The 56,968-nt window shown below is 62.7% G+C and carries 53 protein-coding genes, 2 tRNA genes, 1 rRNA gene and 4 pseudogenes; 26 read left to right on the forward strand and 34 right to left on the reverse strand.

The features are described from left to right. Positions 1-213: 213 nt before the first annotated feature. The 3 genes from IPP28_00835 to IPP28_00845 form a co-directional block, all read right to left on the reverse strand. Positions 214-288: transfer RNA gene (locus tag IPP28_00835), tRNA-Ala, on the reverse strand. A gap of 7 nt (positions 289-295) precedes the next feature. Further along, positions 296-372, reverse strand: a tRNA-Ile gene (locus IPP28_00840). Positions 373-480: 108 nt separating this feature from the next. Then, a 16S ribosomal RNA gene (locus IPP28_00845) occupies positions 481-2,025 on the reverse strand. A gap of 390 nt (positions 2,026-2,415) precedes the next feature. Here IPP28_00845 and IPP28_00850 point away from each other — a divergent pair. Continuing rightward, on the forward strand, positions 2,416-3,582 hold the full coding sequence (locus tag IPP28_00850; protein ID MBL0039605.1) for a (Fe-S)-binding protein: 1,167 nt from the start codon (positions 2,416-2,418) through the stop codon (positions 3,580-3,582). Continuing rightward, on the forward strand, positions 3,579-4,220 hold the full coding sequence (gene coq7 / locus IPP28_00855; GenBank protein ID MBL0039606.1) for a 2-polyprenyl-3-methyl-6-methoxy-1,4-benzoquinone monooxygenase: 642 nt from the start codon (positions 3,579-3,581) through the stop codon (positions 4,218-4,220). Before IPP28_00850 ends, coq7 begins: the two co-directional genes overlap by 4 nt. Positions 4,221-4,278: 58 nt before the next feature. Here coq7 and speD read toward each other — a convergent pair whose 3' ends face one another. Further along, complete coding sequence (gene speD, locus IPP28_00860; GenBank protein MBL0039607.1) at positions 4,279-5,064, reverse strand: adenosylmethionine decarboxylase; 786 nt, start codon at positions 5,062-5,064, stop codon at positions 4,279-4,281. A 201-nt stretch (positions 5,065-5,265) separates the two neighbouring features. On the opposite strand from speD, the gene crp reads away from it, so the two are divergent. Together crp and IPP28_00870 are read left to right on the forward strand one after the other, a co-directional pair. Continuing rightward, complete coding sequence (gene crp, locus IPP28_00865; protein ID MBL0039608.1) at positions 5,266-5,928, forward strand: cAMP-activated global transcriptional regulator CRP; 663 nt, start codon at positions 5,266-5,268, stop codon at positions 5,926-5,928. Beyond that, positions 5,929-6,405 (forward strand): GNAT family N-acetyltransferase, encoded by a 477-nt coding sequence (locus IPP28_00870; protein MBL0039609.1) that lies wholly within the window; start codon positions 5,929-5,931, stop codon positions 6,403-6,405. 1 nt (position 6,406) lies between these two features. On the opposite strand, the gene IPP28_00875 is transcribed toward IPP28_00870, so the two are convergent. The 11 genes from IPP28_00875 to IPP28_00925 form a co-directional block, all read right to left on the reverse strand. Continuing rightward, positions 6,407-6,880 (reverse strand): GNAT family N-acetyltransferase, encoded by a 474-nt coding sequence (locus tag IPP28_00875; protein MBL0039610.1) that lies wholly within the window; start codon positions 6,878-6,880, stop codon positions 6,407-6,409. Continuing rightward, positions 6,877-7,665, reverse strand: a complete 789-nt coding sequence (gene trpC, locus IPP28_00880; GenBank protein ID MBL0039611.1) for an indole-3-glycerol phosphate synthase TrpC — start codon at positions 7,663-7,665, stop codon at positions 6,877-6,879. Before trpC ends, IPP28_00875 begins: the two co-directional genes overlap by 4 nt. Beyond that, the gene (locus tag IPP28_00885) at positions 7,662-8,012 is read right to left on the reverse strand and encodes an antibiotic biosynthesis monooxygenase (GenBank protein MBL0039612.1); all 351 of its coding nucleotides are present in this window, start codon (positions 8,010-8,012) and stop codon (positions 7,662-7,664) included. The genes trpC and IPP28_00885 overlap by 4 nt, the downstream gene beginning before the upstream one ends. Then, the gene (gene trpD, locus IPP28_00890; GenBank protein MBL0039613.1) at positions 8,005-9,048 is read right to left on the reverse strand and encodes an anthranilate phosphoribosyltransferase; all 1,044 of its coding nucleotides are present in this window, start codon (positions 9,046-9,048) and stop codon (positions 8,005-8,007) included. The genes IPP28_00885 and trpD overlap by 8 nt, the downstream gene beginning before the upstream one ends. A 2-nt stretch (positions 9,049-9,050) precedes the next feature. Then, a complete protein-coding gene (locus tag IPP28_00895; protein ID MBL0039614.1) occupies positions 9,051-9,629 on the reverse strand; it encodes an aminodeoxychorismate/anthranilate synthase component II in 579 nt (192 codons plus the stop codon). A 240-nt stretch (positions 9,630-9,869) separates the two neighbouring features. Beyond that, positions 9,870-10,946: a hypothetical protein gene (locus tag IPP28_00900; protein ID MBL0039615.1), complete on the reverse strand. Its 1,077-nt coding sequence runs from the start codon at positions 10,944-10,946 to the stop codon at positions 9,870-9,872. Positions 10,947-11,293: 347 nt separating this feature from the next. Then, positions 11,294-11,743, reverse strand: a complete 450-nt coding sequence (locus tag IPP28_00905; GenBank protein MBL0039616.1) for a hypothetical protein — start codon at positions 11,741-11,743, stop codon at positions 11,294-11,296. A gap of 52 nt (positions 11,744-11,795) precedes the next feature. Further along, positions 11,796-12,224 carry a hypothetical protein gene (locus IPP28_00910; protein ID MBL0039617.1) on the reverse strand — a complete coding sequence of 143 codons (429 nt, stop codon included), beginning with the start codon at positions 12,222-12,224 and terminating at the stop codon, positions 11,796-11,798. Between the two features lie 111 nt (positions 12,225-12,335). Beyond that, the gene (locus IPP28_00915) at positions 12,336-13,226 is read right to left on the reverse strand and encodes an integrase domain-containing protein (GenBank protein MBL0039618.1); all 891 of its coding nucleotides are present in this window, start codon (positions 13,224-13,226) and stop codon (positions 12,336-12,338) included. A gap of 677 nt (positions 13,227-13,903) precedes the next feature. Continuing rightward, complete coding sequence (locus IPP28_00920) at positions 13,904-15,439, reverse strand: hypothetical protein (protein ID MBL0039619.1); 1,536 nt, start codon at positions 15,437-15,439, stop codon at positions 13,904-13,906. A gap of 270 nt (positions 15,440-15,709) precedes the next feature. After that, a complete protein-coding gene (locus IPP28_00925; protein MBL0039620.1) occupies positions 15,710-16,435 on the reverse strand; it encodes a hypothetical protein in 726 nt (241 codons plus the stop codon). Positions 16,436-16,720: 285 nt separating this feature from the next. Here IPP28_00925 and IPP28_00930 point away from each other — a divergent pair, with 285 nt between their 5' ends. From IPP28_00930 to IPP28_00970, 9 genes are all read left to right on the forward strand, one after another. Next, positions 16,721-19,984 carry a site-specific DNA-methyltransferase gene (locus tag IPP28_00930; GenBank protein ID MBL0039621.1) on the forward strand — a complete coding sequence of 1,088 codons (3,264 nt, stop codon included), beginning with the start codon at positions 16,721-16,723 and terminating at the stop codon, positions 19,982-19,984. 24 nt (positions 19,985-20,008) lie between these two features. Next, a complete protein-coding gene (locus IPP28_00935) occupies positions 20,009-20,347 on the forward strand; it encodes a type II toxin-antitoxin system MqsR family toxin (protein MBL0039622.1) in 339 nt (112 codons plus the stop codon). Between the two features lie 2 nt (positions 20,348-20,349). Next, a complete protein-coding gene (locus tag IPP28_00940) occupies positions 20,350-20,910 on the forward strand; it encodes a type II toxin-antitoxin system MqsA family antitoxin (protein ID MBL0039623.1) in 561 nt (186 codons plus the stop codon). A 227-nt stretch (positions 20,911-21,137) separates the two neighbouring features. Continuing rightward, on the forward strand, positions 21,138-21,374 hold the full coding sequence (locus IPP28_00945; protein MBL0039624.1) for a hypothetical protein: 237 nt from the start codon (positions 21,138-21,140) through the stop codon (positions 21,372-21,374). Then, positions 21,371-24,193: a DEAD/DEAH box helicase family protein gene (locus IPP28_00950; protein ID MBL0039625.1), complete on the forward strand. Its 2,823-nt coding sequence runs from the start codon at positions 21,371-21,373 to the stop codon at positions 24,191-24,193. The genes IPP28_00945 and IPP28_00950 overlap by 4 nt, the downstream gene beginning before the upstream one ends. Further along, complete coding sequence (locus IPP28_00955) at positions 24,190-24,771, forward strand: hypothetical protein (protein MBL0039626.1); 582 nt, start codon at positions 24,190-24,192, stop codon at positions 24,769-24,771. The genes IPP28_00950 and IPP28_00955 overlap by 4 nt, the downstream gene beginning before the upstream one ends. A 149-nt stretch (positions 24,772-24,920) precedes the next feature. Then, positions 24,921-25,712, forward strand: a complete 792-nt coding sequence (locus IPP28_00960) for a hypothetical protein (GenBank protein MBL0039627.1) — start codon at positions 24,921-24,923, stop codon at positions 25,710-25,712. A 102-nt stretch (positions 25,713-25,814) separates the two neighbouring features. Beyond that, a complete protein-coding gene (locus tag IPP28_00965; protein ID MBL0039628.1) occupies positions 25,815-26,174 on the forward strand; it encodes a hypothetical protein in 360 nt (119 codons plus the stop codon). A gap of 95 nt (positions 26,175-26,269) precedes the next feature. Beyond that, positions 26,270-26,614, forward strand: a complete 345-nt coding sequence (locus tag IPP28_00970; protein MBL0039629.1) for an HNH endonuclease — start codon at positions 26,270-26,272, stop codon at positions 26,612-26,614. A gap of 39 nt (positions 26,615-26,653) precedes the next feature. Here the strand turns inward: IPP28_00970 and IPP28_00975 are convergent, their stop codons facing one another. From IPP28_00975 to IPP28_00995, 5 genes are all read right to left on the reverse strand, one after another. After that, positions 26,654-27,070 carry a hypothetical protein gene (locus IPP28_00975; GenBank protein ID MBL0039630.1) on the reverse strand — a complete coding sequence of 139 codons (417 nt, stop codon included), beginning with the start codon at positions 27,068-27,070 and terminating at the stop codon, positions 26,654-26,656. Between the two features lie 223 nt (positions 27,071-27,293). Next, entirely contained in the window at positions 27,294-27,566 is a 273-nt protein-coding gene (locus IPP28_00980) for a hypothetical protein (GenBank protein ID MBL0039631.1), read from the reverse strand. Beyond that, entirely contained in the window at positions 27,563-28,201 is a 639-nt protein-coding gene (locus IPP28_00985) for a ParA family protein (protein ID MBL0039632.1), read from the reverse strand. Before IPP28_00985 ends, IPP28_00980 begins: the two co-directional genes overlap by 4 nt. Continuing rightward, on the reverse strand, positions 28,198-29,430 hold the full coding sequence (locus IPP28_00990; protein MBL0039633.1) for an AAA family ATPase: 1,233 nt from the start codon (positions 29,428-29,430) through the stop codon (positions 28,198-28,200). The genes IPP28_00985 and IPP28_00990 overlap by 4 nt, the downstream gene beginning before the upstream one ends. Continuing rightward, positions 29,427-29,660, reverse strand: coding sequence for an AlpA family phage regulatory protein (locus IPP28_00995; protein ID MBL0039634.1), 234 nt, complete (start codon positions 29,658-29,660; stop codon positions 29,427-29,429). The genes IPP28_00990 and IPP28_00995 overlap by 4 nt, the downstream gene beginning before the upstream one ends. 242 nt (positions 29,661-29,902) lie before the next feature. Between IPP28_00995 and IPP28_01000 the strand changes: the two genes are divergently transcribed. The 4 genes from IPP28_01000 (at position 29,903) to IPP28_01015 (ending at position 34,970) form a co-directional block, all read left to right on the forward strand. Beyond that, positions 29,903-30,877, forward strand: a complete 975-nt coding sequence (locus IPP28_01000; GenBank protein ID MBL0039635.1) for a transposase — start codon at positions 29,903-29,905, stop codon at positions 30,875-30,877. A gap of 498 nt (positions 30,878-31,375) precedes the next feature. Continuing rightward, positions 31,376-32,125, forward strand: coding sequence for a hypothetical protein (locus tag IPP28_01005; protein MBL0039636.1), 750 nt, complete (start codon positions 31,376-31,378; stop codon positions 32,123-32,125). After that, positions 32,122-33,027 carry a zinc ribbon domain-containing protein gene (locus IPP28_01010; GenBank protein MBL0039637.1) on the forward strand — a complete coding sequence of 302 codons (906 nt, stop codon included), beginning with the start codon at positions 32,122-32,124 and terminating at the stop codon, positions 33,025-33,027. Before IPP28_01005 ends, IPP28_01010 begins: the two co-directional genes overlap by 4 nt. Next, the gene (locus tag IPP28_01015; protein ID MBL0039638.1) at positions 33,024-34,970 is read left to right on the forward strand and encodes a hypothetical protein; all 1,947 of its coding nucleotides are present in this window, start codon (positions 33,024-33,026) and stop codon (positions 34,968-34,970) included. The genes IPP28_01010 and IPP28_01015 overlap by 4 nt, the downstream gene beginning before the upstream one ends. A gap of 53 nt (positions 34,971-35,023) precedes the next feature. Here IPP28_01015 and IPP28_01020 read toward each other — a convergent pair whose 3' ends face one another. The 6 genes and pseudogenes from IPP28_01020 to IPP28_01045 all read right to left on the reverse strand — a co-directional run bounded on the left by IPP28_01020 (position 35,024) and on the right by IPP28_01045 (position 40,167). Beyond that, the gene (locus IPP28_01020; protein ID MBL0039639.1) at positions 35,024-35,572 is read right to left on the reverse strand and encodes a hypothetical protein; all 549 of its coding nucleotides are present in this window, start codon (positions 35,570-35,572) and stop codon (positions 35,024-35,026) included. A 60-nt stretch (positions 35,573-35,632) separates the two neighbouring features. Further along, a pseudogene (locus tag IPP28_01025) lies at positions 35,633-36,247 on the reverse strand (transposase). Positions 36,248-37,016: 769 nt separating this feature from the next. Then, positions 37,017-37,286: a MoaD/ThiS family protein gene (locus IPP28_01030; protein ID MBL0039640.1), complete on the reverse strand. Its 270-nt coding sequence runs from the start codon at positions 37,284-37,286 to the stop codon at positions 37,017-37,019. Between the two features lie 8 nt (positions 37,287-37,294). Further along, positions 37,295-37,486, reverse strand: a complete 192-nt coding sequence (locus IPP28_01035) for a hypothetical protein (protein MBL0039641.1) — start codon at positions 37,484-37,486, stop codon at positions 37,295-37,297. 68 nt (positions 37,487-37,554) lie between these two features. Then, positions 37,555-38,682: a ThiF family adenylyltransferase gene (locus tag IPP28_01040; protein ID MBL0039642.1), complete on the reverse strand. Its 1,128-nt coding sequence runs from the start codon at positions 38,680-38,682 to the stop codon at positions 37,555-37,557. A 15-nt stretch (positions 38,683-38,697) separates the two neighbouring features. Then, positions 38,698-40,167, reverse strand: coding sequence for a transposase (locus IPP28_01045; protein MBL0039643.1), 1,470 nt, complete (start codon positions 40,165-40,167; stop codon positions 38,698-38,700). Between the two features lie 194 nt (positions 40,168-40,361). On the opposite strand from IPP28_01045, the gene IPP28_01050 reads away from it, so the two are divergent. Further along, positions 40,362-40,679, forward strand: coding sequence for a hypothetical protein (locus IPP28_01050; GenBank protein ID MBL0039644.1), 318 nt, complete (start codon positions 40,362-40,364; stop codon positions 40,677-40,679). Here IPP28_01050 and IPP28_01055 read toward each other — a convergent pair. The 3 genes and pseudogenes from IPP28_01055 to IPP28_01065 form a co-directional block, all read right to left on the reverse strand. Next, positions 40,657-40,869 carry a hypothetical protein gene (locus IPP28_01055; GenBank protein MBL0039645.1) on the reverse strand — a complete coding sequence of 71 codons (213 nt, stop codon included), beginning with the start codon at positions 40,867-40,869 and terminating at the stop codon, positions 40,657-40,659. The two genes, IPP28_01050 and IPP28_01055, sit on opposite strands and share 23 nt — an antisense overlap. Continuing rightward, positions 40,814-41,368 (reverse strand): annotated as a pseudogene (locus IPP28_01060) (DEAD/DEAH box helicase). Before IPP28_01060 ends, IPP28_01055 begins: the two are co-directional and overlap by 56 nt. Before the next feature lie 98 nt (positions 41,369-41,466). Continuing rightward, positions 41,467-42,960 carry a tyrosine-type recombinase/integrase gene (locus IPP28_01065; protein MBL0039646.1) on the reverse strand — a complete coding sequence of 498 codons (1,494 nt, stop codon included), beginning with the start codon at positions 42,958-42,960 and terminating at the stop codon, positions 41,467-41,469. A 343-nt stretch (positions 42,961-43,303) separates the two neighbouring features. Between IPP28_01065 and IPP28_01070 the strand changes: the two genes are divergently transcribed. From IPP28_01070 to IPP28_01080, 3 genes and pseudogenes are all read left to right on the forward strand, one after another. Continuing rightward, a complete protein-coding gene (locus IPP28_01070; protein ID MBL0039647.1) occupies positions 43,304-44,191 on the forward strand; it encodes a hypothetical protein in 888 nt (295 codons plus the stop codon). 65 nt (positions 44,192-44,256) lie between these two features. Beyond that, positions 44,257-44,538, forward strand: a pseudogene (locus IPP28_01075) (ATP-binding protein). 73 nt (positions 44,539-44,611) lie between these two features. Then, on the forward strand, positions 44,612-45,034 hold the full coding sequence (locus IPP28_01080) for an ATP-binding protein (protein MBL0039648.1): 423 nt from the start codon (positions 44,612-44,614) through the stop codon (positions 45,032-45,034). A gap of 8 nt (positions 45,035-45,042) precedes the next feature. Here IPP28_01080 and IPP28_01085 read toward each other — a convergent pair. Continuing rightward, positions 45,043-46,252, reverse strand: a pseudogene (locus IPP28_01085) (integrase arm-type DNA-binding domain-containing protein). A 371-nt stretch (positions 46,253-46,623) separates the two neighbouring features. Here IPP28_01085 and IPP28_01090 point away from each other — a divergent pair. The 3 genes from IPP28_01090 to IPP28_01100 are packed head-to-tail and all read left to right on the forward strand — an operon-like array spanning position 46,624 to position 49,015. After that, a complete protein-coding gene (locus tag IPP28_01090; protein MBL0039649.1) occupies positions 46,624-47,409 on the forward strand; it encodes a hypothetical protein in 786 nt (261 codons plus the stop codon). A gap of 26 nt (positions 47,410-47,435) precedes the next feature. Then, positions 47,436-48,380: a hypothetical protein gene (locus IPP28_01095; protein MBL0039650.1), complete on the forward strand. Its 945-nt coding sequence runs from the start codon at positions 47,436-47,438 to the stop codon at positions 48,378-48,380. Beyond that, positions 48,371-49,015 carry a DUF2238 domain-containing protein gene (locus tag IPP28_01100; GenBank protein ID MBL0039651.1) on the forward strand — a complete coding sequence of 215 codons (645 nt, stop codon included), beginning with the start codon at positions 48,371-48,373 and terminating at the stop codon, positions 49,013-49,015. The genes IPP28_01095 and IPP28_01100 overlap by 10 nt, the downstream gene beginning before the upstream one ends. Here IPP28_01100 and IPP28_01105 read toward each other — a convergent pair whose 3' ends face one another. Together IPP28_01105 and IPP28_01110 are read right to left on the reverse strand one after the other, a co-directional pair. Then, entirely contained in the window at positions 49,016-49,711 is a 696-nt protein-coding gene (locus IPP28_01105) for an alpha/beta fold hydrolase (protein MBL0039652.1), read from the reverse strand. A gap of 7 nt (positions 49,712-49,718) precedes the next feature. Then, positions 49,719-51,194 (reverse strand): anthranilate synthase component I, encoded by a 1,476-nt coding sequence (locus IPP28_01110; GenBank protein ID MBL0039653.1) that lies wholly within the window; start codon positions 51,192-51,194, stop codon positions 49,719-49,721. A 1,070-nt stretch (positions 51,195-52,264) separates the two neighbouring features. Between IPP28_01110 and IPP28_01115 the strand changes: the two genes are divergently transcribed. Further along, complete coding sequence (locus tag IPP28_01115; GenBank protein MBL0039654.1) at positions 52,265-52,450, forward strand: hypothetical protein; 186 nt, start codon at positions 52,265-52,267, stop codon at positions 52,448-52,450. A 2-nt stretch (positions 52,451-52,452) separates the two neighbouring features. Beyond that, positions 52,453-54,060: a lamin tail domain-containing protein gene (locus tag IPP28_01120; GenBank protein ID MBL0039655.1), complete on the forward strand. Its 1,608-nt coding sequence runs from the start codon at positions 52,453-52,455 to the stop codon at positions 54,058-54,060. A 3-nt stretch (positions 54,061-54,063) separates the two neighbouring features. On the opposite strand, the gene IPP28_01125 is transcribed toward IPP28_01120, so the two are convergent. Together IPP28_01125 and pdsR are read right to left on the reverse strand one after the other, a co-directional pair. Beyond that, positions 54,064-56,076 (reverse strand): histidine kinase, encoded by a 2,013-nt coding sequence (locus tag IPP28_01125; protein MBL0039656.1) that lies wholly within the window; start codon positions 56,074-56,076, stop codon positions 54,064-54,066. 96 nt (positions 56,077-56,172) lie between these two features. Further along, the gene (gene pdsR / locus IPP28_01130; GenBank protein MBL0039657.1) at positions 56,173-56,862 is read right to left on the reverse strand and encodes a proteobacterial dedicated sortase system response regulator; all 690 of its coding nucleotides are present in this window, start codon (positions 56,860-56,862) and stop codon (positions 56,173-56,175) included. Positions 56,863-56,968: the final 106 nt, after the last annotated feature.

Below are 56,968 nucleotides of genomic sequence, written 5' to 3' on the forward strand. Positions count from 1 at the left end.
CTCAACGACACATTCGGAAGCTTCGCTTTCACACCATCGCTTGCGCGATCGCATGAGGGCGAGCCCCAAACGCTTGTTACGTCCCATCTTGTCAAAGAACGAAACCAGGACTTCAGCGTCCGGCTTCTAAACCACTTGGGTGGAGCGATCTTCGATCCACCCAAATGTTCTGTTTGTTTCAGCGTGCTTTCCAGAGAATGGATCAGGCGCAACTGGTGGAGCCAGTCGGTTCGAACCGACGACCCCCTGCTTGCAAAGCAGGTGCTCTACCAATTGAGCTATGGCCCCGTAGCGTTGGTGGGTCTAGGAGGACTCGAACCTCCGGCCTCACCCTTATCAGGGGTGCGCTCTAACCACCTGAGCTACAGACCCAATGTGCGCTTCGAGCGCAGCGCATGGAGCAAGCTCCACGCGTGACCGCGTTCTCTGGTTTTGTACAGGTATCTTGAATGGACGCCCGGCGGATGCCTGCCAGACTCTAAAGGAGGTGATCCAGCCGCACCTTCCGATACGGCTACCTTGTTACGACTTCACCCCAGTCATCGGCCACACCGTGGCAAGCGCCCCCCTTGCGGTTAAGCTACCTGCTTCTGGTGCAACAAACTCCCATGGTGTGACGGGCGGTGTGTACAAGGCCCGGGAACGTATTCACCGCGGCACTGCTGATCCGCGATTACTAGCGATTCCGACTTCATGGAGTCGAGTTGCAGACTCCAATCCGGACTGGGATCGGTTTTCTGGGATTGGCTCCACCTCGCGGTATTGCAACCCTCTGTACCGACCATTGTAGTACGTGTGTAGCCCTGGCCGTAAGGGCCATGATGACTTGACGTCATCCCCACCTTCCTCCGGTTTGTCACCGGCAGTCTCCTTAGAGTTCCCGGCATTACCCGCTGGCAACTAAGGACAAGGGTTGCGCTCGTTGCGGGACTTAACCCAACATCTCACGACACGAGCTGACGACAGCCATGCAGCACCTGTGTTCCCGAGTTCCCGAAGGCACCCCCTCATCTCTGAAGGGTTCTCGACATGTCAAGACCAGGTAAGGTTCTGCGCGTTGCATCGAATTAAACCACATACTCCACCGCTTGTGCGGGCCCCCGTCAATTCCTTTGAGTTTCACGCTTGCGCGCGTACTCCCCAGGCGGTCGACTTAACGCGTTAGCTTCGATACTGAGTGCCAAGTTGCACCCAACATCCAGTCGACATCGTTTAGGGCGTGGACTACCAGGGTATCTAATCCTGTTTGCTCCCCACGCTTTCGTGCCTCAACGTCAGTGTTGATCCAGATGGCCGCCTTCGCCACGGATGTTCCTCCCGATCTCTACGCATTTCACCGCTACACCGGGAATTCCGCCATCCTCTATCACACTCTAGTCCGCCAGTATCGGATGCAGTTCCCAGGTTGAGCCCGGGGCTTTCACATCCGACTTAGCGAACCATCTACGCACGCTTTACGCCCAGTAATTCCGATTAACGCTTGCACCCTTCGTATTACCGCGGCTGCTGGCACGAAGTTAGCCGGTGCTTATTCCTCAGGTACCGTCAGCACGTCAGAGTATTAATCCAACGCTTTTCGTTCCTGATAAAAGTGCTTTACAACCCGAAGGCCTTCTTCACACGCGGCATTGCTGGATCAGGCTTGCGCCCATTGTCCAATATTCCCCACTGCTGCCTCCCGTAGGAGTCTGGACCGTGTCTCAGTTCCAGTGTGGCTGATCATCCTCTCAGACCAGCTACGGATCGTTGCCTTGGTAGGCCTTTACCCCACCAACAAGCTAATCCGACGTCGGCTCATCCAATCGCGCGAGGCCTTGCGGTCCCCCGCTTTCACCTCTCGGTCGTATGCGGTATTAGCTAACCTTTCGGTTAGTTATCCCCCACGATTGGGCAGATTCCGACGTATTCCTCACCCGTCCGCCACTCGCCACCCACAGTATTGCTACTGCCGTGCTGCCGTTCGACTTGCATGTGTTAGGCATGCCGCCAGCGTTCAATCTGAGCCAGGATCAAACTCTTCAGTTAAATCAAGACTGATGAGCGAACCAAGTCAAACCACTAGCGTTAAAACTACTGTTCTTTCCTTGGACGCCATAAAACATTTCGGCAGGTTGTTCACCCACCAGGCGCCCATTCAAAACACCTGTGCACGCTGTCAAAGATCAAACCATCGCGAACTTTCGTCCGCCAGCCCCAGAACATTTCGTCCCGAGTGAGCCGCGCATTATAGAGCGGTTTTGATGGCTGTCAACACCTCTGTGCGACTTCGTTTTGTGTTGCACGGGTCGCGAGGGGGAGGAGATCTTACCTATGGCCCCGGGCCTTGGCAAGCATCTTCTTGTCCGCCGCCGCCACACGATCCAGCTGAGCTACTGTTTGGCCTCCCGCCGGTGAATCTCAAGCTCGAATACGTCGATGTCACAAGCCTTCACGACAACACCCGCGGATCGCCGTGTCGCCGCCATTGCTGCGCAATGTGTGATGTGCGGACTCTGCCTGCCGCATTGCCCGAGTTATCTGGTGACGCGCAACGAGGCGGAATCGCCACGCGGCCGGCTGGCGTTGATGGCCCGCATCGCGACAGGACAGGCCACTGGCGATTCACAACCCTCGCTGGACAGCTGTCTCGCCTGCGGTCGATGCGAGCGCGTGTGCCCACCCAAGGTGCCATTCATCGAAGCACTCATCCTGACTCGCTCCGGTCGTGCGCGAACGCGCGAACACTGGGCCGGCCAACTCGCACGGAGACTGGCACGGCGGCCTGCGTTGCTGCAGATGCTTCTGCGCGGCGCCGTGGCCGTGCGCGCGTTCTCGCCAAGCGCATTCCGGCGCCGGACGAACCTCGATGGCCTCGCATCGACGATCTCGGCGCGCGCCGCGCGGCACACTCGGGCGAACGGTACCAAGGCACGCACCGACTTGATCCTGGCGGGCTGCGCCGCACACACCCTGGAACGCAGCTCAGTCGAGGCAATTTCATTCGTCGCCGCCATCGCCGGCGCCAAACCCGTAATCGACGATGCGCGATGCTGCGGCGCACTTGACCAGCATCTCGGATTCGCGTCGCCACCGTGCATGCCGATCGTCGACGAACCGGACCGCATCGTTGCCATCAACTCCGGATGCACGGCTGCATGGCAGCGGCGACTGGCGACACCAGCGATCACGGGTGTCGCGTCTTGGCTGGAACAACAATGGCCGCAGCTCGTCGATCGATTCGCGACACGGCCAATGCGCATCGCGTTGCATGTGCCGTGCACGCAACAAGGCCTCGCCGGCGAAGCGGAATCGATGCGTCGCCTGATCGACCAACTGCCCGGCGCGATACGTCTCGAACTGCCGGTGCAACCGGGGTGTTGCGGCGCAGCCGGCACCTACTGCATGAACCAACCAGCGATCTCGCAACAACTCGGCGCGACCGTGGCAGAGCAGATCCGCATGCTGCATCCGGACATCGTCGTCAGCGCGAATGGTGGTTGCCGGGCGCAACTGTCGCAAGCCCTGTTCGATCTGGGTACTCCGATGCTGGTGCTGCATCCGGCGGAACTGGTGGCTGACTATCTGAATGGACGACCCGAATGAGCTTCCGACGCATGACGTTGCTTGATCACGCGATTGCAGCGCTCGATACCGCCCGCACGCTGGAATCCGAGCCCCACCCGACTGCGCGAGCGAATCCCGCTCAATTGCAACAGTCGCCTGAACTGAACGAACGCGACCGCCGCCTTGTCGGCGGCCTGATGCGCATCAACCACACCGGCGAAGTCTGCGCGCAGGCGCTATATCTGGGTCAGGCCGCCGTGGCCGAATCTGCGGACACGCGGGCACACCTGCTGCAGGCCGCGCGCGAAGAACACGATCATCTGCTCTGGTGTTCGGCGCGACTTGCGGAAATCGACGCACTGCCGAGCCAGTTCAACCCGCTCTGGTTTGCCGGCAGTTACGCGATCGGCGCGACGGCCGCGCTGTTCGGAGACCGCATCAGTCTGGGTTTCGTGGTCGAAACCGAGCGCCAGGTGGAAGCCCACCTCGACGATCATCTCGATCGGCTGCCCCTCGCCGACGCCCGATCACGCGCGATTCTCGAAACGATGCAGGGCGAAGAAATCGAACATGGCCAGCATGCGCTCGATCGCGGCGCCGTCGAACTGGCGACACCCATTCGCCGCCTGATGGGCTATTGCGCGGACGTCATGCGCTTCGTCGCCTATCGCATCTGAGTCCGGAAACGGAACGGGCCGCAGAGCGGCCCGTTCGTATTGCGGAACAGCAATCCGGTCAGACCAGGTTGCGGCCGTGGAACAGTTCCTCGATCTCGCGTTTCAATTGCGCCTCGACGCGGAGCCGATCCTTGAACGACAGATCCTTGGCCTGCGCCTCGAACAGGTAGTTGTCGAGATCGAACTCCTTCACGTGCATCTTCGTGTGGAAGATGTTCTCCTGATACACGTTGACGTCGAACATCTCGTACTTCTGCTTGATGTGCTTCGCGAGATAGTCCTGGATCGAATTGATGCGATGGTCGATGTAGTGCTTCTTGCCCTTGATGTCGCGGGTGAATCCACGGACGCGGTAATCCATCGTGACGATGTCGGATTCGAAGCTGTCGATCAGGTAGTTCAGCGCCTTCAACGGCGAAATCACGCCGCAGGTGGCCACATCGATGTCGGCACGGAACGTCGCAATGCCGTTGTGCGGATGCGTCTCCGGATAGGTGTGCACCGTGATGTGGCTCTTGTCGAGATGCGCGACCACGGCCTCGGAGATCATGTCCTTGCCGAGCTTCTCGACGATCGGATGCTCGGAGATCAGGATCGTCACCGACGCACCCTGCGGGTCGTAGTCCTGGCGCGCGACGTTGAGGATGTTCGCGCCAATGATCTCGGCCACCTCGGTCAGGATCTGCGTCAGGCGATCGGCATCGTATTGTTCGTCGATGTATTCGATGTAGCGGTCGCGCTGTTCCGGCGTCACCGCGTAGCAGATGTCGTAGATATTGAACGACAGCGCCTTGGTCAGGTTGTTGAAACCCTGCAGTTGCAATCGCGGAAGCGGCTTGACCATGGTGCTTTTCCTCAGTCGCCACGGGTGAAAGGGGCGCGGATTATGGGGCAAATCCTCCGGCAGGGGTAACCTTGCGGCGTCCGGATTCAGCGCAGCGTTTGAAATCGGCCCGGCACCGTCCTATAAACGTGAACATTCCGCGCAATCGAGACCGCGATGCCCAACTCCAATCCCGACCATCTGGCAGGCCTGCACGACGCCATGCCCAAGACCGTCACGCCGCGTTCGCTGGCGCTTGAGGGCCCGTCGATCGATCGTTTCCTCGGTGCCTGCCATCGCCGCCGCTACCCGAACCGCACGGCGATCTTCATGCCGGGCGACCGCGCCGACGTGCTGTATTACATCGTCGACGGCTCGCTCAGCGTGGTTGCCGAGGACGATGACGGTCGCGAACTGATCCTGGCTTACCTGAACAAGGGCGAGTTCATCGGCGAACTCGGCCTGTTCGTCGAGACCAGCAAGCGTGAAGTCCTGGTTCGAACGCGCACCGCCTGCGAACTCGCCGAAATCAGCTATGAGCGACTGCTCGCGCTATTCGAGAGCACGCTGCGCGACGAGTGCCCGAAGCTGATGTTCGCGATTGGTTCGCAGTTGACGCGGCGCCTGCTGCACACCAGCCGCAAGGTCAGCCGTCTGGCGTTCATGGATGTGACCGGCCGGATTTCGCGCACGCTGTTGGATCTGTGCGGCGAGCCGGATGCACTCACGCATCCGAAGGGCATGCAGATCCGCGTTTCGCGCCAGGAGCTGTCGCGCATCGTCGGCTGCTCGCGCGAAATGGCCGGACGCGTGCTGAAGCAGCTTGAAGAACAGGGCAAGATCGGCGTCACCGGCAAGACCATCGTGGTCTTCGGAACGCGCTGAGTGGGCGCGTCGGTCGCGCCTGCGGACAAGGACCATCACGGCGGCCTGCGTTTCCGCGACGCGAAACTGCATGACGCCGGCGCGGTTTCGCGCTTGATCGAAGCGCTGGGTTATCCCTGCGACCTGGCCGAGGCCGAACGTCGCATTCGCCGCGTCAACGCCAGCCCGAGACAGGCGCTCGTTGTCGCGGAGTGGAAAGACGCCGTCTGCGGCCTGGTCAGTCTCGACTTCATGTTCTACCTGCCGCTCGGCCGCGAGACCTGCCGCATCACGGCGCTGGTGGTGGACGACCGCTTCCGCAAGCACGGCATCGGCCGCGAGTTGTTGCGTTACGCCGAGAATGCCAGCCGCCGCGAAAACGCGGCTCGACTTGAACTCACCACGGCCGCTTCACGCACCGACGCCCACGCGTTCTATCGCCGTTGCGGCTTCGAACAATCCTCGCTGCGCTTCGTGAAGCAGCTGTGCGACGCCTGACCTAGCTCGCACCCGGATCGCGCCAGACCATGTAGGTGTCGGAGCGCGCGTAATGCGAATCCGGCTTATGGCCGCGATGCTCGAAGCCGGCGCGTTCGTACAGCGAAATCGCCGCTTTCAGCGAAGAATGGGTCTCGAGGAACAAGGTGTCACCACCGAGGCGCCGGAACTCGTCGACTATCGCATCCAGCAGCAATCGGCCGATCCCCGCGCCCTGATGGGCGGCAGTGACCGCCATCTTGGTCAATTCGTAGACGCCGGGGGACTCCTGCAGCAGAGCGCAGGTACCGACGACATCGTCGCCGAGCACGGCAAACAGGATGCGGCCACCACCCGCGAGGATGCGTTGCTCGGGATGATCGAGCACCTCGGCATCGATCGGCTCGACCTCGAAATGGCGCTCCAGCCACTCGCGGTTGAGGCGGCCGAAATGGGCGCGCAATGTCGGCTCGAACGCGACGATGCGCAGATTCATGCGAACAGCCGCTGCAGCTCTGCGCCCGGGTCGTCTGCGCGCATGAAGGCTTCTCCGACCAGAAAAGCGTGTACGCCGGCGGACCGCATCGTCGCGACATCGTCGCGGCTGTGGATGCCGCTCTCGGTGATCAGGATGCGACTGGCGTCGACGTGATCGCGCAACGCGAGCGTGGCTTCCAGCGACACCGAGAAGTCGCGCAGATTGCGGTTGTTGACTCCGATCAGCGGCGACGCCGTGCGCAGTGCCTGCGCCATTTCCCCGGCGTCATGCGTCTCGATCAGCACATCGAGGCCGATCTCGATCGCCAGACCGGCGTAGTGCTGCAACTGGTCGGCACCCAGTGCCGCGACGATGAGCAGGATGCAATCGGCGCCGAGCACGCGCGACTCGTACAACTGATACGCATCAACCGTGAAGTCCTTGCGCAGAGCCGGCAGACGGCACGCTGCACGCGCCTGCTGCAGGTAGGCGTCGGCTCCCTGGAAGAAATCGACGTCGGTCAACACCGACAGGCAGGCTGCGCCGCCCCGCTCGTAACTCGCCGCGATCTCCGCGGGCCTGAAGTCGGGGCGGATCACCCCTTTGCTCGGCGAAGCCTTCTTGATCTCGGCAATCACCGCCGATTCGCCGCGCGCGATGCGCGTGCGCAGCGCCTCCGCGAATCCCCGCGTCGGCACCATGTCGGCCGCTCGCGCCTTGAGATCATCCAGCGGCTGGTAGACGCGGCGATCGGCCACTTCGATCTGCTTGCGATCGAGGATGCGTTCGAGAATGTCGCTCATGCCGATGCCGCTCCGGAAGCCTTGCCGTAGGCACGCTCGACCCGAGCCACGCGCACCTCGAAATGTTCATACCATTCGTTGCGGCCACGACGACGCGCCGTCGCGTGCTCGTCCTGCATCCGCCACTGCGCGATCGCGGCCTCGCTGTCGAAGTAGGCCACGGTGATGCCGAAGCCGTCGGCGCCCCGCGCGGATTCGGCGCCGAGAAATCCGGGTTGCTGCTGGACCAGCTCGAGCATGCGCGCCGCCGTCCCGGCATAGCCATCATCGGGTCCGCCGCGTCGCAGCGACGAAAAGATCACGGCGTAATACGGCGGCTGCGGCAGCGTCGCGAAACCATCAGCCATTTGCGGCACCCGCGATCGCCTGGGTCGCGGCCACGAACTCGTCCAGCTTGCGCCGCGCCGCGCCGCTGCCCATCGCTTCCCGTGCACGTCCAATGCCGTCGCCGATATCGCCCGCCACGCCAGCGACATACAACGCGGCGCCGGCGTTGAGCGCAACGATCTCGCGCGGCAGCCCGTCGATGCCATCGATCGCTTCGAGCACGCGCGTGCGCGACTGCTCGGCATCGTCGACGCGCAGGTTGCGGCTCGACGCCATGCGCAGGCCGAAGTCTTCGGGATGCACTTCGTATTCGCGCACGACGCCATCGCGCAGTTCGCCGACCAGGGTCGCGGCGCCCAGCGTGATCTCGTCCAGCTGATCGCGGCCGTAGACCACCAGGGCATTGCGCGCGCCGAGGCGCTGCAGCACGCGCACCTGGATGCCGACCAGATCGGGATGGAACACGCCCATCAGGATGTTCGCTGCGCCGGCGGGATTGGTCAGCGGACCGAGGATGTTGAAGATCGTGCGCACGCCGAGCTCCTTGCGCACCGCGGCGACATTCTTCATCGCCGGATGATGGATCGGCGCGAACATGAAACCGATGCCGGTGCGGCGGATGCATTCCGCGACCTGCGCCGGCTGCAGGTCGATGCGTGCGCCGAGCGCTTCGAGCACATCCGCAGCGCCCGACTTGCTCGATACGCTGCGATTGCCATGTTTGGCCACCTTGGCGCCCGCCGCGGCCGCGACGAACATCGCCGCGGTCGAGATATTGAAGGTGTGTGCGCCGTCGCCGCCGGTGCCGACGATGTCGACGAAATGCGGATCTGGCGCGATCTCGACGCGCGCCGAAAACTCGCGCATCACCTGGGCGGCGCCGGCGATCTCGCCGATGGTCTCCTTCTTCACACGCAGGCCGGTGAGCAAGGCCGCGGTGATGACCGGCGAAACCTCCCCGCGCATGATCTGGCGGAACAGGTCCACCATCTCGTCGTGGAAGATTTCGCGATGTTCGATGGTGCGCGCGAGCGCTTCTTGCGGCGTCATCGGCATGGTCACTGGGCCAGGAAATTCTTCAACATGGCGTGGCCATGCTGGGTCATGATCGATTCGGGATGGAACTGTACGCCCTGGATCGGAAAGTCGCGGTGACGCAAGCCCATGATCTCCTCGATCGAGCCGTCGTCGTTCGTGGTCCATGCGGTCACTTCGAGACCCTCCGGCAACGCGTTCTTGTCGACCACCAGCGAGTGGTAACGCGTCGCCTCGAAGCCATCCGGCAAGCCGGCGAAAACACCCTGTCCGGCGTGATGGATCGGCGAGGTCTTGCCATGCATGATGCGGCCGGCACGAATGACCTTGCCGCCGAACGCCTGGCCGATGCTCTGGTGCCCGAGACAGACGCCCAGCATCGGCAGCTGGCCCGCAAACGTCTTCAGCACCTCCACCGACACGCCCGCTTCGCTCGGCGTGCACGGGCCCGGCGAAATCACGATGCGATCGGGCTTCAGTGCGGCGATGCCGGCGAGATCCAGCTCGTCGTTGCGGATCACCTTCACCTCTTCGCCAAGCTCGGCGAAGTACTGCACGAGGTTGTAGGTGAAGCTGTCGTAGTTATCGATCATCAGCAGCATGCGGACTTCAAGACCATGTTTTTGTTGAATTTATTGACGGCATACCGTCGGCGGATACCACACGGGATACCACAATGTCGTCTTCTAGCGCCCCCGCGTCGACAAGCGAGTCCGCAATGGACGCGCATGCGAAAGACACTGTCCTATTGGGACAACCAAGCGCACAAGTCCGGTGAAGAACTGAAGCATAACGTTCTGGCAATTCCAGGTCAGCACGACTGTCTCACGAATCTCGCAAACCTAGTCCCATCGTGTTTGACGCCTGAGGTAGCGCGGTGGACATGCAGCGATCGAACTGAGCGCGGTTTGGATGGCGAGTTGATCCGAATCCTCGGGAAGAAGAACGGCCAAATCAGCGTTCTTGTATCCGAGCATCCCGAGTAGGCAGAGTCTTGCCAGTTCGTGCAGATGACCGAACTCAGCATCCGGTGCGGGAGGGAGGGACTGGCTCGCGTCGGCGGGCACTGGAGGTCGGTGCACGACAAAGTCGGCACCGTGCGCCAACCCATTCCTTCTCTGCGAATAGAGATCAGCCAGCCAATCTTGGTCGCCAGACCGAAGCAAAGGTCCCGCCAGGAATTTCGAAACGCGGCCCGCCAATCGCCGGCCATAGCTCAATCCGTCGAACGTGCTGTTGGGCTTCAAAGACCCAGCTGCTTTGGCCTGCTTCCTCGAAGTGGGTCCCGGCTGCGGAAATACAGCATCCAATGCGGCAAACAGCCCCAGCATGGCGAGCTGCCAGGATCCTACTAAGCCGAGTGTTACCTGACCAAAGTTCGCGAGCGCTGAACGAATTCGCGCACAAGCTCTGCCCCTTCTAAGGTTGACCAAGCGGCGATTGAGCATGCGCGCCTTCTCGATTTCCGCTGAGCCGAACTGCCGCGCTGTCACAGGGTTGAATCCGCTCTGATCCAAATACCGTCCTGCCTGCGCGACGATGCCCTGATCGATGGTCAGCACGGCACGCAAATCAAAGGACACTGGTTTGACAAGTCTCAGTGCCAACAGGGCCGTGAACAGATCGTCTCGAACGGAGTTCAAGGTCTGCAATGGAGGATGGTCTTTCGCGAGGCACGCATGAACTTCGCCCGCACCAACGAACCTCTCGGGAGTGAGGAGCACCGTAGTGCGAGATCCTTCCTCATACGCAAACCCGTTATCGAACCGATCGTCATCGCGATCTATCGCCCAATATGCAGCGCTCGGATCCGCCAGTTCGACGCCATTTCCCAACAAGAGCGGCAGCGGCTCAACAAAGTCATAGTTGAACTCGCTCATCAGCAGAAACTCTCGCGCAGCTGGAAATGAACTGCTCATGGTGAGCTTCCCCTCATGCCGACATCGGCATCAGTGTATCCGCCGGCGAAAGGCAACGGCCTTTGGAAAAGTGGGCGATGCAGCATTCCATTCCAACGGACGATTCACTAAGGAATCTCTGAACAAGTCGCCAAGCCCTGATTCCGATCATGGTTCGACAAGCTCACCACGAACGGAATCAGGGCGTCACCCGTTCGCCCTGAGCTTGTCGAAGGGTGAACGAAGACTTGTTCAGACCTTCCCCAAGTGTCAGGCCAATGCATCCATTGTCACCGAGACGTTTTGGACGAGCATCCGTCGAGCACTTCCCCCTGCGTGCCCGCGATCACTGGTCGATGTTCGCGCCCCTATTGATGTTTGTTCCGTGCATCCCGAAGCTCAGCTGGCCAAGCCGCAATCGACAAGCAAACCAATCCGATCAACAACGCCAGCCAACCGGTCCAGACCGTCTCCAGGCTGGTTCCCGCGTTGATCACCATCCGCGCGAAGACGTCCATCGAGGCGACGTCACCGTTGCTGGCGAGCGCCAATGCTTCCGATCTAGCGGTGTAGAACTTGTAGTAGGTCGCGATCATGAAACCCGCCGCAGGAACCACGGCGATCAATAGCTGACTGTACCTGCCGAGCACCGCGAGCAGCATCGAGACGGGCGCAATCACGAGCATCATCACGCCGTACGTCGTATCGAAATCCAACAGAGATCGTTCTCCGGTCAGATCGGTCGAGATGATGGGAAGCAGCGTTCCCAACACGAGCGCAAGCCCGCCGGCAATCCCCAGAACCAACTTCTTCTCCATCTTTCCCTCCAAAGTAGTCTGCACAGCCACGACATACTCGACAAACGCCCGATCAGCTATCGCTGAACGGGTCGTAGTGCGAATGGCCGACATCGTCGTTATGAAGACTGGACCCGAATGTCTCGCTCGCGGCGTCAGTGAACACGTGACTCATCGGATTCGATGGGTCGAAGTCGTAGGGGTCGGAATGGTCGACCTCGGAAAGGCGCCCCGGCTGCATCCCGGTGCCGAAAAGCGGAAACCGGTCGTCTTCGAACAGATCAACGGTCTCCATCGCGGTGGCAGGAATAACCCAGGAAGGATTCTCGGGCTTGGCTTGCGCACTTCCGGCTGATCCACCGCGGCGGCTTCTGTCGGCCTCAGGCAACGACCCCAGTAGATGCCGCGCGGCATATGACTTTCTTGAGCGATCAGTCGCTGTGGACGCACGCCAGACTGCCCAGCACATCACTACCAATATTGCGATCAGCACGATCTCCATCGTTTTCCACCCGCTTGCGGCCGCACGAATGTATGCGCACGATCAGGCCTACCACGGCGACTGCGCCAGCAAAGCCAGCCGAGAATGAGCGCATTGACGGGAAGCCGGTCGCTAGCGCATGTACACACTCTTCACCCAGCGACCGCGGCCATCGCCATGCCCCAAGTCCAGGCTGGTCGCCGCCAGCGCCTCGCGTTCGGACATGCCCGAATGCATGTATGCATGGACTTGGTCGCGAGCGAACGCGTAGCGCGCGGCGTGTGGCTCGATGACGGCGCGATTGCACCAGCCGTGATAGATCGACCGGGCTTGCTTCAGTCCAGTGACGTCGCATTTGTCGGCGCGCTGCACCAGGAACCCGCCCTGGCACTGCGTCAACTCCAGCGCGTAAGCGACCGCATCCTTCGCTGCTAGGACATTCTGAACGCGCACTCGCCGGGCTTTGCCGCCCTTCGTGCCGGCGATCACATTGACGGCGCCATCTGCTTCGAGCTCACGCTGCCATCGCTGCAAGGTGTCGGACCGGGCATGGATCGCCTCATTGCCGCGAAGACCGAGATGCCGCTCCAGACCCAGCAATCCGGCAAAACCTGGGCGCCCTCCGGAAACGGCATAGTTCCGCGCATCTTGGTATTGCTCGTCCGACATCGCGGTCTTCGTCCCGACACGGGATGCGCCGCCAATGCCAAGCGCCTGGTTCGACAATTCACGAGCGGCGGCCACGCCCGGAGCGCCACCCTTCCTCAATATCGTGCGGAGGTGGGCCATCTCGTTCTGAATCGTCCGGAGCCCGGCCGAATCTTTCAGTCGCTGCTCGACGTAAGCGCGCAGATGGCGGCCGCCGATGTCGCCGATCTTCGCGAAATGGGTAAACCCCTCGTCGAACATCATGTCGACGAACCGTTGGATGGTTCGGGTGCGCGCTTCGCGCGTCAGATGCGAACCACCCAGGGCGGCAACGATGCCCATCATCACCGCCAGAAATTCCGATTTCTTGCTCATTTCCTTCCTCATGTTCCGATGCATTGCCGCGCTGACGGCTGGGTGGGGGAGCCCTTACACCCCGGTTGTTTCAGCCCTCAGCGCGACGATGTTGATCGGTGAGTAACGGGCCCCGCCGCATGACCGGACAACTCCGATCACTGGCGCCGTATGCACGGCTGCAGGGGCGACCCTTTCGGGCGGGCTGGAAACAACTTGCTGTGTGCTCGTGGACGAGCAGGTGGCCGAATACGAACGGCCTTGTCATTGAATTTGCCTGGCGTCACTGGCTCGCTGACCAGTAAATTTGAGCGCCATGGCGGCTTTCCGGCGGAACATCTCGTGCGTCACTCTTTCGGTCTCACTGAAAGCGCACGTAGCCGGGCACATCCTTGCCCCGAAAGCGGGCCAAGAGAAGCAAGGGAGTCGGATCAAACAGTGCCGAATGGCGGCTCGTGATCCGGATCGACAGGCGCAGTTGTCCTGTCGAGATCGATGAAGTGATCAGTGAAACACCGATCGATCATCCATCTGTTGCGAAGCATCAAGAAGCTTGATGCTTCGCAGGGGCGGTCCCGAATTACGCATCGAGGGCGCGAGCTGTTGCTGGATCCAACATTAGCGAGATTTCTGAGGTCTGCAACGAACTATTTCACGCGGTAGACGGTGGTAGACGATTGAGCAATCGCCACCTCAATTCAGATCCGACGCCATTGCCGATCCGAAGGATCGAGCGACAGCATTCGCGCGTCCTGCTCGCCATCAATGTGCACCGCGAACACGTGAGACGAAGGCGGCAGATAGTTCTCCACCGTGCCGCGGCCGAAGCGTTTGTGTTCAATTCGCGTTCCGGGGGCGAGGTGTGATTCGCTCGGTCGACGCACCGGAACCGGCGTCGGAAGCACCTGCCGGATGGCGGATTCCTGCACCGAGCTGACGCGAGGGGCTGGCTCGCGCATGTATCGATGCGGGCCGTCTTTAACCCGGCAGATCGCGCCAGCATCCACCAACCGGGCGAACAAATCGTCGAAGGGATCGTACAAACTGGGAATCAGCGCGTTTTCTTCGTTGGTGAAGTACCAGGCGCTGACGACTTCCTTGAAGTAGCCGGCGGCACGGGCTTCCATCGTGGCGACGTATTGCGCATGGAACAGTTCGCCAAGTACCGGGTCCACGCCGATCTCGGTGCGCGCCCAGCGCGCCGCGTCGACCTGGCTGATATAGGACCCCGGCGGCGCATCCTGGATGAACTGCCGATAGATCCGCGCTTGCAAATAGACCGGATGGTCGTTGTAAACCCACGCATCCTTGTGCCATCGCTGCAGGGCCTTGATGACCGTGTAGGAATCCAGCTGCTGTTCGAGCACCTCGAATTGCTCGCGATCCCGAAGCCAACGCTCGCGCAAGAGATGCGCAACACGTTCTGGATGGGTGAGTTCATGAAGACATGCAAGCATGGACTCATGCGGCGCACGCAGGAGACGCCGCATGCGCTCCCGCGCAGCATCCTTGTTGGCCTGCTTCGCACGCTCCTTGCTCAAGGCCAGCGCCTGCTTGGCGGCCGCATCCTTGGCCTCGGCCTTGATCAGCTGGTTGCGCTCGCGGAATGCCCGCTGGAACTCGTTGTAGGCAGTGCGCCACGCCTCGGCAGCGGCCGGATACGAGACCCAATGGCGATTTCCGCTCTCTTCCAGAACCAGTCGATTGAACTCGGCATCATCCAGCACCTGTTCGACCGTCAGCCTGGACAGATCGATCTCGATCATGCGCACGCCATCCGATTGCACTCGGCGCTCCTTGAGTTCGCCGACTGCATGCCTCACGCGGATCTCGACGAGCAGCTCGCCTTCTTCGTCATGCGCGGTCACGTCCGGAACGTAATCGCCACGGGGGACTTCCAACAGAGCAGACGTCAACGCCCCCAGCCGTGCGGGGAACTCCAACGTCCGGCCGACGAACTTTTCTCCACGGTCATCCAGCTTGCTGGGTGGATTGGGCATGTCGATCGTGCCACCCCAGGCCGGGATCTGGATACGCAGGTGGTCATGAATCAACTGCTTCGCCATCCGGTGCACGGCGGACTCGAAGCCGCCCCGGCAGTCGGTTTCGCGGTGGTGTGCAAAGTGTGGTCGACGATCGACGCTGTCCTGCGCCTTCGCAACCAGCGGTGCCTTGCAGGCGGGACAGACGCAGCCGCAGTCGAGTCCTCGCGGCACCTGCTTCGCCGTCCACATGCGCCCGTCCTTTAAGCCGAACGGTACGCGAAGTCTTGCGGCAGCCCCCGATGCAGTCGCTGCGCTGGTTGAGCTCATGCCATCAGTCTCACGTCGAATACGAGTCACGACAACGTATCTGGAAATCTGGTCCATCCATGGCATCTCGCGCGTCTCGACTTGACGCCATAGACGCCTGTAGACAATCGATCCGCGGGACACGAGGCATGCCGACGGAAGCAGGGACCAAGTCCTTGCCGCAGATCCTCGATGTCAGCCTCGCTCCATAGATCAACATGCGAGCGAGTCTTTCAGTTCCCGACCCAGGCGAGTGAGATCTTCGATTGATCGAATTTCGGACTCTGCCAACCATAGCCGGGACCGGACCATTTCGATCCCTACAAAAAGCGTAGAAGCAAGATCGTCCGAGGCCGCGAGCGCGAAGCCGATATCCGCACACCAGTTGGGCGCAATCTTGGCGGCCTCTACGGGATCGATATCGAAGTCGAACTCCCCAAAGGCTTCCTGGACATCATACGGGTCCGTGGTTGGGGGTAGGCCACACCGGGAACGGATGGCATTCAATGCGATTGCAAAGGCAACCCCATGCCCCTCTCCTGCGTAAAGGTGCGCAAGCTCGTGGGCAAAGAGATCCTTCAGACCCGGTTGGCCAAATCGGTCGCCAGGACGCAAGACCAACAACCAGGAGATGCCATGCGCTCCCAGGACCGGATAGTCCTCGCTGCGATAACAGAAGCCCAATTCACTGATGTCGGGCGCGAATGCAACCCAGCCCGACATGCCTCGGATCAGCGGAAGGAAGCACTGAAACTCGTCAATCAAGCGCGGGTCTGCGACCAACCCCATCAGAGACGAAAACTCATGCTCCGTTGCTGAGCCCGACTCCGGCAGGTTGTACTTCCCCGCCTTCGCTTCCAGCAAAAAAAATGGGTCGCCGGGAATCCCCGGAAGTCCGTAAAACGAACGCAGACTTGATGTCATGCCAATGCCTTCCATGGTGCTGCTCCCATTTTCTGTCGACCCTTGGCACTCATCGGGCCTGCCTGTCCTCAGCATCCAGCCTGCTTGCTGTTGAGGAGTTCTGCACCGCCGCCTTGCGCATGACGCTGGCGTTCGGTTCGAGTGCGCCAGCCGAGTGTTTCCATTGAAAGTCTCAGATCCTGAGAAGGGTGTGGACGGTCGCCACACAACCCGCAATTCCCGGCCCTCTGCCCCTGCGGCTAGACTCTGGTCGATATGGATGCCGTCCACGCGGATGGCGAGCACAGGAGCCTGCAGCACATGGCCAAGATCGACAGCGCGCTCATTGCGGCGATGAAGGAGCTGGTGCCGGACGATGGCACGGCGATCGGCAACCAGCGGCTGCGGGAACTGCTCTCGGAGCGGCTTGGGCGCACGGTGGCGGAGGACGAATACGGCCGCGCCCGCGACCTGCTGCTGATCGACGGTTTCCTGGCCAAGGGCATGGGTCGCGGCGGCTCGGTGCGGCGCACGAACTCGGATACGTCACCCGGCTTGACGCTGGAAGCCCAGGAGATCCCCGAGGAGGCCAAGCGCCCGAAGCCGAAGCAGATGGACGTGCAGGCCGCGCTGTCGCAACGCAAGACTGGCGAGCCGACGAACCCAGCGCGCAAGGGCGACGAGGACCCCAAGGTCATCGCCTATCGCCACGACCAGAAGCGCCGCAATAACCCCGACGTCGGCGTGGTGACGCCGGAGACCGACCCCGAGCAGCCGAAGACGAAATGGGTCTACGACCCGCACCTCGATCCTGCGCTGCAGTTCGACGTCGGCCGCGCCCAGGTCGAGAAGCTGATCGACGATGCACTCGCCAGCGGCGACGACGCCACGATGCGCGCCGCGCTGGAAACGCTGAAGCGCATGGGCGAGCCCTATCTGAATTGGGCGGGCAAGGCCGAACGCACCAGTTTCGAGATCGACACCGTCAGCCTGCATGTGCACGAGCGCATCGACCCGGCGACGGTGCTGGCGGTGGTTCAGGAACGGGTCAAGCAGAACAAGGGCACCAGCGGTCCGCAGGACGACATGTTCCGCGCCTGGTTCGAGAACCCGCTGCCGTATCGCGAGGCGATCGAGTTCTACAAGCACGACCGCGGCTGGTCGAACCGCCTGGTCGCCGGCGATTCATTGCTGGTGATGAACTCGCTGCTTCAGAAGGAGAGCATGGCCGGTCAGGTGCAGATGATCTACATCGACCCGCCCTACGGCATCAAATACGGTTCGAACTTCCAGCCGTTCGTGAACAAGCGCGATGTGAAGGACCGCAGCGATCAGGACCTGACGCAAGAGCCGGAGATGATCAAGGCGTTTCGGGATACGTGGGAGCTGGGCATCCACTCATACCTCACGTACCTGCGCGATCGACTACTTCTCGCGAAGGAATTGCTGCACGAATCGGGCAGCGTATTCGTGCAGATCTCCGACGAGAACTTGCACACCGTCCGAAATCTGCTCGACGACATTTTCGGTCGCGACAACGCGCTCCCGATGATCGTTTTTAGAAAGACGACCGGAGCGGGGAGTCCCAGCGGGTACGTTGACGCTGTACCTCAAACTTGTGATTTCCTAGTTTGGTACGCGAAGTCGCGCGAACAACTGAAGCTCAATCGTCTGTTTCTACCAAAAGACTACGACGAGGATTTCAACTATGGATTCGTCAGAGACGGAGCCGGTCGCCGACTGAGCGCTTCAGATGTCGAACCTGACGCCATCAAGGGAGGCAGCGTTCGGCTTTTTGCCCCAAATCCACTGACATCACAATCGAGTGGTGCGACGACGCAGTTTTCATATTCGTTTCGCAGCGCGTCATTTGAACCGGGCAAAGGCGGTTGGAAGACGAATGCGCAAGGTCTATCGCGACTGAGCCGAGCGGAGCGTTTGATGGGTATCGGTGCAACGCTGAGATTCGTTCGATTTGCAGACGACTTCCCTTGTAAGCCAATCATCGACATCTGGGACGACACCCGGCAAAGCGGGTTTGGCGATCCAAAGGTGTATGTGGTGCAGACAGCCACCAAAGTCATCGAGCGCTGCCTGTTGATGACGACCGACCCGGGCGATCTTGTGCTTGATCCAACCTGTGGATCAGGCACAACGGCGTTTGTGGCTGAGAAATGGGGACGTCGTTGGATCACCTGCGATACGTCGCGTGTGGCCGTGACGCTCGCGAAGCAGCGACTCATGACCGCGAGTTACGATTACTTCGAGCTGAAGTATCCGCACGAAGGATTGAAGGGCGGATTCATCTACAAGACCGTCCCGCACGTCACCCTCAAGTCCATCGCCAACAATCCCGAGATCGACGAGATCTGGGAGCGCATGCATCCGGACGTCGAGGAAGGCCTCAAGAAGATTAATGCTGCACTCAAGAAGAAGCCGCCCGCCGAAGCGTTCCTCGTCACCGAAGGTGGCCGCAAGGGCAAACAGCTGAACTTCGCCAAGGGCGATGCGCTGCAGGAGTGGGAAGTCCCGTTCGACCTTCCAAAGGAATGGTCGGAGGACGCCAAGATTGCGCTTGCCTATTTCTTGGGCACGCGCGAACTGATGCAGAAGGCGATGGACCGATCGATTGCGTCGCATGCCGACCAGGAAACGCTGTACGACCAACCGACTGTGTCGAAGGACAAGCTGCGCATCACCGGCCCCTTCACGGTCGAAGCGGTGCCCTTCCCGACCGTGCTCGCCCTCGATGAGCAGGCACCGGCTGCCGAGGCCGATGTGTCGATTGCGCGATCCGGCGAATCTTCGCGCCAGCATCGTTGGCGCGACGAACTGCTGAAGACCGGCATTCGCGGCAAGGGCGGGCAGATGCTCAAGTTCGCCGAGCTCGAAACCCTGCCCACCGGCGAAGGCTTCCGCCACCTGCATTGCACCGGCAACCTTGACAGCGGCGAACGCATCGTCGTCAGCTTCGGCCCTGAGCACGCGGCTCTGGAGCAGCGCCAGGTGGAACTCGCCATGCGCGAGGCCGGCGAACTGTTCCCGCGCCCGAAGATGATCGTGTTCTGCGCCTTCACCTTCGACCCCGAAGCAGCCAAGGACATCGACGCCACGCGCGGCATCACCGCCCTCAAGGCGCAAATGAACACCGACCTGCTCACCGACGACCTGAAGAAGGCGCGCTCCAGCAACCAGAGCTTCTGGCTCATGGGCCAGCCGGACGTCGAGGTACGCAAGCGCAAGGACGGCCGCTACGAGGTCGAGGTCCACGGCTTCGACTACTTTGACACCGTGAAGGGCGACCTGGTCTCCGGCGGCAAGAGCAAGATCGCCGCCTGGTCACTCGACACCGACTACGACGAACGCAGCCTCTTCCCACGCCAGTTCTTCTTCCCCATGGCCGGCGCCAAGGACGGCTGGAACAAGCTCAAGAAGGACATCAAGGCCGAGCTCAACGAGGAATTGCTGGACAAGTTGCACGGGACTGTCTCGCTACCCTTTGAGATTGGCGAGAATCGGAAAGTCGCGGTCAAGATCGTGGATGACCGGGGCATCGAATCGTTAAAAGTAATCTCTCTGGATTGACTCGGTTAAGGAAGACTAACCATAATGGTTACCCAGTTCCCCGAGAAGAAGCAGGATGCTGACTACTCGCTCGTTCGGGTCCACGATTTGGCCGCGCGCCAATCGCTGCGCTATGCGGGGACTCGAGTGCAGCTCGATGTGGCCAATCTCGGATACGGACTTGATGACGTCTGCGCCTGCTTGGGCTCTCTGCGCGCGGAAGACTTCTCACACTCCGAACGTTACGTCGCCCGTGGCAAATGGCATGACGTCTACAAGCTTCGCTGGGGCATCGGTCGGCCTCTCGACGACCTCTATGTGAAGTTTCGATTGGACGACGATGTGTTGGTCATCGAATTGTGTTCTCTCCACTTGCAGCGATAACTATGAACATGCCTTTGACATGCACCGAGTGTGGAATCGGCACCTTGTCTGCTTCGACTTGGGAAGGCGACTTCCGTCATGGCGAAGCAACGGTTCGAGTCACAAATCTTGAGTGCTTCCGATGCGACGCTTGCGGCGCCGACCCTGTCTTTGCGCATCAGATTCGTCGGAATCAGCTGAAAATTGCCGATGCAAAGCGTACGGCCGACGGCTTGCTGACGGGTGCAGAGATACGTGCGATTCGAGAGCGCTTGGACCTTACTCAGGCCCAGGCGTCCGAAGTTTTTGGCGGCGGCGCCAATGCGTTCTCAAAGTACGAGCGCGGCGATGTGACTCAGAGCGTGGCGATGGATCGACTGATCAAGGTCGCCGATTTCGTTCCTGGGGTGATCGAGTATCTTCGGTTCGAGGCCGGCCTGTCCCCGTCCGGAGGTTGGCACTCTGGCGACTATGTTCAATACGGCGAACTTCGCCCGTCTTCCACTCAACTTCAGAATGCTAGCTTGAGCGGCAGGGAAGTAGTGGTCCGAATTGATGCCTATCAAGAGCGACGTCGCGCATGACACCGGAACTGAAACAGCAGATCCGGAAAGCTTCTGAAAGCCTGAAGATTCTGGACATCATTCTCTTTGAATGCAGCCTGTCGAGGCCAGAACGAGACCCTGAGAAACTCAAGGGCACCTTTCAGCATGAACACAAGCGTGATGTCCGCTTCTTCCTAGGAAAGCAGTCGACGCCGGAAGGCGATGTCAATTCATTGCAAGTGCTCGTTTCACTTGGTGCACGATTGATGCCGCCATCAGAACCGGGAAGAGAAGACCCAAATGCCATCTTCATCATCGAGGCCGACTTCCTCGTGAATTACGAGATCAAGTCAGAGATCGACGAAGAATGCATCAAGGCATTCGCGGACAACAACGCCGCGCATAACGTGTGGCCGTTCTGGCGACAACACGTATTCGATACCATCTCTAGGGCCCGTCTTCCGCATCTCGACATTCCGCTGTTCTTAGGTTTCATGGCGTGACGACTGCACCGAAGTCGCTCATCATCAATTCACCCTACGACTGCCCGACCCGCCACTGGCAGCAAGGCGCCGGCACCAAGCTCAACCTGGTGGAAGGGCGGCGGCCAGCCGCCTACGAAGTCTTCGACACACGCAACAACACGCGCCGTGTCGAATCACTGGACACAGTGAACCGCATCCGTGAACGCATGGATGCATGGAAACATGCGGACTATCCCGGCATCACCAGCGTGACCCGCAGCCTGCTGAAGCACTGGCAGGACCGGGGCGCGCGGCAACTGCCGTTCTACTTCTGCCAGCTGGAGGCCATCGAGACCTTGATCTGGTGGGTCGAGGCCACCGCAGAGTTCAAGCAGGGCATCTTCCTCGAAGGTGATGGCGGGCCGTGGGAGCGCATCTGCAACAAGATGGCGACCGGCAGCGGAAAGACCACGCTGATGTCCATGATCATCACCTGGCAGACGCTGAACGCGCTTACCTACCCGAAGCGCACCAAGGACTTCTCGCGCGCGATCTTCATCGTCGCGCCCGGCCTGACCGTGCGTGAGCGCCTGCAGGTGCTGTTGCCGGGAAACCCGGCGAACGTCTATGACGAGTTCGGGCTCTGCCCCTCCGAGTCACTGCGTCAGCGCCTGAACCAGGCCGAGATCGTCATCGACAACTGGCATGCGCTGATGCCGCTGAAGGAGCAGGATCGATCCGTCGTCAAGAAAGGCGCCGAATCAGACGAGGCCTACACCCGGCGCGTGCTCGGCAAACTCGCGAACTATCGCGACCTCTTGGTCATCAACGACGAGGCACACCACGCCTATCGCAAACCGGCCGACATCAAGATCAGCAAGAAGGATGCGGAAGAGCGCGGCATCGATCTCGAAGAAGCAACGCGCTGGATCGAGGGGCTGGATCGTCTGCACAAGACGCGCAGGATCATTCGCTGCTTCGATCTGTCCGCCACACCGTTCGCGCCCACCGGCCGCACCAATACCGACGAAGGCCTGTTCTCCTGGATCGTGTCCGACTTCGGATTGAATGACGCCATCGAGGCGGGCCTGGTCAAGACACCGCGCGTGGTCGTGCGTGACGATGCGCTGCCCAACGCACGCACGCTTCGCCCGAAGCTCTATCACCTGTATCGCGAGGCTGAGGTCGCCGAAGACCTCAACGCACGTGGCGCCAAACCGACCGATCCGCTGCCGCCCTTGGTCCAGGATGCCTACACCTTGCTCGGCGCCGACTGGCTGGCCGCTGCGAAGGATTGGCAGGCGGCTGGCCACACCTCGCCGCCCGTCATGCTGACCGTGTGCAACCGCACCGAGACCGCAGCGCGCATCGAGAGCTATTTCAATCGCGGTGATTCGCTGCTGCCGGAGCTGCATGCGCCGGAACGCACGCTGCGCGTAGACTCCAAGGTGTTGGAGAAAGCGGAGATCGGCGAGACCGCAGCAGCGGACAAGGACTACGAGCAGCGCTTGCAGGCCATCGTGCAGGCCGCCGGCTTGCCCATCGATCGGGAAGAAGCCCTGCTGTCGCGCAAGAAGGAGGAGATCCTGCGCGAGATCGTCGACAACGTCGGCAAGCGCGGCACCGCCGGCCAGGATCTGCAAAACGTCATTTCGGTGGCGATGCTGTCCGAGGGCTGGGACGCGAAGAACGTCACCCACATCATGGGGCTCCGTGCCTTCACCAGCCAGTTGCTCTGTGAGCAGGTGATCGGGCGTGGCCTGCGGCGCGTCGGTTACGACGTCGATGAAAACGGGCTGTTCAAGCCGGAGTTCGTCAACATCTTCGGCGTGCCGCTTTCGATCTTCCAGGACGTCGGTGAGGACGGCGTCGCGCCTCCCCCTCCGAAACCCAGCACTCAGATCGAATCGCTGCCTGAGCGCAACAGCCTGGAGATCCGTTGGCCGAACGTACTGCGCGTGGACCCGATCGTGAAACCAGTGCTGGCGGTTCGCTGGCATGAAGTCGCCGCACTGCAACTGCGTCCCGAAGCAACGCCGATCTCGGCCGAGATCGCACCTGCGCTGGGCGGCGCAACTGACTGGAGCAAGATCCACGTCATCGACCTGGAGAAGCTGCCGGAAGCGTTCCGCCTGCAGCGAGTGACTTTCCTCGCGGCTCGCAAGGCCTTCGATCAGATTCGCGGCAACTTCAGCGGCAATCCAGAATTCCTGGTGGTGCAACTGATCCGCATCGTCGAGGAGTTCATCGCTTCCGACAAACTCGATATCCCGAGCCTGTTCCATCAGGATGCATTGCGAAAGCGCATCCTGATCACGCTCAACATCGATCGCGTCGTGCAGCATCTGCTCCGCTACGTCTACGAGCACAACAGCGAGCGCATGGAACTGATCTTCGACGAAGACGCGCCGATTGGTTCCACGCGTCAGATGCGCACCTGGTACACGACCCGGCCAACGATTCCGACGGTGAAGTCTCAGGTCAGCCACGTCGTTGGCGACAGCGCGTGGGAAGGCTTTGCGGCCAATCTGTTCGAACGCAGCGAAGCCGTTTCCAGCTACGTCAAGAATGACCACCTTGGCTTCCAGATCCACTATCTGTGGAATGGATCGCGCCGACGATTCATTCCAGACTTCATCGTCCGCCTGACCAACGGCAAAACTCTGATCCTCGAAATCAAGGGCGTCGACGACGACCAGAACCGCGCCAAGCGATCAGCGCTTGCTGCATGGGTCGAAGGCGTCAATCAGAAAGGCGGCTTCGGTCGCTGGGCTTGGGATGTCGCGTTTGAGCCGAGCCAGATTCAGGATGTGATCGCACGCCATGCAACAACTGGACGGGTCGGCGATGAAACTTGATCGGCGAGAACACGTCCAACATCCAAGACTTGAGTGGCCGCCCAATGTCGACTGAACGGATCAAGCCCGCAATCGCATGCATCCTGATGTTCGTAGCCGCCCGCATGTGGGACGCGACCTGGTCGGACATTGCCTCGATCGCGACGGCCATGGGTGTCTTGTTTGCGGCCGCTCAACTCGAACTGACAAAAGAGCAAGAGGTCACCGCGTTCGAGGATTCAATCAACCAAGAGTATCGATCGCTGGCTGCAACCATCCCCACCACGGCACTGCTCGGCAAACCCATTTCTGCTAAAGATCTGAAGGATCATCTCGATGAGTTCTATCACTACTTCGACCTCTGCAACGGTCAAATCTTCCTTCGACAACAGGGGCGGATCTCCCAGAAGACCTGGGTGTTCTGGTGTGACGGTATCCACTCGAATCTTAAGCGCGCTGCCTTCAAGACCGCGTGGACGCACATCAGCAGTCGCGCCGACGGCGACTTCGCTGAACTCCGACGACTGATCGAAGAAGGCCCAACGTCGGATCCGAAGAAGTGGTCCACGCGTAGCAAGCCAACGCGACAAGCACCCTGAGTCACGAAAGACATGCCCATCACCATCAAGGCCACAAGAACAGAGCCGAACCGATTTGGATCTGCGCTTCTGTCTTCCAGACCAAGCCTTTCGGCAACAATGAGCGCAGATGGACGATGCATGCTTGGTCGCCAACTGGCGACGGCACCATGAACGCGCATTTGCCACGCTTCGATCGCTATGTCGGGGTCGACTATTCTGGTGCGGAGACGGCGGAAAGCAGCTTGAAGGGCCTTCGCGTATATCTTGCACAGGCCGATGCGGAGCCAAGCGAGATTGAGCCGCCACCGAGCCCGAGGAAGTACTGGACTCGCCGAGGACTGGCACACTGGCTTGCCGAGCTACTGTCTGAGGGGACTCCCACCATCGTTGGGATCGACCACGCGTTCTCGTTTCCGATCAGATACTTCGAGAAGCACCTCATCCTCCCGAACTGGGACGTCTTTCTTGACGATTTCTGTGCACATTGGCCCACCGACGAACCAAGCACCTACGTCGACTTCGTACGAGACGGCGCCGTCGGCAATGGAGCGGCGCGTAGCGGCCTGACCAGATGGCGGCGGTTGTGTGAAGAGCGCACCCGCGCCAAGTCTGTCTTTCATTTCGACGTGCAAGGTCAAGTCGCCAAGTCATCTCATGCGGGCATACCGTGGCTGCGGTTCTTGCGCCGCCGGCTTGCGTCGTCGATCCATTTCTGGCCGTTCGACGGCTGGCAGATCGATTCCGGCAGGTCGGTCATTGCCGAGGTGTATCCCGCGCTCTGGAAACACGCCTTTCCGACTGACGGCCGCACGGGCGACCAACACGACGCCTACAGCGTCGCGGCTTGGCTTCAACAGGCTGACCGCGATGGTGTTCTCGATCGGCACTTCGACCCCATCCTCAACCACCATGACCGAGCGATCGCTGGCGTCGAAGGTTGGATTCTGGGTGTCGGGTGAAGTGCACGATGAGGCGCCTGGATTCTTCGGCACGACCCCAAGTGCCTGCGCCTATGGAAAACCAGTCAGATCAAGACAATCGTCGTTACCTCGGAGGCACCGATGTCCTTGAACAGTATCCGCCAGCGGTCATCCATTATCAGCGCTATTCGTGAGTGTCAGTCGCTGGGGCGTGATCAGTTCCTCGCACGCTATGGCTTCGGACGTGCAAAAGAGTATTTCTTGGTCTACGAGGGGCAGCTGTTCGACTCAAAAGCCATCATCGGCGCAGCCCATGGCAAGGAACATCCAGACCAGGGACCGCTGACGTCCGCTCAGTTCAGCGGCGGCGAGACGACTGTGCGCCGCAAGCTCAATGAGTTGGGATTTGAGGTCCGGAAGATCTCATTCGCCACTGGCGGAATCGTGGATGCTAAGTCCGCGGCAACGACCAAGCCTTGCGCCAGGCAGAGCGGCAACTAGCCGACGCTCGCGAATTCGATGCATCGAGCGAGGAAGACGCCCGCGATCGAGTCGTTGCGTCAATCGTTCGGCGCCGTGGCCAGCCCGCATTTCGAATGTCATTGCTGCTCGCTTACGGGCACAAATGCGCGGTTAGCAAATGCGATGTCGCAGAGGTGCTGGAGGCTGCTCATATCAAGCCCTACCAAGGACCTCACACGAATGCTGTCGTCAATGGACTTCTGCTTCGCGCTGATCTGCATACGCTATTCGACCTCGGCTTGATGGCAATTGACCCTCAAGATCTGAAGATCAGGATCGCACCGCTGATACAAGAAACCGATTACGGTCAGTTCCAAGGGAAAGAACTTCAAACCCCCATCGATTCACGACTGCACCCAGATCCACATGCCCTCGGAGAGCGGTTCCGCGAGTTCTGCGACCGATTCGGTGTGACATAGCTCTGCGAGATGGCGCTGGCTTTCCGATGGGTTCATTGGTCACATGGACCCTTGAAGCCACTGGACCTGTTTGCCCATCGGTAGACCTTCCATAGGCACGCGGATGTGGTGCCCTCGCGCCGAGAGCCACGACATCAGTCCGTCTCTATAGCGCTCTCCAGCCAGCATCAGGATGTCAGCATGCTCCGGCAAATTCGTGCCCAACTGATCGATCACTCGGTCTGCCCACGCGCGACGTTCGAGTTTGCGCATCTTGTTGAGCGTCTTCTCATAAGGGGCAACAACTTGCTCTTTGTGCAGCAATCCGTGTTCCGCGGAAAGAATGTACCAATCGTCGGCATGACGTTCCGCATAGCGTCGCATGCCTTGGAACAGCGTCGAGATATATAGGTCTTTCGCCGCGCAAGGAACCTGACGCTTCGACTTGACACAAGAGATCAGCGCAATCGTCGTCATTCGTATCTACCTTGTTCAGTCGTTGCACTCACGACGGAGGTGAGGTCATCTGCTTCGGCGACAGCCTTTGACGAATCAGCTCGCGTTCATCGGGCGGCCGCATTGTGCGAAGCAGAGCGAGTCTTCTGTGCAGTCTGCCACCAACCCGATCACTTGGCTCGACCATGCGTGTGAGCAACGGGCCAGACTGCGCATCCGCGAAGACATTTCGGTGAGTCCTGCGTTATTGCGATTCAACACCACGCGACGACGTGCCAATGTCGATGATGGGATGCGCACCGGCGTTCCGCAGATACAAGTTCATCGCATCAATCAGAGCAGATTGGACAGACTGGCCCTTGTCTTCCGCAACGCGCCTGAAGCGAACTGCATCGTCTCGGGTCACTCGCACTTGAAGATGCTTGACGGGCTCGCGATCCGCCGGGCGCGCCGCGGAGGGAACTGCCTTCTTTGTCGCCCTTGCTGCAAAGGCGGCCAGGTTGGGTTTCTCCGTCATGACGTCATGTCCTCATGGGTGCGTGCATTCATGTGTTCATGAATAGCGTTCCAAAGTCTCACCAGTTCAGACGCACTCGCCCCGCCAGGCTCGGTCTCGTAGACGCCACGCCCCCTTGCGGCGGCATGCTGCCAGGCGATGCGCTGCCCGATCCGCGCCAACACCTTGAGGCCGGCGCGCTCAATCACGTCCTGCGCTTGATCTGCGACCGTCGATGACGCTGGGATTGCATTGAGTACGGCGCCAGCACGTCCGTTGGCATGTCGAACCAGGTCGATCGTCTCCAGGATTGCAGCCAGGTCGAACGCGGACGGACGGGCCGGCACCAAGGTCAACGAGGCAATGCGCACTGCCGCCGCTGCTGCGGTGGAATGATGCGGTGGCGTATCGACCATTACCAGTTGGCAGCCCGCCTCTCGCATCCGCTGAGCGGTCGTAGCCAACGTGGGTGGATGAGCCACCGCGATCTCGATGTCGCCGGATCCACGCATCGCTTGCCAGCCGCACGCAGTCGCCTGCGGATCCAGATCGATCAACCCAACTTTCAGCCCTTCCTTGGCGCCCAAGGCCGCCAAGTTGACGCAGAGCGTCGACTTTCCAGTGCCACCCTTCGCCGAAACCAAGCTGATGATCATGTGTCGAACTCCAGGAGATCGGTGCGCCCAGAGCCGCCGTTCACGGTGCAGTGCTCGGCAAGCAGCGACTCAGGTATGGCGAGAAGATCGTGTCCAACACCGCCAACTCCGCCAGCTCTCTGTGTATCGGTTCCGTGGCGGCGTTGGCGGTCTTCGGGTACAGCTTGCGGCAAGCTCCATTCCCAGCCGCCTCGCTGCGACGACTTCTTCGAGACGACGCCGAGCTCGGACTTCACACGCTCCACGGTCCGCCAGGAAATACCCGCCTCCTCTGCCGCTGCTTCGATCGATTTACTCGATCGCGGCCGATCGGAAAGCTGATCATGCAACCATGTCTTTGCTTCTTCTCTTGAGGATCGATGCTGTTCCGGTGCCGACTCCGCCCCATCGAGCAGCATGTGCGCTTTGCCCTCGATCGCTGCACCCCACGTAACACGGGACGCATCGATGCCCATGACATCGACTTGTTCCAGCTGGTACCGGAATCCGCCCCCATCGGGTCCAATGTTGCTCTTCGCCCGCGCGAGAATTCGAGATGAGTCGTCGGCCTGAGACTCATTGGCGGTGACCATGACAATGCGAGCCATTGCGCCGAAGGCGATCGAACCTGTCACGCGCTCGATTGGATCTCGACCCATCGATGATTTTGAGAAGTGCGTGATTCCGAGGACGGCGACTTCGAGTTGACTGGCAAGATCGACCAGCGGCTGCAAGGCTCGCCGCACCTCGCCATTTTTGTGCGAGTCGCCAGCAACGGCCGATACGATCGGGTCTACGATCAGCAGCACCACATTTCCAACCCGTGCCATCTCAGCTTGCAGCTGAGGTATGTCGACGGCGGGGTCGAATGGACGCCGAACACCGCGCCCATCCGCCACATCGCCAATGAAGTAAATCCCACCAAGTTCGGCGCCAGTCGAGATCAATCGCGGAACAAGCGTGTCCGCCGGATCGTCTTCACCGGACCAGATGACGACATTGCCTTGAAGTGATCGCGCACCGTCCGGCCAGAGTCCGCCCATCGAAACGACACCCGCAAGTGACATCGCGATCGTTGTCTTCCCGGTACCCGGCGCGCCCGCCAAGACGTGCAGCTTTCCCTGCGCCAACCATCCCCGCCACAGCCATTGGATGGCTGAGACTGGAATCGTGTCGGCCCCAACGAGCTCGACACCAGAGGCCCGCTCGGAATTGATCTCCGAGCGAGATATCGGCAGTCGCGTCGTCACGGCGATGCTTCATCCAGATTCCGCTTCAGTGTCGGATCGTGGTCCCTGGAGTCACGAATGCGATCTTCAACCCACTGGTCGACATCTTCCACTAACCACCCACTAGCCCAAGTGGTCAGCTTGATCTTGCGCGGAAACTTTCCGTTTGCCATCAACTTGTAGATGGTCGGCCTGGCCAAGCCAGTGCGCTCCACCACGCTCGAAATCCGCAATACTTTGTTGTTCGTCATCGTCAGTCTCCTTGGTTGTCTGCCGATCTCCGGCGACGTCCAGAATACGAATCCTTCGATGCGCTATGTCGGTTATGACCCCCGATTTGAGCGGGATCAAAACGGGCCCCGGCGGCCACCCAAACTCCCCCAGTCGTGGCCACCTGAAAATCCCCCAGTGAGATGACTGCCCGGCGGGTGCCGGGCGAGTGATCGGGACGTCTACGCTGCTCCCTTTTTTCCGGGAGCCAGGAGTGAACGTCTTGAAGCAGCACTTGAGGGTGACGATCGCGACGTTGCTGGCGCACGGCGCGAGCCAGCACGAGATTGCGCGGCGCACGGGCGTGGACCGGAAGACGGTGCGGCGTTATGCGGCGACGGCAAATTCCCCCATGGCCACCGGTTCAGGATCGGCGGCCGAGCAAATTCCCCCACCCCGGCCACCGGCTCCTGCAGACGTCGATCTGCACGTTCCAGCGCAGGCCAGCTCCGCGTGCGCGGCGCATCGCGAATGGATCGAGGCGCAAGTCGCGCTGGGCCGCAATGCGGTGTCGATCTATCAGGACCTGGTCGAGCAGCACGGGTTTGCGCACCGCTACAACTCGGTGAAGCGATTCGTGCGCGCATTGAAGCAGCGCGATCCGGAGCGCTTCGACGTGCTCGAGAGCGCACCCGGTGAAGAAGCACAGGTCGATTTTGGACAGGGCGCGCCGACGTTGTCGGACAACGGCAAGTACCGGCGGCCGTACCTGTTCGTGATGACGTTGAAGTACTCGGGCAAGAGCTTCCGCAAGGTGGTCTGGAAGGCCGATCAGGAGACGTGGGCACGGCTGCACGAGGAAGCGTTCCGCAGCTTCGGCGGATCGGTGACCTATGTGGTGCTCGATAATCCCTTATGTGGCGCACCACATAACAGATTTTCCTCAGATGCCAGCCGAGGTTGGCCGGGTATAAGAGTCGAACCTGACCCGTGTTTTCTCCTGCGCAGCGGCGGGTTTTTTGCCTCGAGCATCGAGCCAAATTCGTCGCGGCCGCAGCATCGATGTGACGGGGCGTGCAGGAACCAGTCCGGCATTCCTGCAGGAACTGAACCTGCCCGTTATTTACCCCGTTGTCTGGGCCGGGCACGCCACAGGCCGAACAAAAGGACGCAACCGACGATGGCCACCAGCAGGTGTTCCAGATTGGGCCTTGCCTGGATCGACGGACTGTTCAGCGCCGGCCAGGCCGGCACGTAGCGCACGCGCAGCGGTTGCTCGGCGTGCAGCGCGGGAATGTTGGCGAAGTCGCCGATCATCTGCGTGCTGGACTCCACGACGCGCCCATCGGGCAGTACGAAGCGGTAGCTCACGATGAAGGTGTAGCGGTTGGGCAAGGCTTCGCCGCGCTCGCCACCCTGGCGTCGAACATTCGTCACGGCAGCCGTGGTTTCGGCGCCGAAAAGACCCAGCGCGGGCGTAACCAGTGCCCAGGCCAGCAGGACTGCACCAAGCCCGCGCAGGAACAGCTGAGCCACGCTACCTCCGTCCACCGCTGGCGCTGCCGCGCAGCCCGCCTTCGCAGGCATTGTGCGCCATCCAGCCTTGACGCAGATCAAGTTGGCTTGGCGCCGCATGGATCAAAGTGGGCGAAACAGCAACGCGGAGCTCGGCATGTATTGCGAGAGATGTGGGCAGGTTATGGCCGGCGGTGACCATTTTTGTCCGGCTTGCGGCGCGCAGATCCACGCGCCGGCGATGTCGGCGTCGACAGCGTCCGACGAACCTGCCGCCGATGAGGAGCGGGCGCATGCGGGCGCCACCCTGCTGGTCAGCCCGGGTGTGACGCGAGGCCACGATGGCGTGCTGCGTTGGATCTACGAGCTCAACATGTGGAAGAACCCGACGCTGGTGATCACGATCTGGAAAGTGATGCTGCTGGCGGCGCTGTTCCCGGCCCTGCTGACTGCGGTGCTGCGGCTCACTGATGGCGACGGCTGGAATGCTGCGGCGACCACGTTCGCCCAGGTGGGCGGCTTGATCGTCGCGATAACGACGGGGCTGATGCTGCTGGCTTATCCGCTGGTTGCGTGGTTGAACGGTGGCAAGTACTGCGTCATTTTCGAGATGGATGACATCGGTATCCGGCATATCCACATGCGCCGCCAGTTTCGTCGCAATCAGGTGCTGGCCTTGCTCACGGTGATCGCCGGCGCTGCATCGGGCAGCGCACAAACCGCGGGTGCCGGCCTGCTGGCGGGATCCCGACGTAGCCTGTACACGGCATTCGCCGACGTGCGCTCGCTGCGCGCCATCCCGACGCGCGAGGTCATCCATCTGGCCTCGAGGCTGACGCACAACCAGGTGTATGCGGAGCCGGCGGATTTTGCCTTCGTGCTGGCGCATATCCAGGCACGCATCAAGCCCGCCGCCGGCGGCATCCGCAGCAAGCAAGGTCGAAAGCAGTCGCAGGACCCGCATGCCGGCACGGAGGCACCCGGCGCATGAGAGTCTATTGCCGGACATGTCGCGCGACGGTGGCTGATGGCGCGAACTTTTGCCACGCCTGCGGCGCCAAGCTGACCGAGGCGCCTCCATTGCAAGCGTCGACGTGCCAGTCCTGCGGCACCACGCTGAATCCCGACGCGAAGTTCTGCCGAGACTGCGGCGCTCCGGCTGCCTCCGTCGGGTCGTCGTCCGACGCCACCAGCGGCCAGTCCACCGGCCATGCCGGGACAGACCCCGCAAACCGGCCTTCGGGCGAGCCGTCGGTCTCGAGCGCAGCGGAATCGGTTCGTGTTTCGAGGTCACCGTCGCGCCGCAGGACCGCCGGAACTGCGGGCGTGCCACCCGCAGCCGCGCAAAAACGCGGCCCGGGCAGAGCGCTGCTCGGGTTCGGTATGCTGGTGCTGCTGGGGCTGGCGCTGTGGCAGTGGTTCGACGACGAGGACGGGCCCGGCGATCCACGCGCGCCAGGTGCCGCAGCACCGACGAGCCCGCGCGCATCGAACCCGCCTTATGACGTATCCGGTATCGAGGGCATCGTAGACATCGAGGCCCCCGACGTCGAAACACCCGCAGCCGTGCGCGCGCCGCTTGCCCCCAGGGTCCGCGAGGCGACGCGGAAGCTGCCCGATCTCCAGGCCCGGGCGCGAGCCGGCAACGACGCTGCGATGACCAGTCTGGCCCTGACCCAGCGCAGCGGTCTCGGCGGCCGCGCCGAGCCGCAGTCGGCCATTGCGCTGCTGCAACGCGCCGCCGCTGCCGGCAATGTGCATGCAATGGCAACGCTGGCCGAGGAGTACGAATCCGGGATCTGGGTTGCCCAGGATCGGGGCAAGGCAAAGTCGCTGCGCGAGCAGGCGGCCAGGGCCGGATCGCGGCTGGCGCAATGGGAGCTCGAACCATGAACGCGAATCGCCACTACAGCCGTGCGCTCGCGCCGCTGCTGGTCCTGCTCTTGCTGTGCGTCGGCAGCGCGCCCGTGCGCGCCGACCAGCAAGACGGCAGTGCCCAGGTCGTGCAGCGTGACATCAACAAGGTGCTGGCCAAGACCGACGCCGACCTGCTGCGCAAGCTGATCGGACTGGCCGGCACGGATCCGGTGCTGCGCCGCAAAGTCACCGAAGAGTTGATTGATTCGGTCTACGCGCTGGATGGTCATGCCGCTGCGCTGGAGGAGTTCGTCGAGAACCTGCGTGGCATCCGTTCCGGCGATGAGCTGACCAAGCTGGCATCGGGCAACAAGCTGCGCGCGTATGCCGCGTCGCTGCGCGAAACCCATCTGGCGCGTTTCAGGGGCCAGGGCGACGACCTGCTGCGCAGCATTGTCGGCCAGGGTGATGGCACGGCGGACGCGGCCGGCGCCGAGGCCTTGGCGCTGTTGCGCCGTGCCGAAGAGCAGATCGCCAAGAACGGCTCGATTCCATCACTGCTCGACAAGCGCCTTGCCAGCGCATTGCGCCAGTTGTCCCCGGCGCGTGCGCGTGCCGCACGGCAACTGGTGCGCAATCAGCTGGCCGCCAAGGGCACCAGCTTGTTCAACGCCTTCATGCGCACCGGTGTCGACGGCCTGTTCGTGTTGAGCGATGCCTACGCCATCAACTCGATGGAGGATGGTGGCGAAAAAGCCGCCGAGGCCACCGAGGCCGCGGTCGGCTTTGGCCTCGAAGTGGTCGGTAACGTGGCGGTGCGTGCCGTCGGCGGCGGCCTGTTCCTGCATGGGGTGATCGTCAGCCTGTCCAGCGCCAAGGTGGCCGAACTGGTTTCGGAGATCATCATGCTGCAGTACGACCGCGAGAACGCGGCCATGCAGGAGCAGTGGGCGGAAACCGAACTGCGCCTGGACGCGATCCGCGGCATGTTGCGCGTGGACGCGCTGATCAAGCAGGGCGAGTTCGCCAAGGCGCAGTCGCTGCTGACCAAGGTCAAGCACTTCTACTTCAACCGCCCGGGGCTGGCGGCACACGACGATCTGTACGCCACGATGCAGGAGCTCGAAAGCAAGGCCAGTCGCGCCGAACAACTGCAGCGCGCCAACCAGGTCATCGCCGAGGCGCGCATTCCCTACATGCAGGGCTACCGCCTGGCCCATCAGGGTCGGCGACTCCGCGAGGCGCGCATCCTGGTGGCAGAGGCCGAACAGATCCTGCGCGACTCGGCACGCATCTATCCGGAGCTGCAGCCCAGGCTCGATCAGGTACGCCAATTGCTCACGCTGATAGACCGGATCCGCGCCCATCCACCCAAACTCGGCCGGCCCACGGTCAGCGGACCGGATCGCGTACTCGCCGGCGAAGTGGCCACATTCGAGGTCCACCTGCAGGGCGGCATCCCCGACTATCAGCCCGTGGGCATCAACGGCACGGCGCTGCCCACCGGCGCACTCCTTTACTGGGACGCTCCGCAACGCGCCGGGATCGTCACGATGTCGGCAAGGCTCAAGGATGACAACGGCAGTATCGTGGACGTGAGCAAGCGCATCGAAGTGGTGGCCGCGGCGGCGCCCGAAGCGAGCCCCGGTGCGCTGCGCCTGCGCGCCTGGAAGGTCATCCCCGCTTACCGGAAGGACGGTGTAGTCACCCCGGCCCGGGATGTGGAAGCCCACGACGTCTTCACCTGGGACGACGTCCATTTCGAAGCCAATCTGCAGAATCCCGACTACCGCTATGAGTGGAGTGTCAACGGCAAGGTCGAGCCATCACCCGACATCAAGCACTACTTCGGGATCCGCCCCGACAAGGAAGCGGTCTACCGCGTTGCGGTGAAGGTATGGGATGGCGCAGGACGCCCGTTGGGCAGCGCCGAATGGACGGTTCGGGCGAAGAATCTGGTGCCGGTTTATGAAAATTGACCCCTGGCGTGGTGGGCAAGCGATACCGGGTGGCCTTTGTCGTGAGTCAGCGCTCAGGTGCCCGGGTCGAAGCCCGTGATGAAAATGACATCGGCGACCGCGAGGACGCGAGCCGTTGCGGTCGCCGTCGACAGGTGTACAGGCCCGGGACGGAATGCAGTCCAGGTGGCGGCTTCGTCGATTGCCGTGGCACCCATCACCTGGGTGGCAGTGATGAAGGCCGCGGCATCGGGCGCGAGCGTGTACTGAAAATCGTTGAGCACCGATCCGCTCTGGGTCGTGACCAGGGTGTGCCGCGTACGCGGAATCGAGCTCACGTTGCGGATCGAGTAGCACCAGCGCACGGTGCGGCCGGGGATCGCCGGCAGGGTGCTTTGCGTCCCGCATGCGTCGTAGCCGGGCGGGGGCGCCACCGGATCGATCGACGCGGTGATCGTGAGTTCGACGCCGGGTAGAACCGTGAGCGGGTATAGGAAGTTCAAACGCTCTTTTCGGCCAGTCTGTCGAGTAGGCGGCGGTCGCGCAAGCACCGGATCGGGCACGGGCCGGACGTTCGCAACGCGGATTTCGGCGTGACGCTGGCCCGCTGCCTCGCGATCCACGGCCGTTTCGCACCGATTCCCGACAGCGAGCCGAGCGCAGCCCTGCGGTTGGTCGCCGCATCAGGCCAGCTGCCGATTACGCAGCCGCGGCCGGCGGCCCTCGCGGCCGGGGCGGTAGTGCGCCTGCTCCAGCGCGCCGTGTCTCTCGAAGTGGTCGAGGATGGCGCGGATGGCGGCGGGTTCTTCGATGCTGGCGACGATCCGCACTGCGCCGCCGCAGTAGATGCAGGTGGTCACGTCGATACCGAACACGCGCTTGAGGCGTTGTGCCCAGCTCATCGCGCGGCGGCGTTCGTCGGGAGTGCATTGGTCGGTGCTCGCCTCGGTCGATTCCGCATCGATGGCAGGCCGCTTGCCGCGCCCCGATGGCGTCAACTGCGCGCGCAAGGTCGCGTTGGGCGCAAAGACGCCGTGGAAGCGGGTGAGATGCGCGCGAGGTGGCGGGACCAGTGCCGCCAGCTTGGCGATGAACTCGATGGGCTCAAACTCGATGTGCGTCGTGCCGTTCTTCCACGGCGTCTTGAGCTGGTAGCGAACCCGGCCCTGCGGCGAGATCGACAGGCGCTTGTCGCTGATCGCCGGGCGCGTGATGTAGCGGCACAGGCGTTCGAGCTTCTGGCTCTCGTGCGCCTGCGCGGCGACGCCGGCGTGCAGCGAGAAGCCGCCGACCTTGCCGACAAGATCAACATCGTGATTCGCCAGGAAGATGGTAGTCAAAGTCTCGTCGCGACCTCTCGAGTGGAATTTTCGTTCGCGCAACTGCGGCATGCGTTGAAAGACCAATGCCATGTCATCAGCGTCAGCGCATCGGAGTGGGACGATTTGACGGTGTGCAAGGCTTCGAAAATCGAGTGGCTTTGGACGCAACGTTGGAATGAGTGATCTCTTGGCACGCCGTCCCGTGATTGCATCAGTGTGAGGCGCGCCTGCCCAGCGAGCCGATAAACTCGTGGCGTGACTGATCAGCGCAGGAAGAAGGCGATGGCGACAATTCGATACTGTTGGACAACCATCGCTGAGACCCACGAAGGCGTTGTCTCCGATCTCGAGTCTGCCCGGAAAGTTTTCGAGTCGGCGCAGCTGACCGGCAGTGCGGTCGCTCCGATGGTCGAGTTCTGGGATGAGGATGGTCGCGCGCTTGCGATCGGTGCCGGGCTAAGCAGGTCCACAGCGACCTTTCAACATAGCGACGAACGTACTTCGCGGTTCGCGCAGTTGCAGCGTGATTGTCCAATGAAACGAAACCATCGAAGAACTCGTCCGGAAGTAGCTTGGCTATGGTTTCAATCGTCGTTTTGAAATCGCAGCGATGTTGCCGCGACTCATCCACGCCGCCGCCCACACGCCACCGCAACCGTATCCGCTCGCAACCATGGACGTGTGACGTAGGGCATCAAGAGGAATCTAGGCGCTGTGGCGCGATCCGGGCGCGGGTCCATCCCGCTCAGCCACCGCTCAAGGGCTGCACGACAACGACATCATCTGTTTCGGCCAGCGGCCGCGATGCCGCCACCGACCACGCCATCGGCACGCGGTTGATGAACAGGTACAGCCCAGCGGCAAGCCCGCCGCCCGGCATCAAGAGCGGATCCAGAACGGGGTGGGTTTCTCCGAGCGACCGCAGCGCGTCGGCAAGCGGCTTTCCGGCCGGCAGTCTGATTGATGCGCCGCCAGTGACCGCGCGCATGCCTTGAGGAAGAGTCAGCGTCGCCATTCTTGACTCTACCCTTGCCGCTTCTCGCGCGACGCGAACAGCAGCCACCAGAACGCCACCGAGGCGCCTGCAAGCAGCGCCGCAACGAACGGCTGATCGCTCCACATCCAACTCATGCCCTGGCCGTCAAAGCGGAACATGGCCGCAGACAGTGCCAGCGACAGTGCTGGTACGAAATAAGCGCTCTTGTAGATTTGCATCGGGTTTCACCTCAGTATGTTCGCCCATCGGCGGCGGCTGCGGCCACCACCGGGGGCGGTTTGGCTGCTCAATATCCTACGACTTCAGCGAGGATGCGCTTCGCCTCGCGCTCGTCGCTGGTTCCGTCGACGACCACTCGACCGTCCCGGAAAAACGTTAGCACAAAATCTCGCGCATCGACCGTGTACGCCACCTCGAGGTGAGCTGGCGATCTCCGGCGAATCTGCCCTCCTGCACGCGCTGCTTGCTCGTCGATGAATGCGTCGTTTACTTCGCGACGGTGCAGCTGAATCGCCGTACGACCACATAGCGTCCGGCTGCCGGTTCGCCGCTTGCCCTCCAGATGAGGAAACCGGCGCTCACCGCAGACACTGCAACTCGATCGGCGGGCCACGGAAATTTGTAGATGCAGATTGTCCCAAGCGTTGAAGAAGTGCATGCCCGGCATGCAGGCATCCCTCGCTCCGATCAAAATCTTGGTTGCTTCAGCGAACTGCAGAGCCGCCACTTGGGTCACGGTGCTCGCGAGGACGCCGCGAAGCGAACAGGTAGCCTGCAACGCCGGAACCCCCGCGCCACCCATAGCGCATTCGAGGCATGGGCGCTCCCCCCCCAGCACGGGCATGCAACATCCTTCCATGCCCACGGCGCCGCCGTACACATATGGGATCCTGTCGCGTATCGACAGCTCGTTCATCAGAAAGCGGGCTTCGAAATTGTCGACGCCGTCCACGATGACATCTACCTCCGACAGCCATTTCCGGCTTGCCCAGATGAACGCGTCGTCAAACTCTGCGAAGAGGGGCACCGTCGTGACTTGGCTGTTGATCGCGCTCAAGGCGGCCGCGGCCGCCTCCACTTTGGGGCGCGCCTCCGCGGCGTCGCGTTCGGTGAACAAAGCCTGTCGCTGCAGGTTCGACCACTCGACGAGGTCCCGGTCGACCAGTGTCAGTCGACCAACGCCCGCTCGGCAAAAAAGTTCGGCGAGCCGAGTGCCGGGTATAGGAAGTTCAAACGCTCTTTTCGGCCAGTCTGTCGAGTAGGCGGCGGTCGCGCAAGCACCGGATCGGGCACGGGCCGGACGTTCGCAACGCGGATTTCGGCGTGACGCTGGCCCGCTGCCTCGCGATCCACGGCCGTTTCGCACCGATTCCCGACAGCGAGCCGAGCGCAGCCCTGCGGTTGGTCGCCGCATCAGGCCAGCTGCCGATTACGCAGCCGCGGCCGGCGGCCCTCGCGGCCGGGGGCGGTAGTGCGCCTGCTCCAGCGCGCCGTGTCTCTCGAAGTGGTCGAGGATGGCGCGGATGGCGGCGGGTTCTTCGATGCTGGCGACGATCCGCACTGCGCCGCCGCAGTAGATGCAGGTGGTCACGTCGATACCGAACACGCGCTTGAGGCGTTGTGCCCAGCTCATCGCGCGGCGGCGTTCGTCGGGAGTGCATTGGTCGGTGCTCGCCTCGGTCGATTCCGCATCGATGGCAGGCCGCTTGCCGCGCCCCGATGGCGTCAACTGCGCGCGCAAGGTCGCGTTGGGCGCAAAGACGCCGTGGAAGCGGGTGAGATGCGCGCGTGGCGGCGGCACCAGCGCTGCGAGTTTGGCGATGAACTCGATGGGCTCAAACTCGATGTGCGTCGTGCCGTTCTTCCACGGCGTCTTGAGTTGGTAGCGAACCCGGCCCTGCGGCGAGATCGACAGGCGCTTGTCGCTGATCGCCGGGCGCGTGATGTAGCGGCACAGGCGTTCGAGCTTCTGGCTCTCGTGCGCCTGCGCGGCGACGCCGGCGTGCAGCGAGAAGCCGCCGACCTTGCCGGCTGCGCGTTCCAGCGCGCCGGCGTCGTCGGGCAGCACTTGCAGTGTCGCCACCTTGCGCCCGGCGTGCTTGCCAGTCGCGATGCGGTAGGTGATGGAACTCATGCGCAATGCGTCCATGGCGTCGTCGCTGCCAGCACGTTCCGAGAGGAAGGCCGATTCGTCCTCGCCTTCGAGCCAGCCTTTGCGCGCCAGATGCCGGCACACGCGATTCGCGATCCTGTCAGCCAGGTGCGTCAACTGCGCGGAGGTCGGGGCGCGAGCGCGATGCAGGCGTGGTTTGCGCTGCGGTTGCTCCACTTTCTCCTCGTACACGCCGTCAAGCCACAGCATGTGGAAGTGCACGTTAAGGTTAAGCGCGCTGCCGAAGCGCTGGATCAGCGTCACCGCGCCGCACTGCGCGCTGTCGCGCTCAACGCCCGCTTGATCCGCCAGCCAGCCCGCGATCACGCGATGCACGATCCCCAGCACCGGGCCGATCACTTCAGGCTTGCTGGCGAACAGGAAGCGCAAGGGGTGTGGAAAGCTCAGCACCCACTGCCGCACCGGGCGCGGGCCGAACACCTCCTCCGCCAGGCGCCGCGCACTCTCGGCCATGCGCCGCGCGCCGCAGCTCGGGCAGAAGCCGCGTTTCTTGCAGGAAAACGCCAGCAGCCGCTCGGCATGGCACTGCTCGCACACCACGCGCAGGAAGCCGTGTTCGAGCACGCCGCAGCGCAGGTATTCGTCGAACTCCTCGCGCACGTACTCGGGCAGCGAGCGATCTTCCGCCGCAAGACGTGCAATGAAGTCCGGGTAGTGCGCCTGCACCAGCGCGTACAGCAGCGTACGCTCGGGAACATGGCGCGCGTAGGTCGGCGCGGCCGCCAGCGCGGTCGCTGCGGCGCCAGCGGCGCGCGTCGTTGCGCGTCCCTCCGGTGCGGTGAGGCACAGCACGGAACGCTCCTGTGCATCGACGGCTGCACAGTGTTCCGCGCGGCCTCATCGCCGCACATCGGCGTTTCTCCCGCGCACGGGGAAGACATCGGCGCGGCGCAGCGTAGGAAATCGCCTACCTGTTGCTGTTGTCCGAGACCCCGCCCTCCGGTGGCGAGCCCGGGCTGTCGCCGGCGATGCGCGTCGCCCTGAATGGACTGGCGGCGCTGACGGGCATCGCCTACGCCCAGGCGCTGATCACCGGCGTGCGCGTCGCCGCGCAGTTCGGCTATGGGCCGCTCGAGACGCTGGACACGATGGGCACGGCGATGACCTGGGAACTGATCTGGCTGCGCAGCGGCGCGGTCGACTGGATCGCGGCGGTCGTCGCGGTACTCGTCTCGGCCTGGATCGGCGCCGGCCATCGCCGCTGCTCGCCGCACCTCACACCGCGATCGGCGCCTTGATCGACGGGTGCGACTGGTAGCCCGCGACGACGATGTCCTCGAAGCGGAAGCTGTCGATCGAACGCACCTCGGGATTCAGCTGCAGCGTCGGCAGCGGCAGCGGCGCGCGCGTCAGCTGCAGCTTCGCCTGCTCGGCTGCGGTTGAGGTCGCCCCGGAAGACCTCGAGATTCGGACCGAGCACCCCAGCAAGGTCCTCCATCACGCGGTTGTTCGCTGTTGCCGTGGTTGCCAGCAACCGAAGGTTCGGTGGCAGCGTTCTGACAATCCTTTCCAACAGTCGGTAATGAGGCCGGAAGTCATGGCCCCAGTCCGATATGCAATGCGCTTCGTCGATGACCAGCATCGAAATGCGCGCGGCGATCCCAGCCAGGACCTGTGTGCGGAATCGCTCGCTTGCCAAGCGCTCGGGTGAGATCAACAGGATGTCGACTTCCCCTCGGGCAAGCTTGGACTCGACCTCGCTCCATTCATTGACGTTGTCAGAGTTGATCGTCTCTGCACGGACACCCATACGCTCCGCAGCAGCGATCTGGTTGCGCATCAGCGCCAGAAGCGGCGATATCAGCAGTGCTGGCCCGTTGCCGCCGTCACGCAACAGCTTCGTCGCGATGAAATAGACGAAACTCTTGCCCCAGCCTGTTTTCTGCACAACCAACAGCCGACCGCGACCGTCGACGATGTGGCGAATGTGGAGTCATCAGTTATGTGGAGTGGCGGCATCGCGCGCGAGATTGACGAGGTCCCGACGAATGAGGCACTCCACATAACGATGAATTCTTCGGGGGCCTATATCGACTCGAGCCATCTGATCACATCCCGGTTCCGATCCAGGAACGGCTGAAGATCTCGAACGTGTCCCTGAGGGCGGCAAGCTGCCAACGCCTTGCGCTTCATCGCGAGGTCGATCTCCACGTAGCCATGAGTGGTGGCCAGGCTCACGTGGCCGAGCCAGCTCCGAATGATGCTCAGGTCGACGCCAGCCTGGAGAAGATGCATGGCGGTGGTGTGGCGCATGGTGTGCGGTCCGATCTGACGGCCGTCGAGGCTTCGGCAAGACTTGGACGCTTCGCGCACATGAGTCCGCAGGATGTGTCGTATCCCGAAGCGCCCAAGCGGCTTGCAACGGGCATTCAAGAACAGTGCCCGATCCGGAGTAGTCGATGTCTCCCGGCTCAGATAGTTGCGTACCAGCTGAGCCGTTTCCTTCCAAAGCGGCACGTGACGGGTCTTCTGACCCTTGCCGATGATCGTCACGACCGCCGGCGTGTCCAGCCGCAGTGAGTTGATCCGCAGATCGCAGATTTCCTGGACGCGGGCCCCAGTGTTGTAGAGCAAGCTCAGCAGCACGTAATCACGCTCTCCGGAAGTCGAGTGACGATCGATGGCGCCGAGGACGGCTTGGACCTCGACGACTTCCAGGTAACCCATGACCCGACGCGGCGCCCGTTTAACCGGGATCGCCGCGATGCGCTGGTACTCACCGGCGCACATCGGATCTCGGCCAATCAGGTAGTTCACAAACGCCTTGATCGCCGCGAGCCGCAGGTTGCGCGTGACCTTACTGTTGCCACGGCGTGCCTCGATGTCAGCGAGAAACGCCAGGACCGATTTGGCGGTGAGGTCCTCCAGCGCCAGCCGTGTGGCGGCGTGCTTGTGGTGCTTGCAGACGAAGTCGAAGAACAACCGCAAGGCATGGCGAATCGAATGTGTCGCCGGACCCAGGCGCTGATGCCGGCTCGGCGGTAGTAGGGCTTCAACACCGACCCGAGGTGATTGTTCAGCAAGTGGCCGCGGGATACCGCGGATCGTCAGGAAGACCTCATCGAATGGCGCCGGCCCTCGGTCGCGGCGCATATAGGCCAGCAATGCGTCAGCGACCGGCTTCTCCAACGGGAACAGAAGTGGCTTCCCGCCCTTGCTTGGTTCAAACGCAATCGTCTGTGCTTGCCAGTGGATATTGCATCGTCTCAAGGTCGTGACTTGACCTACCCGGACGCCATAGGTGGCCATCAGCAAGATCATGGCGTAGTCGCGTCGGCCTGCCGCCTTGCGCCGGTCCGGCGCCTTGAGAAGGCGCTGCACCTCGTCCCACGTCAGCCCCCGAGGCAATCGGGCAAGTCGCGGAGTCGGGAGCACCGGGACCGCGTCGACCACGTCTCGAGACAGGTAGCCACGGATGTGCGCGAAGCGGAGGAAGCTCCGCAGCGAGGAGGTCAGGTGCTTGCGACTGGCACGGCCGAGCTTAGGTGCGCGCTGAATGACATAGTCATGGATGCGCACGGCACCAGGTGCCGCAGGCGCGACGGCGTCGCCAACCGGCCGATCGATCCAAGAAACGCCTGAACAGCATGACGACGGATGGCGATCGTCGCAGGTGAAAGGGATCGCTCGTCACGGAGGTAGTCCAGATACTGCGCGAGCAGTGGCGAACGGAAACTCGAGCCAACAGCGGTCATGGTCGTCTCTCCAACTACGTGCGGAATCGCACGGGAGACAACGATAGGAACTCCGACGTTATGTGAAGCGAGATGGAGCCCAGTCTGCGCGTAGCCCAGGTGGCGTCGTGTACTCCGCGCCGCCACTCCACATAACTGATGACTCCACATAAAACCTGAAGCAGGGCGTGATCCGGCCGGACCTGTACGCGCCGGAGCTGAACCCGGTGTACGCGGCGCTGCTCGCGCACTACGGCGCGATCGCGGACCCGGCGCGCGTGCGCGATCCGGATCGCAAGGGCACGGTCGAGAACGCGATCCAGCACACGCAGTCGACGGCGCTGAAGGGCCGTCGCTTCGAGTCGATCGACGCGCAGAACGCGCACCTCGTGCACTGGGAAGAACGCTGGGCGGCGCCGCGCATCCACGGCCGCAAGAAACGTCAGGTGCTGGCGATGTTTGCCGAGGAACAGCCGCACCTGAAGCCGTTACCGCTTGAAGGCTTCCGCTTCTTCCAGCAGGAAGTGCGCACGGTCGACGACAGCGGGCTGGTGCAAGTGCATGGCTCGTACTACTCGGCGCTGCCGGCTGCGGTGCACACGCGCGTAACCGTGCGCATCTACGCGACCGAGGTCGAGATCCTCGACGATCACGGACAAGTGTTGCGCCGTCACGCCAAGGCCACGCGCAAGGGCCAGTTCGTGTTGCCCGATGAAGATCGCCTGTTCAATCCCTCGCGCGAGACCGCGCGCGTCCAACGCGCGTGGCGCGCATCGGGCCGATCAGTGAACGCCTCGCGAGAGAGATCTTCGCCCGCCTTGGCCGGCCCGGGCAGCGCGCGATCTACGGGTTGTCTCAGCTCGCCCGCCACTACACCTGCGCCGACATCGAAGTCGCGAGCACGGCCGTGCTGGCGCTGCCGCTGCCGTCCTATCAGGCGCTCAAGCGCATCCTCGAACGCAGCGCCGCTGCGCGCAGGGCGCGCACCGCTGGCGCAATCCGGCACAGCCATCCGAAACATCGACGAGTACCAGCAGTTCTTCATGAACTACGCCGCTTCCACCACGACTCACTGAGGCCTTCCCGAGCATGCCTCGATCCCCGAACTCGAACGCAGCCTGCGCGCACTGCGCCTCCCGGCATGATCGCACCGCTGCAGGCGGGCACTGGCCGTGTCAAGCATGAAATGGACTTCATCGAGGCCTTCGCCTGCCTGGTGCAGGACGAACTCGACCGCCGCCACTCACGGCTGCTCGAACGCCGCTTCCTGCGTTCCGGGTTGCCCGAGCGCAAGGACCTCAAGGACTTGGACTGGACGTACAACCCGCGCCTGCCGAAACGCGCCATCCTCGAACTCGCCGCCCTCAAGTTCATCGAAGCACGCCGAAGGCGATGCTGCTCAGGCCACCCGGGCTCCGGCAAACCATTGCGCCAAGGCCATCGCCCAACTCGCCGCAGGACTTGGCTACACCGTTCTCTACCGCAGAAGCACCCAGTTGTTCGAAGACATCCACGAAGCGCGCCAACTCGGCGAGCGTCGCAAGCAGCGAACCTTGCTGCAGAACGCCGACCTGCTCGTCATCGACGACCTGTTCCTGCGGCGTTTGCCCGACAACGCCGGCGACGAACTCGCCGACGTGCTGATGAGCCGCTACGAAAAACACGCCACATTGATCACCTCGAATCGGCCCGTCGAGGACTGGGCCAAGCTGCTCGGCGACGTCGTGCTCGTCACGCCGCTGCTCGACCGACTCATGCACCACGCTCACTTGCTTCGGTTCGAAGGCAAGAGCTGGCGACTCAAGGAAGCCGCCGCTCGCGTTGCGCGCACTCAGCTGGGGGATTTTGACCCGGCCACGACTGGGGGAGTTTGGGGTGGCCGCCGGGGAAACGGGCTTGTTTTACGGCGGACGGATTGACGCGCCTTCTACAGGGGCTTACCGCTGGTGACGAAATCAGCCCAGCGCTGCATCAACAGCGTCCTCGCACCAAGGTGCTTGGCGTGGTTGTACGCCATTCGCACCTTGTCCTTACTCACGTGCGATAGCTGAAGCTCGATCTGCTCACTGGGAATTTCGGCCTCGTTGAGCAACGTCGATGCGGTTGCCCGGAAACCCATGGGCGGAGAATTGCCCCGAATAGCCCATGCGTTCAACGCGATTGAAGGTCGTTGCTGAAATCGGACGTTTGCGATCCGCGGAGACGGGCAGCAACAGCGCATTTTCCCCCGTGAGACCCCTTAACTCGCGAAGCAATTTGAGTGCTTGCTTCGACAGCGGAACAATGTGGTGGCGCCTTCCCTTGACGTGCGCGGGATTGACGTCCCAGCGGCAGCGCTCCAAGTCGAACTCGGACCACGCGGCCCTGCGCAGCTCACCTGGCCTGACGAAAGTGAGCAGCAGCAACTGCAGGGCAATCTGAAGTTCGCGCGAACACCCCGCCTTCGCGACACGAACACGAAATTCGGCGATCTCTTTGGCGTCCAGAGCGTGCTTATGTTTCACCCGCGGGCGAGTGACCACACCTCGCAGCGCTGCTGCGGGATCCATGTCGGCTTTGAGCGATGCAATGGCGTGCCGGAAGATCGCTGAACAGAACTGCTTGATCAGCAGCGCGACCGTTGGTGCACCATTTCTGTTGAGACGAGTGAGTCGCGAATTCACGCGCCTCAAAATCGCGTAGACGTGTGCTGCTGTGACCTGCCGAATGGGTAGATCGCCGATCTCGGGATAGACATCGCTCGCGAGGATGGTCTTCACCTGCTTCGCATAGGTCTCGGACCACTTCCCGACCTTGGTGTTGTACCAGTCGTCACCGACAGCTTTGAACGTGTCAGCGGCCTGGTTTGCGGCAACCATTCGCTGCTTCTGCCGATCGTGTCGCGGATGAATGCCTTGGCTTACTAGACGCCGCGCATCAGCCAATAACTCACGAGCCCGCGCCAAACTGATTTCCGGGTACACGCCGATCGCGTACTCAGCTTGCTTCGCACCCAATCGATAACGATACCGCCAGAGCTTCGAGCCACCGGGTTGAACAACCAGGCAAAGCCCTGCAGCATCAGAAAGCCGGTAAGCCTTTGCGGCTGGCTTGGCCGACTTCACTGCGAGATCTGTAAGGCGAACTGAGCGAGCCATCACCACTCCCGTGTCAAGTACCACTGGGAGTACCACTTTGATCGGCGCTCCTCAGCGCTATCAGTGTACGGACGGAGACGCGCTGCAAAGCTGGGTCAACAAGTTCATTTGACGCGGTAGCTGACGAGAGATGTTCGTAGACTGCAAACATTCTTATCGATCATCAGCAGCATGAATCAGGTATCCAGAAGGGTCGCGCGACTGCCCCGGAACGGCCGGACAGCTTACCCGGTTCACGGCCGATGCCGGAGCACGATGCGGCAGTAAACCCGAGCCGGTTGCGTGGCTCAAGGGCGGGTTTCGGGCAGGCAGCGATTGCGTTCCGGCCGTCGCTCCGGCCTATACTCGCGGCACCACTGGGGAGAGTGAAAATGAAGCGGATCGCTGCGGTGCTGCTGTTGGTGGTTTCGGGTGCGACGCAGGCAGAGAGCCTGCTGCCGTTCGGCAAGTCCTGGGCCGGGGACCGGGATCTGCCGAAACCCTACGGCGTCGGCGTCGATCTGCTCACGCTCAAGCAGGACTACGCGATCAAGTCGCTCGCCTTCGAGCTTCCCGGCGCCACGGTTGGCGATCCCAACACGATCGGCGTGAGCAATTCGATCAACCATGTCGACCTCAAGGCCGATGCCTGGGTCTTTCCGTTCCTGAACGTGTTCGGCGTGCTTGGCAAGGTCCACGCCCGCACGCCGGTGAACCTGAGTTCGGTGAGCGTTCCGAATGCGCCGCCCGGCTTGTTCAACGAACTGGTGATCCGCTACAGCGGCGAAGTCTACGGCGCAGGCTTCACGCTGGCCTACGGCGGCGATCACTGGTTCACGTCGCTGACCGGCACTTATGCGGAAACTTCGCTTTCCGGCGATTTCGACAGCAATGTCACCTCGAAGTCGTGGCAGCCGCGCTTCGGCTTGACCCAGGGTCCGTGGGCGTTCTGGGTCGGCAGCCTGATCGTGGACGTGCAGGAAGACCACGCCGGATCGATCGCCCTGCCCTTCGTCGGCAACGTGCCGTTCGCAGTGGAGCTCGAGAACAAGGACAACGCCGGCATGGTCTTCGGCGCCAATTGTTCGCTCGCCGACACCGTGGACATCGCGCTGGAAGTGGGCAAGGGCGCGCGCACCAGCACCCTGCTCAATCTCACCTGGCGTTTCGGCGAGTAATCGCGCACCCCGCGGCCCGATCATCCATGCGCGCGTGGCTCCGGCGATGGCGGTATGGGCCGCTGCTCGTCGCTGCCCTCGCCGCCCTGCCCGTGGGGGCCTACGAGACCGACGCCTATCAGAATCGCGCGGTGCCGACGGCGGACGCGCGGGTCGTGCTGAACCGCGAGGTCAATCGCGCGCTGGGCGATATCGTCGCGCGCTGGCACGGGCCGGTGACCGAGTCGCGCATGGTCGATGCGGTCTATCACCGCATCGGCGGTCGCCACTGGGTCGACAAGCTCGAACGCTGGGCGATGCGGTCGCCGGAGGTCGAGAAGCTGCCGACGCCGCGACGGGCGTCGATCTATGCCGATCTGTCATTGCTGGCGGCGCGCGTCGGACGCGTGTTCGGCATCGGCCCGAGCTTCCGCGTGGCCGGCGTGCTGGTCGGTTCCGACAAGATCGGCCACTTCCTGTCGCAAGGCCGCAAGTTCTGGCGGCGTTTCCAGCACAGCCATGACGAAGCGGCCGCGGCCCGGCAATCGGCGTTCACCGAGCGCGCGATCTTCGGCTCGGTGACGACCGGCGTCTATTCGAATGCCGACCTGGTCGCGAACTACGAAGGCCATCGCTTCTACCGCTCGCTGTTCGAGGACGGCATCGTGCCCGGCAAGCCGGCGATCCTCGCGCGCACCGATCACGGCTGGCAGATCCAGCGCGCGTTCGACTTCGCCGACTACGTCAATCCCTGGTGGGACGAGGCGCTGTACCCGAACGCCTACGACGCCTTGCTGGCGCCGCCGATGCGCCGCCGACTGCACGAACTTTGCCCCGAGGTCGAAAGTGATCCGGGGCTTTGGCAAGTGCCCGAGGGTACCGACGCCGAACTCGGCGCGCGTTACGCCATGCTGGAACTGCGCGATCGTCGCGACTGGCGCATGCCGACCCTGTGCGCGACGCCGCTGCCGCCATCGGAACCATCGCCTTGAGCGCGCAGCAGCGAGAGCGCGAGCGCTATCCCCTGATCCTGCTGGGCCTGTTCTTCGCTTTCTGGAGCGCCCTCGCGATCGCCCCGCACTACCGCGAGGACTGGCTGCTCGAAAACGTGCTGGTCGTGATCGCGCTGCCGCTGCTGGTCTGGAGCCACCGCCGCATCGGCTTCTCCCACTACGCGCTCACGGCACTGTTCGTGTTCTTCTGCCTGCATACCGTCGGCGCGTATTACACCTATTCGGAAGTGCCCTGGAACGCGGGACTGAAGGCGTTGACCGGCTGGGACGCGATGCAGTCACTCGGCCTGCAACGCAACCCCTTCGACCGCGTCGTGCACTTCAGCTACGGCCTGCTGATCGTGCCCGCCGTCGCCGAACTCATCGACGCCCGCGGCCCGCTGCGCGGCATCTGGCGCCAGCTCGTGCCGATCATGTTCATCATGTCGAACTCGGAACTCTACGAAATGATCGAGTGGCAAGCCGCCGAAACCTTCGGCGGCGACCTCGGCCAGGCCTACCTCGGCACTCAAGGCGATATCTGGGATGCGCAGAAGGACTCGCTGATGGCGATGCTGGGGGCGATCCTCGGTCTGGCGATCTATCGAATGTGCGTGGAACGGCGATTGCGCTGATCATTCTCCGCTGCAAGACCGGACGAATTCAGCGACCACAATCGCTGCCTCGGGTGATCGCGTTTGCAGCAGGAAATGCGGCGCATCGAACTGCACGGTTCGCATCGACGGAATTTCGCTCGCAAGATGGTTCGCCGCGCTCTGCCGGATCAGTCGATCTTCGCTTGCTCGCAGATACATCGTCGGAACGCTGATGGCACAGAGCCTATCGGAGACGTCCACCTGCAGCGCCTGCAGCACCCGCTGCTTCATCACCTGCGGGGAAACCGATGCCATCACTTCGGCGAACTTCGCGCGCAAGTCGGCACTCGCGTAACGCCCGAGCAGAAAGAGGTCGAGAAGGCGCTGTGGCAGTTTGTGCGCCGGGGCCCAACGCACAATGTGCCGCATCCAACGACCGAATGGGACTGGCGACTTCGCGAACGTGCAGCAGAGAATGAGGCCACGCAGCATCGCTGGCGGATCAGCAGCGATCGACAAGCCGATCGGCCCCGAAAACGACTCTGCCAGAAGCACAAACGGCCGCTTCGGCAGTTGGTCCCGAACTAGGTCCTCCAGCGTCGGATAGTCGGCCGACTCATGGCCCGGATATCGGATCACCGCAACGTCAATGCCAGCAGGCATCGAAGCGACAAAGCCGTCGAACAACGCACCGGTGCCGTCCATTCCGGGCAACAGCACCAGCGTGGCGGTCATAGCGGTGCTACAACCCACTCGCCGCCTGCGCCACCGCTCTGAACAGCGCCCGCCCCTTGTTCATGGTTTCGTCCCATTCCTTTTCGGGGTCGGAGTCGTAGACGATGCCGGCGCCGGCTTGCACGTGCAGCTGGCCGTTCTGGATGACGGCGGTGCGGATGGCGATGGCGGTGTCGGCGTCGCCCCACCAACCGACGTAGCCGACCGCACCGGAATAGATGCCGCGCTTGATCGGTTCCAGGTCCTGGATGATTTCGAGTGCGCGGATTTTCGGCGCACCGCTGACCGTGCCGGCCGGGAACGTCGCCTTGAGTACGTCGGCAAACTTGAAGTCGGGACGCAGCGCGCCCTGCACTTCCGAGACGATGTGCATGACGTGCGAATAGCGTTCGATAATGAAGCGCTCGGGCACGCGCACGCTGCCGGCTTCGGCGACACGACCGACATCGTTGCGGCCGAGGTCGATCAGCATCAGGTGTTCGGCGCGCTCCTTCGGATCGGCCAGCAACTCGGCTTCCAGCGCCTGATCCTGCGACGGCGTCGGCCCACGCGGACGCGTACCGGCGATCGGACGCACCGTCACCTGCCCGTTCTGCATGCGCACCAGAATTTCCGGCGAGGAGCCGACGATCTGGCGTTCGCCGAGATCGAGGAAATACATGTACGGCGACGGATTCAGCGCCCGCAGCGCACGATAGACATCGACCGGGCGTGCGCGGAACGGCACCGTCAGTCGCTGCGACAACACCACCTGGAAAATGTCGCCGGCGCGGATGAATTCCTTGCTCTGCTCGACCGCGGCGATGAAGCCTTCGCGGGTGAAGCCGGAGATGAAATCGGCTTCGGTCAGGCTGGCCGGATCCAGCACTTCGGGATAACTCGGGCCGGAGCGGCGCAGCCGGAACGCGAGCTCATCGAGCCGCCGCTGCGCACGCGCATACGCCCGCGGCTCGCTCGGATCAGCGTGCACGATCAGGTACAGGCGACCCTTGAGGTTGTCGAAGACCGCGACTTCCTCGCTCAGCATCAGCAACACGTCGGGCGCACCGATCGGGTCGGGCTTGTCGTCGCGCGCGAGTTTCGCCTCGACATAACGAATGGTGTCGAAGCCCCAGTAACCGACCAGACCCCCGGTGAAGGCGGGCAGGTCCGGCAGCTTCGGCACCTTGAACGATTCGCGGATCGCATCGAGCGCGGCCAGCGGATCGGCGAGATCGCGCTCCTCGATCACTTCGTCGTACTGCGCGATCGACAGACGATGGCCACGCAGCGTGTACGTGGTCTGCGCCGGCAGGCCGATGATCGAATAGCGCCCCCAGTTCTCGCCGCCCTCGACCGACTCGAACAGATAGGTGTGCGGCCCGTCGGCCAGTTTGAGGTAGACCGACAGCGGCGTGTCGAGGTCGGAAAACACCTCACGCACGATCGGAATGCGGTTGTAGCCTTGCGCGGCGAGCGCGCTGAATTCGTCGTGCGTGAGCATTCGGGCGGGTCCTCGGGAGCGCTCGATTATTGCGGTGCGGCAATAGCCGCGCCAAGGGTCGCGGCGACGTGACAGAATCCCGCCATGCTGACGGAATGTGCATGAGCGACGCTTGGTACGTGGCCGAACCTGAGGGCGACATCTCGGGACCGTATGCGTTCCAGGACTTGCTGCGGGCCGCCGCCGCGCCTGTTCGCGGCGAACGCGCAGGTCTGGCACGTCGATTTCGGCGAATGGCAGCCGCTGGCCCGGCATGTCGCGAGCATCAGCCATGCACCGCCAAGCAGCGTGCCGCCGCGCGAAGTCATGAAGCCGACGGTGCAGCCCAAGGCCCCCAAGCCGACGGGTCCCGAGCGGGCCGCGAAGCCGCCGCCGCTCACCGGCCCGAAACCGAAGGTCGCCGCCAAGGACCGGGCGCAGCTGGAAGCATTGTTGCGCCAGGCCGATGCGAAGAAGGCGGTATCCGACGCCCTGCTGACGCAGAATGCCCAGACCTCGACCCGTCGCCTGGCCTGGGTGGCAAAGCGGCTGGCAGCCCGTTACATCGATGTCATGTCGCTCGGCCTGTTCGGCGCCGGTGCCTGGTGGGCGGCCACCGAAGGCGCAAAAGGACCGGAGTCGCAGACCTTGCCGGAACTCTGGATGCTGTTGTTCATGGCATGCGCCGTCTGGTTCGTGGCCGAGTCGTTGCTGGTCGGCCTGTTCGGCACCACGCCCGGGAAGTACCTGCTCGGCCTTCGCATCCGGGATGAGCGCAACGACGCGCCCGGCCTCGCCCGCGCCTTCGGCCGCAGCTTCCATCTGTATGCGCGCGGCCTCGCCTTCGGCCTGTTGTTCCTCACGCCGTTCGCGATCTTCATCGCCGGCGCGCAGACCTTGAACAAGGGCGAAGCACCCTGGGACCCGCGGGCTGATCGTCGACGAGCAAGGTGCAAGCGTGCAATGGCAGGTGATCGCCTTCCTGCTGGTGCTGTTGTGGATCGCCGCCACCGAGGGCTGGTGGCTGGAACTCGCGAGCGCCTTGGTGCGCTGAGGCGACTACACTCGCGCCCGCAACTCCGGAGTACCCCATGCGTTTCAACGACCCGCGCGCTTTCGTCTGTGCCATTGCGCTCTCGACCCTCGCGCCGCCGCTGCCGGCGCAAGGGGTCGATCCCGTGTCCTCGAACCAGTTCGAAGTCGGCGTCGCGACCCTGTCGCCCGATCTTGTTTATGCGCGCAGCGCACGATCACGACGGGTATCGCCGGACCGCTGATCGTGCGTCTGGTCGAACCGGCCGCAGCCGACATCTTCGTGCCGATCGTCTCGCTGGCGCCGACGCGTCTGACCGTGGCCGGGGGCGGCACGACCGTGCTCGCGGGCGAGACCGACGCGGTGGTGACGATGAACGCGCTCTCCGGCGACTCGACGCCGGTCCTGCTGCGTGCCCAACTCGGCAATGTCGCCTACGGCTCGGTGCGTGTGGTCGATGATGCCGAGCCCCGCAATGTCGTCTCGATCCGTCCGAACCCCGCGAGCATCGCCCCGGGTGGCAGCCGCAACCTGATCGCGCGTCTCGACTTGCCCGCGCCGCTTGGCGGCACCACGGTGGATCTCGGCGTGTCGCCGATCGCCGCGGGCAGCTTGCCGGCCACGCTCGCGATCGCCACCGACAGTTTTTCGCAGAGCTTCACCTACACCGATCTCGACGTGACCGAAAACGCGATGGTGTCGGCTAGCGTCGCTGGCGGTCCGGCGGCCTTCGGCAGCGTCGTGCAATCACCGATCGGCAAACTCGTCATCAACGAAATCGATTACGACCAGATCGGCCTGGACTCGACCGAATACATCGAGATCCACAATCGCTCGCCCGATACGGTGCCGCTGGCCGGCCTGGCCGTGGTGCTCGTGAACGGCACCGACAGCACCGAATATGCACGCTTCAATCTCGCGGATGCGGCAACGAGTCTGGCGCCGAATACCTATCTGATACTGGGCAGTACCGGGTTGAATGTGCCGGTCGGCGTGCCCTACATCGACATCGGCACCGATTCCATCGTCCACAATGGTGCGCCGGATGCGGTCGCGATCATCGACAGCGAGGCGCTCACCGTCATCGACGCACTCTCGTACGAGGGCAGCGTCACCGCAGCATCGATCGAAGGCTTCGTCGCTCCGGTCAGCCTGGTCGAAGGCACGACACTCGCCGCGCTCGATGACGGTTCGGCGGTGGAGAGTTTGTCGCGCCTGCCGAACGGCAACGACAACAACAATGCCGATACCGACTTCAGCCTCACCGCGTTGCTGACGCCGGGCACATCCAACGACCCGCCCTTGCCTGCCAGCCATCTGGTGATCAACGAAGTGGATTACGACCAGGCCGGAACGGACGCAGCGAGCTTCATCGAAATCTACAACGGCACCGGCAATGCCGTGTCGCTGACCAATCTGGCCGTAGCCTTGGTCAACGGCAACGGCAATATCGAGTACGGCACGCGCTTCAACCTGTCCGTCGCCGGCTCATCGCTGGCATCCGGCCAGTTCCTGGTGATCCGCAACGGGACGGTGACGGTTCCAGGCGGCGTGTTGACGATCGACACGACCGGGGACTTCGTCCAGAACGGACCTGATGGCATCGCCCTGATCGATACCTCAGCGCAGACCTTGATCGATGCGCTCTCCTATGAGGGCAGCTTGACCGCCGTGACGTTCACCGGATTTCCGGGCACCTACAACCTGGTCGAAGGCACCGCGTTTTCGGGCGCAGACACCAACGACAACCTGAACTCGCTGGCGCGATTGCCGAATGGCACCGATATCAACAATGCCTCGAGCGACTGGGCACTGACGACAACGATCACGCCCGGCGCGGCGAATGCCCCCTGATGCTCAGCGCGGCATGCCCTTGAGGTGCAGCCGGAACTCGACGCCGGCCTCGGCCGGCAGGTTGTAGGCGAGTGCGCTGCCGTCGTGCGCTTCGGCAATCAAGCGCACGATGTAGAGGCCGAGACCGAGATGCGGCACTTCGCCGGCTGCGCGCAGTGAACCGGTATCGCGCATCGACACCAGCGAATCGAACAATCGTTCCTGCATCTTTGCTGGCAAAGGCGGGCCGGAGTTCGCGACGCTGATCTCGACGCCATCGACGTCCAACGCGAGCTTGATGCGGATCCAGCCACCTTCGGGCGTGAAGCCCTTGGCGTTGTCGAAGAGCTTGTCCAGCGCCTGCGCGATCAGGTCCGGTGCGCCGTGGAAGCGGATCGGCGACTCCGGCACCATCATGTGCACCTGACGATTGCCGGCGATGCCGCGATACGCCTCGGCGCAACCCCGCACCACGCGGGTGAGATCGAAGTCCTCGGCTTCCGCGGCCTTGATCGCCTTTTCCATGCGGCTGGCTTCATGCATCGTGCGCAGGATGCCCCAGAGCCGATCGGCACCGGCACGGGCGCGATCGGCATAGACCCGCGCTTCCGGCGGCAGCGGTTCGTGATCGAGGTTGTCGAGCGATGAACGCACGATCGCGAGCGGCGTGTTCAATTCGTGCGAGAGCTTGCTGGCCAGCGTACGCAGGTAGTCGTTGTAGCCGCCGATTTCGTCGAGCAGACGCGCGAAGCTGCGCGACAGATCGCCCACTTCATCGACTGATTGCAGGTGCGGCAACTTCGGATCGAGGCGGCCATCAGGACGCAGCGCGCGCTCGGTGGCATTGCGCAGGCGGCGGATGCGGAACGACAGGATGCCGGCGAAGCCGAACAGCACCAGGCTCGCGATCAGCACCGCGATCAGGCTGGTCGCCATCAGTTTCGCGACCGCGTCGTTCGCGATCACCAGCAATGCGTCGCTGGACTGCTCCATCACCAGTGCGCCGCGCACGGCGCCATCCCAGCGCAGCGGCACGACGGCCGCGACGATCACCGTGCGTTCGTTGTTCGATGGCCGCCAGACACTGGCCTCGATGCCCGTCAGGGCCTGCCAGACCTCGTCGACATCGAGGGTGTCGAGATCCCAGGCATAGTCGCTGGCATCGACCAGGGGCGGCGCCAGCAAGGCGCGGTAGATCCACGAATTCGGCCAGAGCGTGCGCGATTCGCTGTCGCCGACGTCGAGCTTGCCGGCCTTGCCGAGCACGCGCGCGTCGGCCGCGAGCACGCGCAGGCGCGCACCCGGTGGCACCAGCGGCTGCAGCGCGCGCGTGAAGCCGGCATCGCTGAGCCACAGCAGCAAGGTGTCTTCGCCGCGCCCGGGATCACCGAACACCGGGTACGTGCGCGCGCCGCCCTGCCCCCCGGCGTCGACGACGTGCGCCGCCAGCGCCAGACCATCGCGCGGCAGGAACAGCGAGAATTCGACCCGATAACCGTCGCCGGTCTCGACCCATTCCCCCTGCAGCGCCGGGGCATCGGGTGCGTCGACGCGTACCTGCAGCGGACCGGGCGCGGCATTGCCGAGTTCGTAGACGTAGCGCCGGTCACCGGCGCCGAGACGCAGTTCGATGTGATCGGAGGCGCCGACATTCAGCGGATCGGGATCGGCGCGCACGCGGCTGCGATCCTTGACCTCGATCAGTCCGAACAAGGTGCTCGCGCGCGCCGCGAGGTGCACGCGCCCGAGCGGCGCCACGCTCGGCCACGGTTGCAATGCCGCTTCCTGCCAGTCATCCGGGCTGCCGTCCAGCAACAGGACCGGCGGCGCATCCGGCAGCACCGCGACGCGTCCGGTGGCCGGCAAAGCGGGGGCGGTTGCGACGAAGGCCTGGGCCAACGCACGTGCCGACGACAACTGCGCGCGCTCCTGGCCTTCGCGCAGCAGCAGTTCCATCTGCTTGATGAACTGGAATCCCGCCCACGGCAACAGCAGGGTGACCAGCGCGATCAGGAACAATTTGAGACGCAGGGTCATCGGCGCAGTTTAGGGAAGATCGTCGCGGGACGGAGCCCGCTCCCACAACAGCACCGATGGCAGTGGGAGCGGGCTCCGCCCCGCGACACCGAAACCTCAGGCACGCCAGCGGTAGCCGGCGCCATGCATGGTCTCGATCTCGTCGAAGTTCGCGTCGATCGCAAGGAATTTCTTGCGGATGCGCTTGATGTGCGAGGTGATGGTCGCATCGTCAACCACGACCTGGGCGTCGCGCATCAACGCGTCGCGCGACTTCACGTGGCCCGGGTGGCGCACCATCGTGTGCACCATCCAGAATTCGGTCACGGTCAGCGGCACTTCCTCGTCCTTCCAGGTGACGCGCATGCGTTCCGGATGCAGGGCCAGGTCGCCGTTCTTCAGCACCGCTTCCGCGCCCTGCGGACGACGCAGGGCGTCGACACGACGGAACAGGGTGTTGATGCGCGCGGTCAGGTGCGGCAGCGACACGTCCTTAGTCAGGTAATCGTCGGCGCCGAGGCGCAGGCCGGAAATGACATCGAAGTCGGAATCGCGCGCGGTCAGGAAGATGATCGGCAAGGTCGCGGACTTCTGGCGCAACTCGCGGCAGAGTTCGAAGCCGCCTTCGGGTTCATCGCCGAGACCGATGTCGATCAGCACGAGGTCGGGCAGGCGGATGTCGAAGCCGCTGCTGGCCTCGGGGCGCGACGCATAGGTCTGAACCTCGAAGCCGAGGCGGCGCAGCGCGTCCGAGTAATTCGCGCGGATGGCGGGTTCGTCTTCGACGATGGCGATCTGTCGGGCCATGACGTGTTCCTGTGAGTGTGGGCGCAGCTTACGCGCCCCCCGGGCCCAGACAACCTCCGGTCGTCCCCTGCCCCGGATTTGCCCGAAGGCACGCCCCGTTCCCGCA

Source organism: Lysobacterales bacterium, assembly GCA_016721845.1.
Taxonomy (GTDB): Bacteria; Pseudomonadota; Gammaproteobacteria; order Xanthomonadales; family Ahniellaceae; genus JADKHK01.

What these genes read in the sequence shown, in the direction of transcription:
- IPP28_00960 (MBL0039627.1), top strand. Translation starts at nt 24,921, where the DNA reads ATGAACGCGCATTTGCCACGCTTCGATCGCTATGTCGGGGTCGACTAT.
- IPP28_00985 (MBL0039632.1), bottom strand. Translation starts at nt 28,201, where the DNA reads ATGATCATCAGCTTGGTTTCGGCGAAGGGTGGCACTGGAAAGTCGACG.
- IPP28_00850 (MBL0039605.1), top strand. Translation starts at nt 2,416, where the DNA reads ATGTCACAAGCCTTCACGACAACACCCGCGGATCGCCGTGTCGCCGCC.
- speD (MBL0039607.1), bottom strand. Translation starts at nt 5,064, where the DNA reads ATGGTCAAGCCGCTTCCGCGATTGCAACTGCAGGGTTTCAACAACCTG.
- IPP28_00995 (MBL0039634.1), bottom strand. Translation starts at nt 29,660, where the DNA reads ATGACGAACAACAAAGTATTGCGGATTTCGAGCGTGGTGGAGCGCACT.
- IPP28_00895 (MBL0039614.1), bottom strand. Translation starts at nt 9,629, where the DNA reads ATGCTGCTGATGATCGATAACTACGACAGCTTCACCTACAACCTCGTG.
- IPP28_01115 (MBL0039654.1), top strand. Translation starts at nt 52,265, where the DNA reads ATGCGTTTCAACGACCCGCGCGCTTTCGTCTGTGCCATTGCGCTCTCG.
- IPP28_00975 (MBL0039630.1), bottom strand. Translation starts at nt 27,070, where the DNA reads ATGACGACGATTGCGCTGATCTCTTGTGTCAAGTCGAAGCGTCAGGTT.
- IPP28_00980 (MBL0039631.1), bottom strand. Translation starts at nt 27,566, where the DNA reads ATGACGGAGAAACCCAACCTGGCCGCCTTTGCAGCAAGGGCGACAAAG.
- IPP28_00910 (MBL0039617.1), bottom strand. Translation starts at nt 12,224, where the DNA reads ATGGAGATCGTGCTGATCGCAATATTGGTAGTGATGTGCTGGGCAGTC.
- IPP28_00875 (MBL0039610.1), bottom strand. Translation starts at nt 6,880, where the DNA reads ATGAATCTGCGCATCGTCGCGTTCGAGCCGACATTGCGCGCCCATTTC.
- coq7 (MBL0039606.1), top strand. Translation starts at nt 3,579, where the DNA reads ATGAGCTTCCGACGCATGACGTTGCTTGATCACGCGATTGCAGCGCTC.
- IPP28_00935 (MBL0039622.1), top strand. Translation starts at nt 20,009, where the DNA reads ATGGTTACCCAGTTCCCCGAGAAGAAGCAGGATGCTGACTACTCGCTC.
- IPP28_01095 (MBL0039650.1), top strand. Translation starts at nt 47,436, where the DNA reads ATGCGCGCGTGGCTCCGGCGATGGCGGTATGGGCCGCTGCTCGTCGCT.
- IPP28_01125 (MBL0039656.1), bottom strand. Translation starts at nt 56,076, where the DNA reads ATGACCCTGCGTCTCAAATTGTTCCTGATCGCGCTGGTCACCCTGCTG.
- IPP28_00885 (MBL0039612.1), bottom strand. Translation starts at nt 8,012, where the DNA reads ATGGCTGATGGTTTCGCGACGCTGCCGCAGCCGCCGTATTACGCCGTG.
- pdsR (MBL0039657.1), bottom strand. Translation starts at nt 56,862, where the DNA reads ATGGCCCGACAGATCGCCATCGTCGAAGACGAACCCGCCATCCGCGCG.
- IPP28_01035 (MBL0039641.1), bottom strand. Translation starts at nt 37,486, where the DNA reads ATGCAAATCTACAAGAGCGCTTATTTCGTACCAGCACTGTCGCTGGCA.
- crp (MBL0039608.1), top strand. Translation starts at nt 5,266, where the DNA reads ATGCCCAAGACCGTCACGCCGCGTTCGCTGGCGCTTGAGGGCCCGTCG.
- IPP28_00930 (MBL0039621.1), top strand. Translation starts at nt 16,721, where the DNA reads ATGGCCAAGATCGACAGCGCGCTCATTGCGGCGATGAAGGAGCTGGTG.
- IPP28_00905 (MBL0039616.1), bottom strand. Translation starts at nt 11,743, where the DNA reads ATGGAGAAGAAGTTGGTTCTGGGGATTGCCGGCGGGCTTGCGCTCGTG.
- IPP28_00920 (MBL0039619.1), bottom strand. Translation starts at nt 15,439, where the DNA reads ATGTGGACGGCGAAGCAGGTGCCGCGAGGACTCGACTGCGGCTGCGTC.
- IPP28_00900 (MBL0039615.1), bottom strand. Translation starts at nt 10,946, where the DNA reads ATGAGCAGTTCATTTCCAGCTGCGCGAGAGTTTCTGCTGATGAGCGAG.
- IPP28_01105 (MBL0039652.1), bottom strand. Translation starts at nt 49,711, where the DNA reads ATGACCGCCACGCTGGTGCTGTTGCCCGGAATGGACGGCACCGGTGCG.
- IPP28_00915 (MBL0039618.1), bottom strand. Translation starts at nt 13,226, where the DNA reads ATGAGCAAGAAATCGGAATTTCTGGCGGTGATGATGGGCATCGTTGCC.
- IPP28_00965 (MBL0039628.1), top strand. Translation starts at nt 25,815, where the DNA reads ATGTCCTTGAACAGTATCCGCCAGCGGTCATCCATTATCAGCGCTATT.
- IPP28_01090 (MBL0039649.1), top strand. Translation starts at nt 46,624, where the DNA reads ATGAAGCGGATCGCTGCGGTGCTGCTGTTGGTGGTTTCGGGTGCGACG.
- IPP28_01040 (MBL0039642.1), bottom strand. Translation starts at nt 38,682, where the DNA reads ATGCGGCGACCAACCGCAGGGCTGCGCTCGGCTCGCTGTCGGGAATCG.
- IPP28_01010 (MBL0039637.1), top strand. Translation starts at nt 32,122, where the DNA reads ATGAGAGTCTATTGCCGGACATGTCGCGCGACGGTGGCTGATGGCGCG.
- IPP28_01015 (MBL0039638.1), top strand. Translation starts at nt 33,024, where the DNA reads ATGAACGCGAATCGCCACTACAGCCGTGCGCTCGCGCCGCTGCTGGTC.
- IPP28_00970 (MBL0039629.1), top strand. Translation starts at nt 26,270, where the DNA reads ATGTCATTGCTGCTCGCTTACGGGCACAAATGCGCGGTTAGCAAATGC.
- IPP28_01030 (MBL0039640.1), bottom strand. Translation starts at nt 37,286, where the DNA reads ATGGCGACGCTGACTCTTCCTCAAGGCATGCGCGCGGTCACTGGCGGC.
- IPP28_00940 (MBL0039623.1), top strand. Translation starts at nt 20,350, where the DNA reads ATGAACATGCCTTTGACATGCACCGAGTGTGGAATCGGCACCTTGTCT.
- trpD (MBL0039613.1), bottom strand. Translation starts at nt 9,048, where the DNA reads ATGCCGATGACGCCGCAAGAAGCGCTCGCGCGCACCATCGAACATCGC.
- IPP28_00945 (MBL0039624.1), top strand. Translation starts at nt 21,138, where the DNA reads ATGCCGCCATCAGAACCGGGAAGAGAAGACCCAAATGCCATCTTCATC.
- trpC (MBL0039611.1), bottom strand. Translation starts at nt 7,665, where the DNA reads ATGAGCGACATTCTCGAACGCATCCTCGATCGCAAGCAGATCGAAGTG.
- IPP28_01110 (MBL0039653.1), bottom strand. Translation starts at nt 51,194, where the DNA reads ATGCTCACGCACGACGAATTCAGCGCGCTCGCCGCGCAAGGCTACAAC.
- IPP28_00925 (MBL0039620.1), bottom strand. Translation starts at nt 16,435, where the DNA reads ATGGAAGGCATTGGCATGACATCAAGTCTGCGTTCGTTTTACGGACTT.
- IPP28_01005 (MBL0039636.1), top strand. Translation starts at nt 31,376, where the DNA reads ATGTCGGCGTCGACAGCGTCCGACGAACCTGCCGCCGATGAGGAGCGG.